Below are 56,544 nucleotides of genomic sequence, written 5' to 3'. Positions count from 1 at the left end.
CGCGGAGGCCGCGCGCGACGGCGGCCGCTAGCGTGGGGGCGTGACGAAGCAGCGCATCGAGACCACCGGCGCCCCGGCGCCCGCCCACACCTTCTCGCAGGGCATCCGCAAGGGGCCGATCCTGCAGGTCTCCGGGCAGGGTCCCGTGGACCCCGCGACGAGCGAGTACCTCTTCCCCGGCGACGTCGCCGCCCAGACGACGCGCACGCTCGAGAACGTGCGGGCGATCGTGGAGGCCGGCGGCGCGAGCTTCGAGGATGTCGTCATGCTCCGCGTCTACCTCACGACCCGCGACGACTTCGCCGCCATGAACGAGGCCTACGGCGCCTTCGTGACCGAGCACGTGCCGAGCGGCGTGCTCCCCTCTCGGACGACCGTGTTCACCGGCCTCCCCCGCGCGGAGATGCTCGTGGAGATCGATGGCCTCGCCGTCGTCGACTGATCGACGGCGTCGCCGGGCTCGCCGCCGCGCCCGGTTCGCGCTCGGCGCGGGCGCGCTCGTCGTCGTGGTCGCCGGGGCCCTCGCCTGGGCGGCGAGCCCCTTCGTCGCGGAGCCCCGGGCGCTCGCCTCGGCGCGGGCGCTCGCCGGGCTCGAGGTGGTCGAGACCGCGGAGGCCGTGGTGCTCGCGCCGGCTGATCCAGGCCCCACCGGGCTCGTCGTCATCGCGGGCGCCCGCGTCGAGCCGGCCGCCTACGCGTGGAAGCTGTCGGCCGCGGCCGAGGCCGGCATCCCGGTCGTGATCGCGCGCCCGACGCTCGGCTTCGCGATCGCCGACACCCGCTCGCTCGCGGAGCTCACGGCCCCCGGCGCGGCGGCCGGCGTGACGGGCGTCGAGCGCTGGATCGTCGGCGGGCACTCCCTCGGCGGGGTGCGGGCCTGCGCGCTCGCGGCGGACCCGGCGTCGGAAGCCGTTGGGCTGCTGCTCCTCGGCGCCTACTGCGCCGACGACCTCGCCGACTCCGAGCTCCCCGTGCTCACGCTCGCCGCCGAGCGCGACGGCCTCTCGACGCCCGCGAAGATCGCGGACGCCGCGCACCTCCTCCCCGCGAGCGCGCGGCTCGTGGAGCTGCCGGGCGCGGTGCACGCCCAGTTCGGCGACTACGGGTCGCAGCCGGGCGACGGCGTGCCGACGGCGGGCGATGACGAGGTGCGCGAGGAGATCGGGGATGCGGTGATCGCCTTCGCCGGCGCGCTCGGCTGAGGGGCGTGAGCCGGCCGCTCAGTCCGAGCGGGCGCGCGACCTGCGGGTCGTCCGCCGTGCGGCTGCGTCGATCGCCTGCCTCGCCATCATGAGGTAGTCGTCGCGCGACTCCGTGAGGACGAGCGATTCCTCGCCGTAGGCGGCGAAGGCGATCTCGACGAGCCGCTCGGGCTCGAGGATCCCCGCGTGCCGCGCGAGCATGCCGAGGTCGGCGAGGTCCTGCTCTCGCGACGCCGCCAGCTTCATCGCGATGAGGTCCTCGATGTCGGCGATCGTCAGCGTCACCCCGGCCGACGCGGGCTCCGCCCGATGCCGTGGGGGGAGGAACGGGGCACCGCTCGCGTTCAGCCAGTCCGGCGGGAGGCGCATCTCCTCGGCGATCCGGGCGACGAGGCGCAGGACTTCCGTCGCCGGCCTCACGACGGCGTCGATGTCGGTCGTGAACCTGGTCTCGGCGTCGTCCGGGAATCGGAGGGCGATCGCCGAGCCGCCGAAGACGTAGATGTCCGCATCGATGCCCGCGGCGTCCAGACGGCTCACCAGGAGGTCGAGGAGCCGCCGCACCTCGGCGGGGTCCATCTCGTGCTCGAGTCGGCGCATCAGGCCTGCGTGAGGCTTCGCTCGTCGATGAAGATGCCGAGCCGCCGGAGGTGATCCGGGGTCGACCGCTCCGCCCGCTCGCGGAGCGCCGGGAACTCGGAGATGAACCACGGCTCGTCGAGCCGGCTCGTCCTCGTCCATGCCGGGCGCAGCCCGCGGGGCAGTGCGTGCGCGTAGCTCGCGCGGAAGAGGGTGTCCCATCGGCGATCGGGCAGGGGTGTCGGGGCGAGGTCGATCTCCGTCGGGTCGATGAGGTCGAGGTGCTCGGCGAGTTCTGCGACCGCGTGGGTGAGCAGCCGGAGCGGGAACGCGGGCTCCCGGCGCTCGAGGAGCGCATCGGCCAGCGAGTCCGCGACGCGGTACGGGGCGTATCTCGACATGCGGCCCCCGGTCCCGGCGGTCATCCGGAGCTCGGCGCCCATGGCCGCCAGGGCAGCACGGAGCGTCGCGAGCTTGATCGTCCCCTCGGACTCCGAGCGCTCGAGCTGGGAGACCGCGCTCGGGGTGACCTGCAGGCGCGCGGCGAGCTCGCCGACGCCGATTCCGGCTGCGTGCCGAGTGGACTTGATCATCGATGACATCGCCGGCCTCCTCTCTTCAAAATGTAGCTACAGCTACATTTGCCGATGCTAGCGGATGCCGCTGACGTGGCGGTGAGAGACGAGCGCCGGGCGCACAGACAGGCCTCGTCGAGACGAGGGCTCCGGGTCGACCGTTCCGGGTCGACCGCGCCGGGAACGAACAAAGCCCCGTTCCTGGCGAGAGGAGACGGGGCTTCGAGTACACCCCCCGGGACTTGAACCCGGAACCCACTGATTAAGAGTCAGTTGCTCTGCCAATTGAGCTAGAGGTGCGCGGCCGGATGAACCGGACCGAGGGACCACGATAGCACCTCCCGCGAGGTCCCCGCGACACGGTCCGGGACGCCTAGGCTCGACCGGGTGAGCACCGCATCGAGCCCCGCCCGCCTGCAGCCCGGCGACGCCGCCCCCGAGTTCGAGCTGCTCGACGCGGAGGGCCGGAAGGTCTCGCTCGCCTCGCTGCGCGGAAGCCGCGTCGTGCTCTACTTCTACCCCGAGGCGGCCACTCCCGCCTGCACGACGCAGGCCTGCGACTTCCGCGACAGCCTCGCCTCCCTCCGGGCCGAGGGCCTCGAGGTGGTGGGCGTCTCGCGCGATGAGCCCGCGAAGCTCGCGCGCTTCGCCGCCGAGGAGCGCATCCCCTTCACGCTGCTCAGCGACCCCGAGCGAGCCGTCCACGAGGCCTACGGCACCTGGGGCGAGAAGCAGCTCTACGGCAAGACGGTGACGGGCGTCATCCGCTCCACCTTCGTCATCGACGCCGAGGGCCGCATCGAGCACACCTTCTACAACACGCGCGCCACGGGGCACGTGTCGATGCTCCGCAAGCGGCTCGGCATCGCGGTCTGAGGGCCGCGAGTCAGCTCTCGCGACGGGAGGTCGCCCGCACGACGGGCGGCGAGAGCAGCAGGCCGAAGCCCGCGAGCGCGACGAGCAGCAGCGGCCACCCCCAGGCGGGCTGCGCGAAGAGGCCCTGGAGCGCGCCCAGGCCAACCGAGAACTGCAGCACCTGCCAGACGATCGCGGCGCCGCGGATCCACGCCCGGCCGCGCAGGGCGTGGACGATGATGACCACCAGCCAGACGGCGGCGAGCGCCGTCAGCACGGTGAGCGCGAGGGCGCTCGGGAGGGATGCCGGCCGGTCGACGAGGAGCTCGACGACGAGCACGATCGCGAGGCCCGCGACGAGCAGCGCCTCCGCGCAGAGGATCCCGATGAGGGCCCAGAACGGCGCTCCGCGCCCGACATCATTCACAGCTTTGCGCACTCCCGAATCTCTTGCCCCGCCGTAACAAGTATGAAACAGTTGGTGACGGTTGATGTGACGCCTACAGGGTCGTAGGCCATCCCGGATCCATCGGATTCCGGACAAGACCTCCCTTTCTTACTCGATTTCCTTTCGGGCGCGCGCGCAACCCGAACCTGCGGCGTGCTCTGGGATCGGGCGTCACCTGCAACAAAGGAGCACCCATGGACTGGCGCGACAACGCGGCCTGCCTCACCGCCGACCCCGAGCTGTTCTTCCCGATCGGCAACACCGGCCCCGCCGTCGACCAGATCGAGAAGGCCAAGTCGGTCTGCGCCTCCTGCTCCGTCACCGAGCTCTGCCTCCAGTACGCCCTCGAGACCAACCAGGACTCGGGCGTGTGGGGCGGCCTCAGCGAGGACGAGCGCCGCGCCCTCAAGCGCCGCGCCGCCCGCGCGCGCCGCGCCAGCTAGTCGGCCGCGCGCGCCGCGCCAGCTAGCCGGCCGAGCCGCGTCGGCCGAGCCGACGCGGGCACCGCCGCACACGAGCGCCCGCCCGCTCAGCTCCGCGTGAGCCAGAGCAGCGGCACCTCGATCGTGACCTCGGTGCCCTCCCCCTCGAGGGTGTGCCAGTCGATCGTGCCGCTCAGCTCGCCCTGGATGAGGGTGCGCACGATCTGCGTGCCGAGCCCCGCGCCGACCTTCCCCTCGGGGAGGCCCACGCCGTCGTCGACCACCTTGATGACGAGGCGCTCATCGCCGCGCTCCGCGCTGATCTCGACCGCGCCATCCCGACCGGCGAGCCCGTGCTCGACGGCGTTCGTGACGAGCTCCGTGAGCGCCAGCGCGAGCGGCGTCGCATACTCGCTCGGCAGCGAGCCGAAAGCGCCCGACTTGCGCGGCCGCACCGTCGTGTTGTGGCTCGACGCGACCTCCGCGATGAGCAGCAGCACCCGGTCGAAGACCTCGTCGAAGTCGACGCTCTGACTGAGCCCCTCCGAGAGGGTGTCGTGGACGAGCGCGATCGCGGAGACGCGGCGCATCGCCTGCGTGAGCGACTCCCGCGCGTCGTCGCTGTGCGTGCGGCGGGCCTGGATGCGGAGCAGCGACGCGACCGTCTGCAGGTTGTTCTTGACGCGGTGGTGGATCTCGCGGATCGTCGCGTCCTTGGTGATGAGCTCCTGCTCCTGGTGGCGCACCTCGGTGACATCCCGGGAGAGCACGATCGCGCCGACCCGCTCGCCCCGGTGACGGAGCGGGATGGTGCGCAGCGACACCGTGACGCCGCGCGCCTCGATGTCGGTCCGCCACGGGGCGCGGCCGGTGACGACGAGCGGCAGCGACTCGTCGACGATGAGTCGACCGCTGAGCAGCTCGGTCGTGACCTCGGCGAGCGACTCGCCCTCGAGCTCGCCGTCGAATCCCATGCGGTTGAAGGCCGAGAGGCCGTTCGGGCTCGCGAAGGTCACCGTGCCGTCGACGTCGAGGCGGATGAGGCCGTCGGAGGCGCGCGGCTGGCCGCGGCGCGGACCGGAGGGGGCGCCGAGATCGGGGAAGTCGCCGTTCGCGATCATCTCGAACAGATCGTTCGCGCACTGGTTGAAGGTGAGCTCCTGGCGGCTCGGCGTGCGGGCCTCGCTGAGGTTGCTGTGCCGGGTGATCACGGCGACGGGGATGCTGGTGGTCTCGGCGCCGCTCGGCGAGAGCCGGCGCAGCACGGGCACGGCGCGCACGCGCGTGGGGGTCTCCTCGTACCAGTCCGGCGCGGCGGTGTCGACGATGCGGGCCGTCTCGTAGGCCTCCGTCACCTGCTGCTTCCACTCGGGCTTGACGCGCTGCCCGACGAAGTCGCGGTAGAAGAGCGTCGCCGCCGACGAGGGCCTCGAGTGGGCGACGGCGATGAAGCTGCCGTCGTCGGTCGGCACCCAGAGGACGATGTCCGCGAAGGCGAGATCGGCGAGGAGCTGCCCGTCGCCCACGAGGAGGTGGAGCCACTCGACGTCCGCCTCGGTCGCGCGTTCCTGGGCGAGCACCAGATCGGAGAGGGTCGACACCCACTCAGGCTAGCCTGCGCAGCGAGCGGTCTCCGCCGAGCAGCCGCTCGGTCGCGTAGCGGCGGAGCGCGAGGCGCGCGGGCGAGCGCGGCGCGGCATCCACGAGGGTCGCCCCCTGGAGGACGGCGCCGTCGAGGGCCGGCCGATCCTCCGGGACGAGCACCGGATCCTCGATGCCGCCGAGCCGCGCGAACGTCTGCCGCAGCTGCCCGGCCGGGTTCAGGCCGATCGCGCTCGGCCGAACCCGGTTCACCAGGACGTCGACGGGCGGGATGCCGTCCAGCTCGTGGAGCTCGGCGTGCGCCCGCAGGAGACGGCCGACGCCGATCGGGTCGCCGGCCCCGACGAGGACGATGCGGTCCGCGGCGAGCAGCGCCGCGACGGCGGCGTCGTTGCGGCCGGGCGGCGCGAGCTCGCCGCCGAGCCCCTCGTCGCGATCCAGCGGCGCGCCCGTGTCGACGACCGAGACCTCCGCCCAGTCGCGCACCGCATCCAGCACGGCCTCGACGCGGCGAGCGCCGAGCTCGGGCCAGCGGCTCGCGCGGAGGAGCCCGGTGAGCACCCGCAGGCGCCCGTGCCTCGACGGCCGGACCGCGGCGACGCGCTCGAGCTCCTCCACGTCCAGCTCGCCCGATGCCGCGAGCCGGCACGCCGCCGCGAAGCCGGGGGCCTCGTCGCGGAGCCCCAGCGCCGGACCGACGGAGGCGGCGTGGGTGTCGGCGTCGACGACCGCGGCGGCGAGCCCCGCGGCGGCGGCCTCCGCGGCGAGCGCGATCGCGACCGTCGTGCGGCCCGGGGCGCCGTGCGGCCCCCAGACGGCGACGACGGCACCGCGTCGGGCCGGCGGCGCACCGTCTCCTGCCGCAGGCTCCGGGGCGGGATCCTCGCGCTCGGCGATCGCGATCGGCACGGCCCGCGTCTCGATCGCCGACGCCGCCGCCGGGCGCGTCCCGACGGCGGGCGGCACGGGGCCGCCGTCGACGGCCGCCCACTCGGCCGCGGGCACGAGCGCGTCGAGGAGGCCGAGGCGGCGCACCCGGCGCATCGAGGCGTCCCCCGCCCCGACGACGACGAGCCGCACCCCCGCCGAGTCGCACGCGGCGACGAGGCGCGCGCCCAGGTACTGCTCCTCGGCGCCGACCATCGCGATGCGCGCGCCGGAGGCCGCGATGCGCGAGGCGAGCTCCTCGGCCCCGGAGGCGCGCAGCACGACCCGGTGCCCGTGCCGCTCCGCCTCCTCCGCGAGCCGCACCTCGTCGGCGAGCGGGAGCGCGAGCGCCACCTCAGCCACGGGACGACTCCAGCGGCACGCCGAGCGGCACGGGCGAGACCGGCCGCTCCTCGGCGACGGCGTCGAGCACGGCCGGCAGATCCTCCCGATCGAGCAGCACCTCGACCGCGGCCGCCCCCTCGTCGCCGACGAGGCCGCGGCGCTCCACGAGGCGCACCACGACGGCCTCCCCCGCGATCACCGCGGTCTCGCCCTCGCCGGCGGACGCCGCCGCCGCCCAGAGCTCCACCTCGACGCCCGGACGGACGCCCGACCCGAGCTCGCCGGGCGAGGGCACCACGACCGGCACGCGCCCGGAGCCGTCGGCCGCGGCGAGCGCGGCGCTCGGGATCAGCTCCCCCTGGCCGATCGGCCGGACGGCGACCGCGCCCTCGGGGATGCGGGCGCCGGCCGCCAGATACCGCGCCTCCGCCCCGTCCAGGGCGACGCGGCGGATGGTGAGCGCGTCGCGATCCAGCGTCTCGCCCGGGCCGATGGCATCGCGCGCGGCGAAGACCTCGACGGTGCGGTCGGCCGCCGCCAGCACGCCCACGACGCCGGCGATCGAGGCGAGCACCAGGCCGGCGCCGATGAGGAGCCGGGGGTCGACAAGTCGGCGCGGACGTGGACGGGGCTCGGGCATCGGGGGCTCCTCGGGATCGGGTGACGCCTATCGTGGCGAACCGGCGCGCAGGCCGACGGGACTTATCCACAGGAGGCTCCGGCGGGATCGGTCGCGAGCAGAATGGTGGACATGAACGGCATCGGACGCCAGGACCGCGCGCTCGCGCGCTTCCTGACGCTCCTCGATGTCGCCGAGATCCTCCGCATCTCCGTCGTCGAGGCCTCCGCGCTCGTGCGCGCGGGCGAGATCCCCGCCATCCAGGTCGGCACGCGGGCCCACTGGCGCGTCGAGCGCGACCACCTCGAGGCCTACATCGAGGCGCGCTACGAGGAGGCGCGTCTCGCGGGTCGCTGGAACGAGCTCGCCGAGCGGGCCGACGACATCGTCGACATCTTCGCCGGTCGGCGCCGCGGCTGATCGGCTCGGCGCCTCAGTAGCGCACGCAGACCAGCGTCGCGAGCGCGACCAGCCGGGTCCGGCGCACCGCGGCATCCCGACGCGGCTCGTCGAGCTCGTGCTCGGCGAGGTCGAGATGGTCGCGGGCGACCCGGTCGATCGTGCCGCGGAGCCGCGAGCGGTCGGTGAGGAGCTCGACGGGGGCACGGCGGCGGGTGAGGTCGCGCAGCGCGACCGCGATCCCGAGACGGCGCTCGAGCCCGCTCGCGGCGGGCGCGGCGGCGGGCTCGAGCGCGGACGCCTCGGCGACGAGCCCCACGACCGCCGGCACGGGGACGAGCGCGGATTCGAGGGCGCCGTGCGCAGCGCGGCCCGCGATCCAGTCGCGACCGACCGACTCGAGACGGAGCCGGAGGGCGCCGCCGTCGCGCAGCTGCAGCTCGACCTCGGCCCCGAGGAGGCCGGTCAGCCGTTCCGCCAGCTCGAGCCGCGCGAACCGGAGCCGCTCCTCCTCGGCCGCGAGCGCGGCCTCCTCGCGGGCGAGCCCGTGGGCGAACTCGCCCTCGAGGTCGTCGAAGACCGGCTCCCAGCGCATCCCGGCACGGTATCGGAGCGCGGGGCCGGGCGACGCCGGTTCTCCCCAGCCTGGAGGACGACTCGACAATCCCGGGGCACTCGTGTTGAATGCTTCGGCTTGCCGAAAAGGCGTGCACGAAAGTGCTCGGGAGAGCACCCGAACGGACGGAACACCGAGTTGCCGCTTCAACTCGTCGTAGAGGACTACTTCTCAGCCCAGCCGACCGCCACGGAGGCGCTGCCGGATCCGGCGCCCCTCCTCGAGAACCTCGCGAGATGCGTCATCGAGATCCTCGCCGGCGCCCGCGAGCTCGAGCAGATCTCGCGCTGGGTCTCCGACGAGGTCTACCGGCACCTGCTCAAGCGCGTCGTGATCTCCTCCCGCGCGCGGCAGGCCCGCGGTCAGCGCGCCAGCCGCCCCGCCTTCGCGGTCGGGAGCATGCAGGCGTGCGTGCCGCGCTCCGGCATCGTCGAGGCGGCGATCGTCGTGCACGGCCGGGCTCGCACGCGGGTCGTCGCGATCCGCCTCGAGGGCCTCGACGGCCGCTGGCGCGCGACCGCGCTGCACGTGCTGTAATCGCGCGCAGGCTCGAGGGTCTCGCGACGCATCCGACTCAGCCGGACGCGCCTCGATCGGCGGGATGAGCGGACGACCGGCTCAGGCGGCCGAGCCCGGCGGCCAGCGCCGCAGACCGACGTCTCAGCCGATCCTGGGGACGGCGCGCGACGCTCGAGGCGCGTCCGACTCCGCCGGCGCGCCTCGGGGGGCCGGCCGCGAGAGGGGACGGCTACTTGCGCTTGTCGGCCGCGCGGCGCTGGGCGCGGTTCTGCGGCGGCGCCGCCGCGTCCGTGCGCTGGCCGAAGGCGCCGCGGGCCGCGGGCTGCCCGCCCTGCGCCACCTGCGGGCTCGACTCCTCGAAGGCGGGGCTCTGGGCGGCGTCGCGCTCCGCCGCGGCCTGCTGGGCCTTCGCGGTCGCCGCGCGCTCGATCTGGCCGCGCTGGTTGCGGACCTCGACCTCGCCCGAGCCGTCGGCGCTCGGCGCCGAGTAGCTCAAGCCCTGCTGCTGCGGCACGCTGTCGCCCTGCAGTCCCTTGGCGGCGACGCGGGCCGAGCCCTCGCCGCCCGTGACCTCGACCTCGAGGTTGAAGAGGAATCCGACCGTCTCCTCGCGGATCGAGCCCATCATCTGCTGGAAGAGGGAGAAGCCCTCGCGCTGGTACTCGACGAGCGGATCGCGCTGCGCCATCGCCCGCAGTCCGATGCCGTCCTTGAGGTAGTCCATCTCGTAGAGGTGGTCGCGCCAGCGCCGGTCGATGACGCTGAGGACGACACGGCGCTCGAGCTCGCGCATCGCGGGCTCGCCGAGCGACTCCTCGCGCTTCGTGTACGCGATGCGGGCGTCGGAGAGGATCTCCTCCTTGAGCTGCTTGAGCGTGAGCCGACCGCGCGAGCCGACCTCGTTCACGAGCTCGTCGATCGTCAGCGAGATCGGGTAGAGGGTGCGAAGCTCCGTCCAGAGGGCGTCGAGGTCCCAGTCCTCGCTCTGCCCCTCGGCCGTGTGCTGCTCGATGACCTCGGTGATGACATCCGACAGGAAGCGCTGCGTGCGCTCGTGGAGGTCGTCGCCCTCGAGGATGTGGCGGCGGTCGGAGTAGATCGCCTCGCGCTGGCGGTTGAGGACGTCGTCGTACTTGAGGACGTTCTTGCGGATCTCGGCGTTGCGCGCCTCGACCTGGCCCTGCGCGGAGCGGATCGCCCGGCTCACGACCTTCGCCTCGATCGCCATGTCGTCGGGCACGTTGCCGCGACCCATCAGCGACTCGGCGGCACCCGTGTTGAACAGGCGCATCAGGTCGTCGCGGAGCGACAGGTAGAAGCGGCTCTCGCCGGGGTCGCCCTGACGCCCGGAGCGGCCGCGCAGCTGATTGTCGATGCGGCGCGACTCGTGGCGCTCTGTGCCGAGCACGTACAGGCCGCCGGCCTCGACGACCTTCTCGGCCTCCGCGCCGACCTCGGTCTTGACCCGCTCGAAGACCTCGGGCCACGCGGACTCGTACTCCTCCGGCGTGTCGACCGGGCTGAGTCCCTTCGCGTTCATCTCGGCGACCGCGAGGAACTCGGCGTTGCCGCCGAGCATGATGTCGGTGCCGCGACCGGCCATGTTCGTCGCGACGGTGACGGCGCCGAGGCGACCCGCCTGCGCGACTATCGCCGCCTCCCGCGAGTGGTTCTTCGCGTTGAGGACCTCGTGCTTGACGCCCTTCTTCGCGAGGAGGCGCGAGAGGTACTCGCTCTTCTCGACGCTCGTCGTGCCGACGAGGACGGGCTGGCCGTCGGCGTGCCGGCCGGCGATGTCCTCGACGACCTGCGCGAACTTCGCCTCCTCGTTCTTGTAGACGAGGTCGGGCTGGTCCTTGCGCTGCATGGGCCGGTTGGTCGGGATGGGGACGACGCCGAGCTTGTAGGTCGACATGAACTCGGCGGCCTCGGTCTCGGCGGTTCCGGTCATGCCGGCGAGCTTCGAGTAGAGGCGGAAGTAGTTCTGCAGGGTGATCGTGGCGAGGGTCTGGTTCTCGGCCTTGACCTGCACCTTCTCCTTCGCCTCGATGGCCTGGTGGATGCCCTCGTTGTAGCGGCGCCCCACGAGGATGCGGCCGGTGTGCTCGTCGACGATGAGGACCTCGCCGTTCATCACGACGTAGTCCTTGTCGCGCTTGAACAGGGCCTTCGCCTTGATGGAGTTGTTGAGGAAGGAGATGAGCGGGGTGTTCGCCGACTCGTAGAGGTTGTCGATGCCGAGGTAGTCCTCGACCTTCTCGATGCCGGGCTCGAGCACGCCGACGGTGCGCTTCTTCTCGTCGACCTCGTAGTCCTGCCCCTCCACGAGCCGCTTGGCGACGTTCGCGAACTCGCCGAACCAGCGGTTCGCCTCGCCCGAGGCGGGGCCGGAGATGATGAGCGGCGTGCGGGCCTCGTCGATGAGGATCGAGTCGACCTCGTCGACGATCGCGTAGGCGTGCCCGCGCTGCACCATGTCGCTCGCCTGCCACGCCATGTTATCGCGGAGGTAGTCGAAGCCGAACTCGTTGTTGGTGCCGTAGGTGATGTCGGCGGCGTACTCCTCGCGGCGCTGGGCCGGCGTCTGGCCGGAGAGGATGCAGCCGGTCGTCATGCCGAGGGCGCGGAAGACGCGGCCCATGAGCTCGGACTGGTAGCTCGCGAGGTAGTCGTTGACGGTGATGATGTGGACGCCGCGGGCGGGGATCGCGTTGAGGTAGGCGGCCGTCGTCGCGACGAGGGTCTTGCCCTCGCCCGTCTTCATCTCGGCGATGTTGCCGAGGTGCAGGGCCGCGCCGCCCATGAGCTGCACGTCGTAGGGGCGCATGCCGAGCGTGCGCTTCGCCGCCTCGCGGATGGCGGCGAAGGCCTCGGGGAGCAGGTCGTCGAGGGACTCGCCGCTGCCGTAGCGCTCGCGCAGCTGCTCGGTCTCGTCGCGCAGCTCGTCGTCGGTGAGCTCGGCGAAGCTGTCCTCGAGCTGGTTGACGGCCTCCGCGTAGTTCTTGAGGCGGCGGAGGATGCGCCCCTCGCCGACTCGCAGGACCTTCTCGAGCACGTTCGCCACGACTGGACTCCAAGCTGTTCTGGACGGTTCCCGGGCACGGCGGCGTGCGCCGTGACCAGAGCGTTACCCTACCGTGCCCCGGGCCGGAATGACTGGGAGCCGGCACCCCCGTTGTGGGCGGGGATGCCGGCTCCCGGAGCGGGCGCGCGGCTAGCGGCGCGCGGCGAGCTCGTCGGCGGTCTCCTCGAGGCCGATCACGCCGTAGTCCCATCCCTTGCGCCGGTAGACGACGCTCGGCCGGTCCGTCTCGGCGTCGATGAACAGGAAGAAGTCGTGCCCGACCAGCTCCATGTGATCGACCGCGTCCGTCTGCGTCATCCGCGTCGACGGGAACACCTTGTGGCGGATGACGACGGGGCTCCAGTCCTCCTCCGACTCGCCGGTCACCGGCACCGAGCCGGTCGCGACCTGGTCGATGAGGTCGGCGCTCGCCGGCGTGATGTCGGTGACGCTGAAGCCGTCGGCGCTCGCCTCGCGGAGCGAGGTCGGCCGATGCTGCCCGCGGTGGACCTTGCGGCGATCCTTCGCCTGGCGGATCCGCTCGATCAGCTTGTCGATCGCGAGGTCGAAGGCGGCGTACTTGTCGCCGGCTCCCGCCTCCGCGCGGACGATGGGCCCCGGCCCGATCAGCGTGAGCTCCACGCGGTCGTCGCCCGCGTTCCCGTGCGTCTCGTGATGGCGGCAGACCTTGATCTCGAGGGCGATCGACTTCGGCGCCAGGTGTTCGACCTTCTCGGCCTTCTCCGTCGCGTAGTCCTCGAATCGATCCGGGATGCCGACCCCCCGGCCGGTGATCGTGATGTCCACAGCTGACCTCCTGACTCCGGCGTGCCGCCCGGGTCCAGGCGGTTTCCCTCCACGCCGTTTCGCTCACCGTACGCGTCGTGCACCGGGTTGTCACGAGGAATCTCCTCCACGTTCACGCAGAGCTCCCGCACCCGCCGGGGTGGCTGCGAGCACCGCCGCGCCGAGCACCTCGCCGCCCGCCGCACGGACCGCGCGGGCCGCCTCCTCGAGGCTCGCGCCAGTCGTCGCGACGTCGTCCACGAGGAGGATGCGGAGGCCGTGGAGGGGGCGGCGGGCACGCAGCGCCCCGGCGCGCGAGGCGAGGCGGCCGGCGCGATCGAGCCGCTTCTGCTCGGGCCCGTCGCGCGCGCCGCGGGCGTGGCGCAGGAGCGGCGTCGCGCGGATTCGCGCCGCCGCGAGGAGCTGCCGGACGGGCTCGACCCCGCGCCGACGGCGTCCGCGACGCGAGGACGGGACGGGGCAGACGAGGACCGGCGGGGCGACGCCCGCGAGAGCCGCCGCGATCGCGCGGTCGAGCGCCGGGGCGAGCGCGGACGCGAGCTCCGCCCGCCCCTCCTCCTTGACGGCGACGAGGATGCGGCGGGCCGGACCCGCGTAGACGAGCCCCGCCGAGACCGGCAGCCCGCCGGCGAGCGGCGGGACCCGCGGCGGCGGCGCGGCGAGCGCGGCCCGGCAGGCCGCGCAGACGGCGCGGTCCGGGTGACCGCAGCCGGCGCAGGCCACCGGCAGCACGACGGCGAGCGCATCGAGCAGCGCCTCGCGCAGCGCCTCCCGTCGCACCCCGCCGGTCACGGTGCCGCGCGGAGCGGCCGGGTCGGGAGCGCGGCGGGCGGGCATGCGGGGAGACTGCCGCATCCCACCGCTCCGGCGCGCCCGACCACCCGCCGATGTGGACGATCCGCCGGATGCCGCCCTGTCGAGGAGGGGCGCGCTACTGCTGGACGCCGAGCACCCGCACGCCGCGCTCCACGGCCCGCCAGCCGCCCGCGCCCGAGGGCTGGAGCACGCGGTCCCCCTCGAGGAGGCGGATGCCGGTCGAGCCGCCCTCGCCCGCGGCGATCGCGCCCGCCGCGGTCTCCTCGCCGAAGCCGCTCGTGAAGCCGCCCAGCTGGGTGATCCGCACGTGGGCGCCGCCCGCATCCTGCGTCAGCGAGGCGACGGAGTCGCCCGACACCCAGGCCGCGTCGACGATCGCCGCGGACTCGGTCGCGACCGTGACCGCCTCGCCGATCTCGACGGGGACGAGGTCCGCGTCGCGGATGATCGCGGCGGCAAGGAGCACCGAGCTGTCGGCGCCGCGGACGGCGGCGAGCAGGCGGCTGCCGTCGCGCGAGACCCGCAGGGCGGTGAGCACGCCGCGATCGGGCAGGCCGGAGTCGAGCTCGACGACGGCGCCCGAGCCGTCGACGAGGCGCAGCGTGCGGTCGCCGGTGCGCGAGGCCGACCAGAGCCAGCCGTGCGGGTCGATCGACGGCGCGACGAGGTCGGGGCGCTCGTCGACGGGAGCCGCCTCGCCGTCGCGGACGAGCGAGACGCCCGCCTCGGTGCGGATCGCCGCCGAGGCGCGATCCCGGGAGAGCACGACCGCATCCGGCTCGAGCTCCTCGACCACGGCGCTCACCCCCGCGATCCGCCGGAGCCCGTCGTCGCCGGCGAAGCCGAAGCCGTCCTCCCCCAGCACGAGCGGATCGGCCTCCGCGCGCGGCTCCGCCTCGAGCGGCTCGCCCGCCGCGACGTCGATCGGGAGGTCGCGGACGACGAGCTCGACGCCGCTCACGGTGCCGAGCGCACCGAGCGTCTCGCGGAGCTGCGAGAGCATCCGCGAGCGCCCCGCCTGCCCCGCCTCGAGGGCCTCCGGCGAGAGCTCGACGCGCGCGACCCCGTCCTCGATCTGCACGGGCGAGGCGAGGCGGGTGCCCTCCGGGAAGCTCGTCGTGACGGCGCCCTCGAGCCACGCGCTCGGACCCTGGATGAGGGATCTGGCCATCCGGGTGCCGGAGGTCGCGAGACGCGGGTACCAGCGCACATCCGGCACGAGGAAGGCGGCGCTCGGGTCGACGAAGTAGAGCGGGTAGGGCTCGAAGAGGGTGCGGAAGGTGCCGGCCGAGACGACCGTGCCGTCGGGGGCGCCCGAGATCCGCCACTCGCCGTCGACCTCCTCGAACTCGAACTCGAGATCCTGCACGCCGCCGCCGCGGGACGAGCGGTAGACGCCCGCCGCGTCGACCACGGCATCCACCTGGACGCCGAGCTCGAGCCGCTCGGCGCCGAGTCGGACGACCGGCTCGCGGCGGGAGCTCACGAGCACGCTCTCGGTCGGGTTCCAGTCGGTCGCGAACTCGGGGGCGAGGAACTGCTTCGCCACCTGGTACCCGTCCTGCGGGCCGAGGCCCGCCGTCACGAAGCCCTGGAGGATCTCCTCCTGCGTCGCACCCGCCTGCGGCCCGCGCGGGAGGAAGGTGACCTGCTCCTCGGCCTGATCCTCCTCGATCGGGACCGAGAGGACCTCGCCCGAGGTCGGGATCATGACGCAGCCCGCGAGGAGCGCGGCCGCCGAGAGCGCCGCGAGGGCCCCCGCGAGCCGGGCCCGCATCCGCCGTCGTCCGATCACGGCTCCACCTCCTGCACGAAGTCGCTCCCGTCGTCCGGCGGCAGCGTGAGGGGCGAGCCGTGGACCTCGGCGCCGCGGTGGCGCGGGAGGGTCAGGAGGAAGCAGCTGCCCTCCCCCGGAGCCGACCACACCTCGAGCCGGCCGCCGTGCACGGTCGCGTCCTCGAGCGAGATCGCGAGGCCGAGGCCCGTGCCGCCCGTGCGGCGCTGCCGCGAGGGGTCGGCGCGCCAGAAGCGGTCGAAGACCCGCCGCGTCTCCTCCTCCGTCATGCCGACCCCGTAGTCCCGCACCGCGATCGCGACGGCCTGCTCGTCGCTGTCGACGTGCACCGCGATCGGCCGGCCCTCGCCGTGGTCGATCGCGTTGCCGAGGAGGTTGCGGAGGACGCGGCGGATGCGGCGCGCGTCGACCTCGGCCTCGAAGTAGCCGCCCGGGGCGACCAGCCGGAGGTCGGAGCCGCGCTCGTCGGCGAGCGGGCGCACCTGCTCGATCGCATCCTCCGCGAGGCGCACGAGGCTCGTCGGCTCGGACTCCAGCTCGACGGCGCCCGCGTCGTAGCGGCTCATCTCGAGGAGGTCGGCGAGCAGGAGCTCGAAGCGCTCCGTCTGGGTGTGCAGCAGCTCGGCGGTGCGCGCGGTCGTCGGCGGGAAGGTCTCGCGCTGGTCGTAGAGCACGTCGCCCGCGAGCCGGATCGTCGTGAGCGGCGTGCGGAGCTCGTGCGAGACGTCGCTCACGAAGCGCTGCTGCACGTGCGAGAGGTCGGCGAGCTGGCGGATCTGCTGCTGGAGGCTGTCGGCCATCCGGTTGAAGGAGCGCGCGAGCACCGCGAGGACGTCCTCGCCGCGCTCCGGCAGGCGCTCCTCGAGCATGCCCGCCGCGAGCTTCTCGCTCGTCTCGGCCGCGATCCGCACGGGTCCGACGACGAGGCGGACCACGACGTAGGCGACGAGCGCGATGAGCGCCACGAGCGCGAGTCCGCCGAGGAGGATCGTCTGCTGCACGAAGCCGAGGGTCGCCTGCACGTCGGCGAGCGAGAAGAGGAGGTAGAGCTGGTAGCGGCCCGCCCCCTGGACCTCGAGCATGGAGCCCGCGATGAGGCCGGGGGAGGTCGAGTCGCCGGAGCGGATCTCGACGGGCTGGGCGTAGACCGCGCCGCCGTCGCTCGCGAGCACGGCGGCCTGGAGCTCGGCGCCCACGAGGACCTCACGGTCGAACTCGCCGACGCGGACGTCCTGGAAGGGCGAGGCGCCGTCCTGATCCGGTGCGCGGAGGATCGCGAAAGCCTCGCTCGGGCTCGAGGTGGAGCGCTGGATGACGTCGCGCACGTTCGCGGAGACGAGGTCGAAGTCCTGCTGGTCGGCCGACTCCGCGGCGTTCGTGAACTCGGCCTGCGCGTTGACGGTGGCGCGGCTCGCGGAGGCGACGACCTGCTCCCGGCGCGAGTCGAACAGGTTGGAGCGCACGCTCGTGGAGATGAAGCCGCCGATGACGGTCACCGCGATCGTCGAGAGGACGACCGTCAGCGCGACCGTGCGCAGCTGCAGCGAGGACAGCCAGAGGTGGCGGAGCCGGTCGAGCCACGCCCGCAGGTCGAGGCGGGGCACGGGAGCCCGCTAGGCGCCGCCGGCGCGGTAGCCGACGCCGCGCACGGTCGTCACGATGCGCGGGTTGTCGGGGTCGTGCTCGACCTTCGCGCGGAGCCGCTGCACGTGGACGTTCACGAGGCGGGTGTCGGCCTTGTAGTGGTAGCCCCAGACCTGCTCGAGGAGCATCTCGCGCGTGAAGACCTGCTGCGGCTTCGCGGCGAGTGCGAGGAGGAGCTGGAACTCGAGCGGGGTGAGCGCGATCCGCTGCTCGCCGCGGCGGACCTCGTGACCCGCGACGTCGATCCGCAGGTCGCCGACCGCGAGGACCTCGCTCGTCTCGGGGAGGCTGGGGCGCAGCCGCGCGCGGACGCGGGCGACGAGCTCCTTCGGGTTGAAGGGCTTCACGACGTAGTCGTCGGCGCCGGACTCGAGGCCGCGCACGACATCCGCCGTGTCGCCCTTGGCGGTGAGCATGATGATGGGCACGCCGCTCTCGGCGCGGATCTCGGCGCAGATCTCGATGCCGTCCTTGCCCGGGAGCATGACGTCGAGGAGCACGAGACCCGGGCGGGTGGTGCGGAACGCCTCCGTCGCCGCGCCGCCGTCGGCGCAGAAGTGGGGCTCGTAGCCCTCCGCGCGCAGGACGATGCCGATCATCTCCGCGAGCGCGGTGTCGTCGTCGACCACCAGGATGCGGGCGTTCATGTCGTGGCGGTCTCCTGCGTCTTCGCCCCCTCGAGCGGGGTGCCGGGTGCAGGACAAGCATAGGCGAGTGTGGTTCGATACTTGAGAGTTCCACCGCCCAGCACGGAGAGGATGCCGGTGAGCGACGACCGCCAGTGGCACGCACCCGGATCGCCGACCCCGCCGTCCGCCGCGCCCGCGCCGCCCCCGCCCGCGCCGGGGACGGCGCTGCCGCCCCAGCCCGGCTCCGGCCCCCGGCCCGGCACGCCCGGCGCCGCCGTCCCCGCCTGGACGCCGCCGCCCAAGCCCGGCCTCGTGCCGCTGCGGCCCATGACGCTCGGCACCGTGCTCTCGGGCTCTTTCGCGGTGCTCCGTCGCAACCCCGGCCCGACCCTCGGCTTCTCGCTCCTCCTCACAGCTGCCATGACGGTGGTCGTCGGCGCCCTCATCGGGCTCGTCACCTTCTGGGTGATCGATCGCGCGATCTCCGCGGGATCGAGCGAGGACGCCGACCAGATCGCCCTCGGCGGCGTCGCGCTCATCGCGGTCGCCGGCCTCGTCTCGATGCCGATCTCGCTCATCGTGACGGCCCTCGTGCAGGGCGTCGTCTCGCTCGAGGTCGCGAGCGGCACCCTCGGCGAGCGGCTCCGGCTCGCCGGGCTCTGGCGCCGCATCCGCGGCCGGGTCGGCGCGCTCATCGGCTGGACCCTGCTCATCTCGGGCGCCGCGATCGTCGCGCTCGTCCTCATCGGCGTCATCGTCGCGCTGCCCGCCATCTTCGGCGGCGGCATCGGGGCGGTCGTGACCGCATTCCTCGTCGCGGGCGTCATCGCCCTGCTGCTGGTCTCGGGCGTCTGGCTGGGGACCCGGCTCTCGATGGTGCCGAGCTCGATCGTCGTCGAGCGGCTGCCGCTCCGGCGGGCCGTCGCCCGCTCCTGGACGCTCACGCAGGGCTACTTCTGGCGCACCTTCGGCATCATCCTCCTCGTCGCGGCGATCTACTCGGTCGCCTCGCAGGTCATCTCGGCCCCCGTGAGCCTGCTCGGCGGCATGGCCGGCGGCCTCCTCGGCTCGACCGAGGATCCGACGACGCTCATCGTCCTGTTCATCGTCATCTACGCCGTCACGATCATCCTCTCCGTGCTCGTCAGCGCGGTCGGCATCGTCGTGCAGTCCGCGACCGCGGCGCTGCTCTACCTCGACCTCCGCATGCGCAAGGAGGGCCTCGACCTCGAGCTGATCCGCGTCGTCGAGGAGCGCCAGGCCGGGCGTCCGGTCGCGGATCCCTACGCGGCCCGCGAGGACGGCCCGCTCCCGGCGGACCCGGCCGCGCAGCCCGTCCAGCCGTCCGGGTCGCCGTGGGCGTGATCCCCCGCGAGGTGCCGCTCGATCCCGACGCCGAGGAGGCGCGCCGCCTCGTGCTCGAGGAGCTCTCGAAGCAGGAGTACCGCGAGGCGCGGCCCACCTGGTTCGACCAGCTGATCTCGGGGATCGCCGACTGGCTCGGCGACCTCATCCAGGTGCCCGGCGGCGACGGGAGCGGCCTCGTCGCGGGCCTCGTCCTGCTCGCCGTCGTGGTGGTCATCGGCGTGATCGCCTTCCTCGTCTTCGGGGTGCCCCGCCTCAACCGCCGCAGCCGCGCCGCGGGCGCGCTGTTCGGCGAGGACGACGAGCGGACGGCGGCCCAGCTGCGGCGGGCGGCGGCGGATGCGGCCGCGGCGGGCGACTGGCCGCTCGCCGTCATGGAGCAGTTCCGGGCTCTCGCCCGCGGGCTCGCGGAGCGCACCGTCGTGAGCGCGGCGCCGGGCCTCACGGCGCACGGCTTCGCGCGGGCGGCGGGGGCCGAGCTGCCCGAGCACGCGGCCGGGCTCGAGCGCGCGGCGGGCGACTTCGACGGCGTCCGCTATCTCGACCGGGGCGCCGACCGCGACGACTTCGAGCGCCTCAGGGCGCTCGACGAGGCCGTCGGGCGCGCGCGGCCCCGCCACGCCCAGCGGGTGGAGGCGGGGGCATGACCGCGACGACGGCGCGGCCCGCGGAGGAGGCCGGCGCCGCCGGATCGATCTCCACCCCGACGCTGCGCGGCGTCCTGCGGCGGTCCCGCATCTGGATCGTCGTCGCGATCGCCCTCGTCGTCGTCGCCGTGATCGGCTTCCTCGGGCAGCGCACCAGCTCCTCCGGCCGGCTCCTCGACCCCGAGGACCCCTCCCCGACGGGCTCCCGCGCGCTCGTGCAGGTGCTCGGCCAGGAGGGCGTCGACGTCCGCCTCGCGTCCACGATCGAGGAAGCCGAGTCGGGTGCCGCGGATCCCCGCTCGACGACCCTGCTGTTCTCGGATCCCGATGTGCTCGCCGACACGGCGCGCATCGACCGGATGCTGCGGCTCGCCGACCGCGTCGTCCTGGTCGACCCGGACGCCGTCCAGCTCGCCGAGTCCGTGCCCGTCGTCGCGCACGCGGGCCGCACCGAGGGCGTCGCCACGGCATCCTGCTCGCTGCCCGCCGCCGGGCGCGCCGACTCGATCGAGGCCGACGGCGCCGTCTACGAGGTCATCGACGAGGGCGCGGATGCCGAGTCCTGCTTCCCCGGCGAGGAGGGCGGCTTCCACGTCGTCGCGGTCGACCGCGGCGACGCGGTCGTCACCGTCGTCGGCTCGACCGGGGTCTTCCAGAACGACGGCATCGAGCGCGAGGGCAACGCCGCCCTCGCCCTCGGCCTGCTCGGCGCGACCGAGCGCCTCGTCGTCTACCAGCCGGACTTCGCCGACCTCGACGAGGCCCTCGCGCCGACCACCGGCGAGCTCCTGCCGGACTGGGTGCTCGGCCTCCAGCTCCTCGGCCTCCTCGTCGCGCTCGCCGCCGCGATCTGGAAGGGCCGCCGCCTCGGCCCGCTCGTCGTCGAGCGGATGCCGGTGCAGGTGCGCGCGAGCGAGACGATGGAGGGCCGCGCCCGCCTCTACGCGCGCTCCGGCGCACGCACGCACGCCCTCGACGCGATCCGCGTCGGCACCGTCACCCGCATGGCGCGCGCGCTCGGCCTCCCCCGCACGGCGCAGGTGCACGAGGTCGCCGCCGCGGCCGCCGCCGCGACCGGGCGGCCGCTCGCCGAGCTCGCCGGCATCCTCGTCGAGCACGAGCCGCGGGACGACGCCGAGCTCGTCCGCCTCTCCGACGCCCTCCTCGACCTCGAGCGGCAGACCGCCGTCGCGACCCGCCCCACGACACCCGGGAGAATGCATCCATGACCTCAGACGAGAGCCTCCGCGAGTCCTTCGCCGCCGTCCGCACCGAGGTCGGGAAGGCCGTCGTCGGGCAGGAGGGCGCCATCTCGGGGATGCTGATCGCGCTCCTCGCGAACGGCCACGTCCTCCTCGAGGGCGTCCCCGGCGTCGCGAAGACGCTGCTCGTGCGCAGCCTCAGCCAGGCGCTGAGCCTCGAGACGCGCCGCGTGCAGTTCACGCCGGACCTGATGCCGGGCGACATCACGGGCTCGCTCGTCTACGACGCGAAGTCGGGCGAGTTCGAGTTCCGCGAGGGCCCCGTGTTCACGAACATCCTCCTCGCCGACGAGATCAACCGGACGCCCCCGAAGACGCAGTCGGCGCTGCTCGAGGCGATGGAGGAGCGCCAGGTCTCCGCCGACGGCGTGACGCGACCGCTCCCGGCGCCCTTCATGGTCGCGGCGACCCAGAACCCCGTCGAGTACGAGGGCACCTACACGCTGCCCGAGGCGCAGCTCGACCGCTTCCTCCTCAAGCTCGTGCTCGACCTCCCGCCCCGCGAGGTCGAGGTCGAGGTGCTGCAGCGCCACGCGCGCGGATTCGACCCCCGCGATCTCCGCTCGGCCGGCGTCGCGCCCGTGCTCGACGCCGCGCAGCTGCACGCCGCGCGCGCCGCCGTCGCGACCGTCGGCATCAGCCCCGACGTCATCGGCTACGCCGTCGACCTCGCGCGCGCCACCCGCCAGAGCCCGAGCGTCAAGCTCGGCGTGAGCCCCCGCGGCACGACCGCCCTCCTCGCCGCCTCGCGCGCCTGGGCGTGGCTCACCGGATCCACGGGCGTCACCCCCGACCACATCCAGACGATGGCCCTGCCGGTCCTCCGCCACCGCCTCCAGCTGCGGCCCGAGGCGGAGCTCGAGGGGGTCGGCGCGGACGCGATCCTGCGCTCGATCCTGCAGCAGGTCCAGGTCCCGATCTGAGCCGCCCGTGACCGTCACCGGCTGGTTCGTCGGCCTCCTCGCCCTCGGCGCGATCCCGATCCTCGTGATCGGGCAGCCGAGCGCGCTCGGCTGGTGGCTGCTCGCGATGCTCGTCGTGCTCGTCGTCGACCTGCTCCTCGCCGGCTCGCCCCGCGCGCTCCGCTTCGAGCGTCAGACGCCCGCGCGCATGCGGCTGGGCGAGCAGGCGACGGCGACCCTGCTCGTCACGAACACGGGGCGCCGCACCGTGCGCGGCGTCCTCCGCGACGCCTGGCAGCCCTCCGCGGGCGCGGCCGCCAACCGGCACGGCGTCTCGGTGCCGCCCGGCGAGCGGCGCGCCGTGCAGACGGCGCTCGCCCCGTTCCGGCGCGGCGAGCGCCGCGCCGAGCACGTGACGGTCCGTGCCGCGGGGCCGCTGCGGATGGCCGCACGCCAGGCGACGCACGTCGTCCCGGGCGCGGTCCGCGTCCTCCCGCCCTTCCACTCGCGCCGGCACCTGCCCTCGCGCCTCGCGCGGCTGCGCGAGCTCGACGGGCGCACGAGCGTCATGATCCGCGGTCAGGGCACGGAGTTCGACAGTCTGCGCGAGTACGTGCGCGGCGACGACGTGCGCTCGATCGACTGGCGCGCGACCGCCCGACGGCGCGACCCGCTGCAGCCGGATGCCGCCAAGCTCGTCGTGCGGACCTGGCGCCCCGAGCGCGACCGCCGCGTCGTCATCGTCGTCGACTCCGGCCGCACCTCCGCCGCCCGCATCGCCGACGAGCCGCGCCTCGACACCGGCTTCGAGGCCTCCCTCCTCCTCGCCGCCCTCGCGAGCCGCGCGGGCGACCGGATCGACCTCGTCATCTGGGATCGCGTGGTGCGCGGGCGCGTGCAGGGCGCGACCGGCGCCGAGCTGCTCTCGCGCATGGTCGACCAGATGGCGGTCGTCGAGCCGAGCCTCATCGAGCCGGACTGGAGCGCCGTGCCGGGGCTCGTGCGGCAGGTCAGCGCGCAGCGCTCGCTCGTCGTCGTGCTCACCGCGATCGACTCGCCGGGCGCCAGTCGCGGGCTGCTCGCGATGCTGCCGCAGCTGACCCGCCGGCACACGGTCGTCGTCGCGGCGGTCGCCGACCCGGACGTGCAGGAGACGGCCGCGCAGCGCGGACGGCGGAGCGAGGTGTACCGGGCCGCCGCCGCGGAGCGCGCGCTGCTCGACGCGGAGCGGGTGGCGCAGGCGATCCGGCAGCTCGGCGCCGACGTCGTGCGGGCGGCGCCGCAGGACCTGCCGCCCGCGCTCGCCGACCACTACCTCGCGCTCAAGGCGGCGGGGCGGCTGTAGCCGTCCCGCGGATGAGAGGTTTCTCAGCGGCGGCGGGCACGGCGCCCGCACGGGACTGGGATGATCGGGGGATGCTCCGGCGGATGATGCGGCTCGCGCGCTCCGCCCGCGTGCGCATCCTCGCCGCGATCCTCGCGGTCGCCGCCCTCGGCCTCGCGGTCGCCGGCACCGCCACCTGGCTCGGCCAGCGCGAGCGCGTCCTCGCCGACATCGACGTCCGCCTCGCGGCCGCCGCCGAGGGCCTCCAGTCCATCGCCGACGGCCGCCAGGACGAGGAGCCGCCCGCGAGTGTCGAGGCCTTCCTCGAGCGCGCCATGCAGCGCGTCCTCCCGGCCCGCAACGAGAGCACGATCGGCCTCGTCGACGGCGAGCCGAGCCTCGTGCCCTCCTCGGGGATCCGGTTCCGGCTCGACGAGGACCCCGACTTCATCGCGCGGGTCGTCGCCGAGACGGAGGGCAGCGGCCAGGTGGTCCGCGGGACGGCCGCGACCGCGATGGGCACGCTGCGCTACGCCGCGATCCCCGTCGAGATCGGCTCGGACGAGGCGCGCGGCCTGTACGTCACCGCCTACGACCTGGACGCGGAGCTCGGCGAAATCACGCAGTCCTTCCAGCTCTACAGCATCTACGCGACGGGCGCGCTCGTCATCATCGCGCTGGTCGGCTGGTTCGTCGCGGGGCGGCTGCTCCGGCCGACCCGGCGCCTCCAGGCGACCGCCGCCCGCATCAGCGACACCGACCTCACCGAGCGCATCGAGGTCGACGGCAGCGACGACCTCTCGGAGCTGGCGCGCACCGTCAACGCCATGCTCGACCGGCTGGAGGCCTCCTTCCGGGCCCAGCGCCGCCTCCTCGACGACGTCGGGCACGAGCTCCGCACCCCGCTCACGATCGTGCGCGGGCACCTCGAGCTGCTCGAGCGGCAGCCGGGCCGCGACCTGGATGCGACCCGACGGCTCGCGCTCGACGAGGTCGACCGGATGAGCGAGCTCGTGCAGGACATCGCCCTCATCGCCCGCTCGAGCGACCCCGACTTCCTGCGCCGCGAGCCGGTCGACCTCGACGCCTTCGCCGCCGAGGTCGCCGAGAAGGCCGCCGCGCTCTCGGACCGCCACCGCTGGACCTCGGGCTCCTCCGTCCCGGGCGCCGCGCTCCTCGACCGGCGCCGGATCACGCAGGCCTGGCTGCAGCTCGCCGAGAACGCCGCCAAGTACTCCCCCGACGGCACCCGCATCCACCTGGAGGCGGTGCCCGTCGGCGGGGCGCTGCGGCTCTCCGTCGCCGACGAGGGGCCGGGGATCCCGGAGGCCGCGCTCGAGCGGGTCTTCGAGCGCTTCGCCCGCGTCGACGAGGGCCGCGGCGCGGAGGGCTCGGGGCTGGGGCTCTCGATCGTGCAGGCCATCGCCGTCGCCCACGGCGGGCACGCGAGCGCCGAGCGCCGACCGGGCGGCGGCACGCGCGTGCTCATCACGGTGCCGCGCGTGAGCCCGGAGGAGGCCGCCACCGGGCGGCGGAAGGAGGATCGGGATGCCGCACATCCTGCTCGCTGAGGACGAGCCGCGGATCACGAGCTTCGTGGCGAGCGGGCTCGAGGCCGCCGGCTGCACGGTCGAGATCGCCGCGACCGGGCCCGCCGCACTCGAGGCGGCCGGCTCGGGCCGCGCCGACCTCATGGTGCTCGACATCGGCCTCCCCGCCCTCGACGGGTTCGAGGTGCTGCGCCGGCTCCGTGCCCGGGGCAGCGCGCTCCCGGTCATCATCCTCACGGCGCGCGACTCCGCGGAGGACACCGTGGCCGGCTTCGAGGAGGGCGCCAACGACTACATGCCGAAGCCCTTCCGCTTCGACGAGCTGCTCGTGCGCATCCGCGCGCGCCTCGGCGACTCGCGCATCGCCTCCTCGCCGGCCTCCCTCGTGGTCGACGACCTCGAGCTCGACTACCGCGCCCGCCGCCTCGTCGTGGCGGGACGCCTCGTCGACCTCTCGGCGCGGGAGTTCGCGCTCGCCGAGCAGTTCCTCCGCAACCCCGACCAGGTGCTGAGCCGCGAGCAGCTGCTGAGCCGCGTCTGGGCGCTCGACTTCGACCCCGCCTCCAACGTCGTCGAGGTGTACGTGCGCTACCTGCGCCGGAAGATCGGGAGCGAGCGGATCGCGACGGTGCGCGGGATGGGATACCGCCTGGTCACGCCGGCGCCGGGCTGAGCCGCCGCCGACATGGCGACGGCGTCGCTCCGGACCCCCGGGTCTCGGAGCCGACGCCGTCGCGTGGGCCGGGGCCGGCCGCTATCCGCCGTACCCTCCGCCGGATCCTCCGCGGTCCCCACCGCCGCCGCGGTGGTCGCCACCGCGGCCGGAGTCGCCGCCCCGGTCTCCCCGACGGTCGCCGCGGTCCCAGCCGCCGCGCCCGCCGTGGTCCTCGTCGCCGCGATCGCGGCGGTCGCCCGTGTGGCCGTCGCGGCACTTCCCGACGCGCTTGCCGTCGCGCTCGCCGTCGCCGTCGCGGTCGCCGCGTCGCTCGCCCGACCCGACGTGCCGAGGCTTCTCCGGCACGACCTCGGTGACGTCGTCGGCCGCGCCGTCGCCGGAGCCCGCCGCCGGGTCCCCGGACTCGCCCGCCACGGGCTCATCGGCGCTCGGCGCGGACTCCTCGACCACGGGCGACGCCGTCGCGGGAGCCTCGGCGGCGGAGCCCGCCGCCGCCGTGCTGACGCCCGCGACCGCGAGCGTCTCCGCGGGCCGCTCCTCGACGGCGAGGGCGTTCGCGACGGAGACGAGGCCGCCCGCGAGCACGAGCGCGGTGAGCGTCGCGCCGCCTGCGAGGGCGAGGGTCTTCGTGCGCTGCATGATGCGGCCTCCCGTGCGCGGGGCCGTCCGGCATCCCGTCGCGTGCCAAGTCTGTCGCGCCCACATGAGACGGCGCGCGTCCGAGGATGAGAAAGGTCTCATCCCGACGGCCTCGCCTCGCGGGGCGCCGGCTCAGTCGGCGGCGATCCGGCGCGCGCCGGACTCGAACTCCTCGAGGTCGCCCGTCTGCCCGGCCCGGTGCGCGCGGCGCCCGAGGACCCACTGGTAGAGCAGCACGACGGCGAGCGCGAGGGTGCCGATCCCGATGCGGACCGGATGCGGCCAGTCCTGGCGGGTCACGGCGCCCTCGATGATCCCCGAGATCCCGAGCATGATGATGAGCCCGATGACGAGCGTGAAGAAGGCGCGGCCGTCCTCCGCGAGCGCCTGCGCGCGGGTGCGGGCGCCCGGGGACACCCACGACCAGAAGATCATGAGGCCGGTCGCGCCCGCCACGAAGATCGAGTACAGCTCGAGCTGGCCGTGCGGGAGGATGCCGGCGAAGAAGTCCGGCAGGCGGTCGTAGGAGGCCATGACGCCGCCCGCGCCGCCGACGCCGACCGCGTTCTGCCAGAGCACGACGGGCACCCAGATGCCCGTGATCCCGAAGGCGACGCACTGGGCCGCGATCCACGCGTTGTTCGTCCAGACCTGGGCGCCGAAGACGAGCTCGGAGCTCTCCTCGTAGTAGCCGAGGAAGTCCTCCTCCGCGTACTGACGCAGCTGCTCGTCCGAGCCGAAGGTCGCGAGCACCCGCGGATCGCTCGCGACCCACATCCCGTAGAGGGTCGCGACGACGACGAAGGCGAGCGTGACCGCGAGGCTCGTCCAGCGGATGCGGTAGAGCGCGGCCGGGAGCTGGAGGGCGAGGAACTCGGTCACCCGCTGGAAGACGTTCGTGCCGGTGCCCGTGAAGCGCAGGCGCGCCCGCGAGAGCGCGAGCGAGAGGCGGTCGCCGCGCACCGACTCCCCGACGGTCGTCTTCATGGCCGCGAGCTGCGCCGCACCCGACTGGTAGCCCTCGATGAGCTCGTCGGCCTCGCGGCCGTCGAGGTCGCGCCGCTCCGAGAGCCGGGCGAGACGGGACCACTCCGCGTCGTGGGCGGCGGCGTAGGCGTCGAGGTCCATCTGCTTAGATGATACGCATGCCCGGCCCTCTCGCCGCCGATTCCGAGCTCTACGCCGACTGGGACGACGAGCTGCTCACGGGCGAGGCCGTCGCCCTCGATCTCCGCCCCGCCGGCTTCGTGCTGCGCGCCGCCGGCACCATCATCGACTTCCTCGTCTACGCGGGCGGCGGGATCGGGCTCATCGCCTCCATGACGGCCCTCCTCGTGCAGATCGAGGCCGACGAGGCGATCGCCGGCATCGCCGGCATCGTCGTGCTCGTGCTCGCGCTCGTCGTCGCGCCGACGGTCGTCGAGACGGCCTCGCGCGGCAAGTCCCTCGGCCGACTCGCCCTCGGCACGCGCATCGTGCGCGACGACGGCGGCGCGATCGGCTTCCGGCACGCGCTCATCCGGGCGCTGAGCGGCATCCTCGAGCTGTTCTTCACGATGGGCGGGCTCGCGGCGATCGTCGGCCTCCTCGGCCGCCGCACGAAGCGGCTCGGCGACCTCATGGCCGGCACCTACAGCCAGTACGAGCGCGTCGCGGGCGTGCCGCCGCAGGTGTTCGGGATGCCGACCCCGCTCGAGACGTGGGCGCAGACGGCGGACGTGGCCCGGCTCCCCGCCCGGCTGAGCCGGCGCATCGCGCAGTTCCTCGCGCAGGCCCCGCGCATGGCGCCGGGCACGCGCGCGGCACTCGCCCGGGAGCTCGCGGCGGAGGCGGCGGTCTTCGTCTCGCCGATCCCGGCCGTCGAGCCCGAGCTGCTGCTCGCCGGGATCGCGGTGCTCCGCCGCGAGCGCGAGGCGGCGGCCCTCGAGCTCGAGCGCCGGGGCCTCGAGCGCCTGGAGCCCGCGCTGCGCGGCCTGCCGCACGGCTTCCCCGACCGCGGCTGAGCCGCGGCGGCGGACGTCGGCATCGGCACCGGGCCGGGGCCCCGATACCGGTCGGCCCGACTACGCCTGGCGGATGAGCGCGAGCACCCGGTCGCGGATGATCGACATCGCGTGCGCGTCCTCGCCCTCCGCGTTGAGGCGGAGGAAGGGCTCCGTGTTCGAGGGGCGGACGTTGAACCACCACCAGGCGCCGTCGCCCGCGAGGCGGCCGCGCACCGTGAGGCCGTCGAGCTCGTCGAGCTCCCCCTCGCCCTGGAAGTCCTCGACGATGCGCGCATACGCGGCCGGGACGTCCTCGACGACGGAGTTGATCTCGCCGCTCAGCTGGTACGGGGTGACCGCCTTCGACAGCACCGAGAGCGGCTCGGCCTGATGGCCGAACTCGGCGAGCGCGTGGAGCGCCGCGAGCATGCCGTTGTCGGCGCCCCAGAAGTCGCGGAAGTAGTAGTGCGCGGAGTGCTCCCCGCCGAAGATGGCACCCGTCTCGCGCATGCGGTCCTTGATGAGCGAGTGCCCGACGCGCGTGCGCACCGGCGTCGCGCCCTCCGACTCGATCGTCTCGGGGACGGCCCGCGAGGTGAGGAGGTTGTGGATGACGTTGATCTGGCCCGTCTCGCCGGCGGCGCGCACGCGGCGGATCTCGCGGCGCGCGACGATCGCGGCGATCGCGCTCGGGTCGACGGCATCCCCCAGCTCGTCGACGACGAAGCAGCGGTCGGCGTCGCCGTCGAAGGCGAGGCCGAGATCGGCGCCGTGCTCGACGACCGCCCGCTGGAGGTCGACGAGGTTCGCGGGCTCGAGGGGGTTCGCCTCGTGGTTCGGGAAGGTGCCGTCGAGCTCGAAGTAGAGCGGGATCACCTCGATGGGGAGCGCGGGGAGGCCGGCCGCGGTCTCGAGGACGGCCGGCACCGTCATCCCGCCCATGCCGTTGCCCGCGTCCACGACGATGCGGATGGGGCGGATGCCGGAGAGGTCGACGAGCTCCCGGAGGTAGCCGGCGTACTCGGCGAGCACGTCGCGCTCGATGACGGCGCCGGGCTCGGCGACCGGCGGGATGCCGCCGTCGAGATAGGCGAGGGCGCGGTCGCGGATCGCGGCGAGGCCCGTGTCGAGCGAGATGCCCTGCGCGCCCGCGCGCGAGAACTTGATGCCGTTGTAGGTGGCGGGGTTGTGGCTCGCCGTGAACATCGCGGCGGGCGCGTCGTAGCGTCCGGAGGCGAAGTAGGTCTCGTCGGTCGAGCAGAGGCCGATCGAGACGACCGTCGCGCCGCGCGCCGAGGCGCCCCGGGCGAAGGCGGCCGCGAACTCGGGCGAGGAGTCGCGCATGTCGTGCCCGACGACGACCTCGGAGCCCGACGCCCCGACCTCGTCGACGAAGCCGGCCGCGAGGGCCTCCACGGCCTCCGCCGTCAGCTGCGAGCCGACCAGCCCGCGCACGTCGTAGGCCTTGACGATCTGGTGAAGCGATTCGGCGGCGCTCATGTGATGCCTCTCAGTTTCCCGGGTCTCCCGCGATCACGTGCCGGATGACGCTCCACCCCTTCGGCGGGGCGAGGCGCTCGGCGTGCTTGGCGCAGAGGTCGTAGCTGTGGGGTTCGTGACGGACGCTGAGCGGCCCGAGGACCGCCATCGAGTCGGCGTAGACGTAGGTCAGCGTCGCCACGGCCTGCTCGGAGCAGGCCACCTTGCTGCACGGTCTCGCGCTCATCTCGACGGCAAGCCTAGCCCGAGCGGCCCTAGACTCGGCGCATGCCCCGACCCCCGCGCCGACGCCCCGAGGTGCGCGACCGCTCGGGGCGCCGAGAGCGGCACGGGCGCGGGATGCGCTCGGCCGTCACGGGGCCCCAGCTCCCCTCCCTGCGGAGCCGCCCCGGCTTCTTCGACTCCTGCGTGGCCGCCGCCGCCGACTACGTGCGCGAGATCTGGCCCGCCGAGCTGCAGGGCGTGAGCTTCGAGGTCGCGGGGCTCCCCGGCGGCGATCCGGCGGCGCACGGGGTCGACCGCTGGCGGGTGAGCCGCCGTGAGCGCCGCGTCGTGCTCTACCGCGTGCCGATCGAGCGCATGGCGCACCTGCACCGCGACGACGAGTGGCACCGCCGCTCCTACATCGAGAGCTGCGTGTTCCGCGCCGTCGCCGAGCTCCTCGGCCGCGACCCGTGGGACATCGCGCCGGAGCGGTACCGCCACTTCTGAGCCGCGGCTCAGGGCCGGATGACGATCGGCCCCGAGACCGGGTTGGCGGGGCTCACGGCGTAGGCCGCGATCCGGCCGTCCCCGACGAGCGCGACCGAGGCGCGGATGCCGTCCGCATCCGCGAGGAGGACGCCGCCGCCCGGGGCCAGGGAGCGCATGGCCGAGCCGCCGGCCGGGACCTCGACCTGCTGCTCCTCGCCCGTCTCGCGATCGGTCAGCGTGACCGTGCGGGGCTCGGCGTCGCGGCTGTCGAGGACGAGCACGGGCGCCGGGCCGTCGGCCGCCGTCACGAGGACGGGGCCCTCGAGGGGCGCCGCGGCGGGGAACCACGCGAAGTCGCTCACGGGTGCCGCGAGGGCGTCCCCCGAGGCGACCGCGGTCGCGGTCGCGGAGCGGGCCCCCGCGACGATGGGCTGGTCCGAGCTGAGCGCGACCGTGTAGCGGCCGGAGCCGAGCTCCTCGAGCGGCACGTCGAGCGTCGTGCCCGCCCGGACCTCGATCTGGGACGCGCTGCCGCCCGCGCCGCCGCCCTCGCCGTCGCCGACGACGCCGTCCGAGCCCTCGACGGGGAGCACCGAGAGCTGCACGGTCGCATCCTCGTCGCCGGGGACGCCGATCCGCACGACCGTCTCGAGGTCGTCGTAGCCGTCGCGCCCGAGGGCGCGCTGCGTCGACTCGACGGCGGCGACCGCGATGCCGGGGATGACCTGCTCGGTCGCGGGGGCGGTGGACTCGCCCGTGACCTCGAGGCCGCCGGGGTCGACGGCGCGGAGCGTCGACTGCTGGAGGACCGGGACGACCTGCCCGCCGCTCGCCTGCACGTGCAGGACCGGCGAGGCCACGTCGCGCGCGAAGCCCGCGAGCGGGAGGACGCGGCGGTCGCCTGGGGCGACGACGATCCCGCGCAGCCCCGCCGCGCTCACCTCGCCGGCCTCGCCCCAGATGCGCAGGTCGACGGTCGCCTCGACCTCGGTGGGGTTGTCGAGCACGAGGAGGCTCGTGCGGCCGACCGTCGTGGCGCCCGCCGCGATCCAGGCGGAGCTCGTGGGCTCGCCGCAGGCCGAGGCCGCGAGGCCGTCGATGTCGGAGGACTCGACCTCCTGCGACTGGGCGCCCGAGAGGAGCGCGTCCGCGCCGGCGTCGAGGCTGAGGAGCTGGGGCGAGCTCGGGCCGCCCCCGCCGAGCGCCCGGCGCTCGAGCTGGCCGCCCTCGGCCGCGTCGTCGGCCGCGGGCCGTCCGATGGGGCTCGCCGTGCCCGCATCCTGCCCGCTCTCGTCGCCGAGCCGGAGCGCGGACCCCGTGCAGACCCGCTGCTGGGGAGCCGCGACGGGCACGATCTCCTCGCCGACCGGCTCGGCGCGGAGCTCAGGCAGCGGGAGGAGGCCGGCCGCGAGCACCACGAGGGCGAGGGCGCCGGCGCCGGCGGCGCCGCCGACCAGGCGGAGCCCGAGGCGCGCGGCCCGGCCGGCCGCCGCACGGGCGGCGCGGGCCGACTCCTCGCGATCGCGGACGGCGGACTCGACGTCGGTCGCAGCGGGCGAGGAGGCCTCGACCGCGGGCTCGGGGGCGTCCGGGCTCTCCGGGGCGTCCGGGCGCTCCGGGGCATCCGGGCTCCCCGGGGCGTCGGGGGTCTCCGGGATCTCCGGATCGCGCTCACTCATGCTCGTCCTCGTCGAAGGTGTCGGCCCGCTCGTCGCCGGGCAGCGGGTCGGGCGACACGACGCGGCGGCGGCGCCCGGTCGGCACCGCGAGCAGCGCAGCGGCCACGAGCACGACCCCCTGCACGAGCAGGATCACCGCCCCCGTCGTGCCGAGCCCGGGGATGTCGCGCGGCTCGGCCGGCTCCGGATACCGCCAGAGCCGACCCGACGGCGTGTTGCCGATGGGCTGGAGGGCGGAGGTCGCGTCGAGCGCCTGCGAGGTGCGGGTGCGGACGGCGCGCGCCTCCCCGCTCGCGCCCTCGTCCGCGGCCGGCAGGAGCACGTACTCGAGGCCGAGCTCGCGCATCGCCGGCACCGGGTCGTAGCCCGAGCGCGAGGCGAGGTTGCCCGCGAGCTCGGCGAGGCCCTCCGCATCCTCGCTCAGCTCGACGCGGGTCGAGGCGAGCGTCGAGGTGTCGTCGAGGGTCGTGCCCTCCCCGCGCTCGAGGCGCGCCGCGAGCGAACCGTCCGACTGCGGCGTGAGCACGAGGGTCGCGAGCCAGGGCGCCTGGGCCGCCTCCGCGCTCACGAGGGCCGGGAGCGTGACGCCGTCGCCGCCGCGGAGCGGCTGCCGGTCGAGGAGGCCCGCGCCGACGACGGGCGCGACGAGCCCCGCGCTCGCGACGATCGCGAGCACGCCGAGCGCGACGCGGCCGCGGCGGAGCCGGTCGAGGGCGAGCACCGCCGCCGCGACGAGGCCCAGCTGGAGCAGCGAGAGCCCGGGGGCGGGCCAGATCGCGACCGCCTGCGCGCCGTCCGCCGCGAGGAGGAGCCGGGAGGCCGCCACCGCGGTCGCGAGGCCGAGCGCGCCGAGGCCGACCGCGACCGCCGCGCGGACGCCCGCCGCGAAGCCGCCCGCGATCGCGAGCAGCGCGAGCGGGGCCGTGAGGGCCGCCGCCACGAGGAGGGCCGTGCCGGGCTCCGCGCCGAGCCCCGCGAGCAGCGCGGGCCAGCCGAGCAGGGCACCGTCCGGCGAGCCGAGCGCGAGGAGCCAGCCCTCGGCGTCCGGGAAGGCGACCGTCGCGCCGGGGTCCGCGAGGAGCCCCAGCGGGTTGCCGCGCGCGAGCTGCTGCACGACGAGCGGCGCGAAGAGCACGGCCGCGGGGATCGGGATGCCGACGATGCGCAGCGCGGCGCGGGGCCGGGCGAAGAGCCAGACGAGCCACGCGACGAGCAGGGCGGGCGCGAGCGACGGCGCGCTGGCGGTGACGCCCGCGAAGAGGAGGGCGGCGGTCGCGGCCGCGCTCCAGGAGCGGGCGCCCTCGAGCGCCGCGAGCACGAGCCACGGGAGCAGCACGTGCGCGATCACGGCCGGGATGCGGCCCTCGCCGAGCGAGACGAGGAGCGCGGGCGAGAGCGCCCAGAGCAGCGCCGCGACCGCGGGCGGCCAGGCGCGCTCGCTGAGGCGGGTCGCGAGCCACCAGGCGCCGAGCGCCGCGAGCGGCATGGCCGCGAGGAAGAGCAGCACGAGCGAGAGGGAGGGCGCCCAGAACGTGAGCGAGCCGAGGACGGCGAGCACGAGCGCGAAGGGGTCGGCGGCGCCGATGAAGCCCGTCCCGACATCCCGCCACCCGAGCCCGAGACGCGACCAGAGCGCGCCGATGTCGGAGGTGAGCGGGAGGGCCGCGCCGCCGAAGAGCGCCTCCGTCCCGAGCAGCCGGTGCAGGAGGGCGATCCCGATGAGCCCCGCGGCGACGACGACCCAGATGCCGCCGCCCGTGAGGAACTCCGCGCGGACGATCACCTCGTCCTCGCCGCGGCGCGCCGCCTCCCGGTCGCGCCGGGTGGCGGCACGCTCGCGCACCTCCTCGCGCGGCACGCGGAGGCTCGCGAGCGCGCCCCAGCCGACCGAGCGCTGCGCGCGGAGGCGGCGGCGCGCGGGTCCCACCCCGTTCGGCACGAAGGCCGCCGCGAAGGCGGCGCGGAACTCGCCGCCGACGGCCGTCGGACGCTTCGCGAGGAGGTGGAGGACGCTCCGGCCGATCGCGAGCGGCACGAGCGAGAGCCAGATCCACAGGAGCGCCCCGCCGCCCGCATACACGAAGCGGCGGTGGAGCTGCGCGGCGCGCGCGACCCGGCGGCGGACGGCCGTCGAGGCGGGGCGGCGGCGGCCGAAGTCGACGGGCGCCGCGGCGACCGCGACGCGCGAGCTCGCGACGCGGACCACGCGGTGGCCCGCGAGCCGCGCCCGGATCGAGAGGTCGAGGCCGGCATCCGTCGAGGGCAGTCCCTGATCGAGCCCGCCGAGCGCCTCGATCACGTGGCGTCGCACGAGCATGCCCTGGGTCTCGACCGCCATGACGTCGCCGTCGACGTCGTGCTGCGACTGGTCGAGCTCGTCCTCGGCGAGCGGGACCGTCTCGCCCGAGCCCGAGATGCTGATGCCGTAGGAGCGGATGAGCGCCCGGTCCCGCCAGTCGACGAGCTTCGGCCCCGCGATCGCGACGGAGGGCGCGACCTCGACGGCGGCGAGGAGCCGCTCGAGCGCGTCCGGCTCGGGCGCGGTGTCGTGCGCGAGCAGCCACAGCCATTCGGAGGGGCCCTCGCTCGCCGGCAGCGCGCGCATCCCGAGCTCGAGCGCCTCGCCGTACGGCGTCGCACCGGCCTTCACGACGTGCTCGACGCCCGCCGCGCGGTGGATGCGGCCCGTGTCGCCCGCCGAGCCCGCGTCCACGAGGATGAGGCGGTCGACGGGTCGGGTCTGCGCGGCGAGCTGCGCGAGGGAACGCTCGAGCTGCGCGTCGCCGTTTCGCGCGATGAGGATCGCGGTGACTCGGGGCTGCATCGTGTCGAGGCTAGGCGCGCCTCGCCGGAGGCCGGGTGAGGACACGCGACAGCTGCGGGATCGCGGCCCGTTCGGGGGCCATCGCGCGCGGTGGGCGGTGAATCAGGCCGTGCGGCTGCGGCGGAGCTTGCGGCGCTCGCGCTCGGAGAGCCCGCCCCAGATGCCGAAGCGCTCGTCGTTCTCGAGCGCGTACTCGAGGCACTGGCTGCGGACCTCGCACGAGGCGCAGATGCGCTTCGCGTCGCGGGTGGAGCCGCCCTTCTCGGGGAAGAAGGCCTCGGGGTCGGTCTGCGCGCAGAGGGAGTCCGACTGCCAGGCGAGCTCGTTCTCGTCGTCCTCGGCGAGCTGCGGGCGGATGCCGGGCATGCCGAGCTTGACGGGATCGACGAACCAGTCGTCGGGGACTGACGGGCGGTACTCGGTGCTCATCGGCCGCTCCTTCGGTCTTGCTGTCCCCCGCGCGACCGGCCGTCGCGCTGGGGTCAATTACACCGGTGTAATTCGCTCACGTCAAGTCGCGCTTAATAAACCCTCGATCGGCTCAGGAGGGTTGCGACGCGCCGCGACGCGCATCCCAGGCCGAGCGCACCATGTCCTCGAGGGAGTGGCGCATCGCCCAGCCGAGGTCGCGGGCCGCGAGCTCGCCCGAGGCGACGATGCGGGCGGGATCGCCGGGCCGGCGCGGCGCGATGGACGGCTCGAAGCCGATGCCGGTCACGCGCGCCACGGCGGCCATGATCTCCCGCACCGAGACGCCGTCGCCGCTGCCCAGGTTGTACGCGGGCTCGATCGCCTCCCCCGCATCCAGCCGCCGCGCGGCCGCGACGTGCGCGAGCGCGAGGTCGGCGACGTGGAGGTAGTCGCGGACGTTGGTGCCGTCGGGCGTCGGATAGTCGTCGCCGTTGATCTGCGGCGTGCGCCCCGCGACGAGCGCCTCGAAGACCAGGGGGAACAGGTTGTGCGGGCTCAGGTCGAGCACCTCCGGCGTCGCCGAGCCGACGACGTTGAAGTAGCGCAGGCTCGTGTGGCGGAGCCCCGCCGCGACCCCCTGATCGCGGAGCAGCCACTCGCCGACGAGCTTCGACTCGCCGTAGGGCGAGGCCGGGGCCTTCGGCGTGTCCTCCGTGACGAGGTCGACGTCCGGCGTGCCGTAGACGGCCGCGCTCGAGGAGAACACGATGCGGTCGACGCCGCGGTCGGCCATCGCCGCGAGGAGGACGGCGGTGCCCGTGACGTTCTGCTCGTAGGTGTGGAGCGGCCGCTCGACCGAGACGCCCGCGTACTTGAAGCCCGCGACGTGGATGACGCCCGTCACGTCGTGCTCGTCGATCGCCCGCTCGAGCAGCGCGCCGTCCAGGATGGAGCCGCGGACGAACGGGGTCCCGCGCGGGACGAAGTCCTCGCGGCCGGTGGAGAGGTCGTCGACGACGACGGCGCCGAGGCCCTCGTCGCGGAGGGCGCGGACGACGTGCGCCCCGATGTAGCCGGCGCCGCCGGTGACAAGCCAGGTCATGGCTCCACGCTAGCGGGGCCTGCGGGGGTCAGCGCCAGAACTGGGCGCCGGGCAGCCGGTCGCGGCGGAGGCGGGCGGGGCCCTGGCCGTCGATGACGATGCTCATGGCAGAGAATCTACGGATTGCGATTTCCCGCCACGAGTGGCAGGATCGCCAGCGATCGACACGATCCTGCCAAGGAGGTTTCCATGCTGAAGAAGGTCGTCGCGCTCGTGCTCCCCGGCACCGCCCCCTTCGAGTTCGGCGTCGTCTGCGAGGTCTTCGGCGTCGACCGCAGCGAGTCGGGCGGCCCGCGCTTCGACTTCCATCTCGCGACCGCCGACCCCGGCCCCGTCGAGACGAGCCTCGGCTTCACCATGGACATCGACCAGGACCTCTCCGTCTGCGCCGACGCCGACCTCGTCGCGGTGCCCGCGCACCGCATCGGCGGCGTCGACGAGCGCTACCTCCAGGTCCTCCGCGACGCCGAGGCACGCGGCGCCTGGATCCTCAGCGTCTGCAGCGGGGCCTTCGTGCTCGGCGAGGCCGGCATCCTCGACGGACGCCGCGCCACCACGCACTGGATGTACACCGACCGCCTCGCCGACGAGTACCCGCGGGCGGCGGTCGACTGCGACGTCCTCTTCGTCGAGGACCGCAAGGTGATCACCTCCGCCGGCACCGCCTCCGGCATCGACGCCGCGCTCCACCTCGTGCGCGTCGAGCACGGCGCCGCCGCCGCGAACGTCGTCGCCCGGCGCATGGTCGTGCCGCCGCAGCGCGACGGCGGGCAGGCGCAGTACATCGCCTCCCCCGTGCCCGAGCGCCGCGCCGACTCGCTCGCCGAGGTCGTCGACTGGATGCTCGAGCACCTCGACCGCGACCTCAGCGTCGACGAGCTGGCGCGGAAGGCGCTCATGTCCTCCCGCACCTTCGCCCGCCGCTTCCGCGCCGAGCTCGGCACGACGCCCGCCGCCTGGCTCAACCGTCAGCGGATCGTGCGCGCGCAGGGGCTGCTCGAGGGCGGGGACGAGGGGCTCGAGGTGGTCGCGCAGCGCAGCGGCTTCGGCAGCGCCGCCGTCATGCGGCACCACTTCCTCAAGGTGCTGCAGACGACCCCGACCGCCTACCGTCGGACCTTCGGGGATCGCGCGGCGAGCTGAGCCCGCCCGCTCCGAGGCGGGCGGAGCCGTACCGCGTCTCGGAGATCTGCCGGGATCGGCACCGGAACGGCGTCGTCGGCCTGGATTCTCCGACTCCGCGGCCGCCGCGAGCGGAGTCCGCGCTCAGCCGAGGGCGGCGCGCGTCGAGGCGAGGAACACGAGGCCCTCGCCCGCGAGGCGGAGCGTGTCCTGCTCGGCGATGAAGACGGCATCCCCGCGCTCGAGCACGGCATCCCCGCCCTCGAGCTCCACACGCCCCTCGACGGCGAGCGCGATCGCCGGGCCCGCGAGCGGCAGCTCGACCCCGCTCTCGAGCGCCTCCGAGTCGACGACCGTCAGCTCGAAGTCGGGCACGTCGGGGCGGAACACCCGCACCCCCGGGTGCGGGAGCGCGGGGGCGAGGTACGGCACCGGCAGAGGGCGGAAGTCGAGCACCTCGAGCAGCTCCGGCACGTCGACGTGCTTCGGGGTGAGCCCCCCGCGCAGCACGTTGTCGGACGCGGCCATGAGCTCGATGCCGAGCCCGTCGAGGTAGGCGTGGATGTTGCCGGCCGGCAGGTACAGCACCTCGCCGCGACGCAGCGACACCGTGTTGACGAGCAGCGAGATCGCGATGCCCGGATCCCCCGGGTAGTGCTCGGCGAGGAGGCGGACCGTCTCCCAGCTGGGGCCCTCCGCATCCGCGGCCGCCTCGACGACCGCCGCGACGAGCTCGTCGACGCCCTCGCCGCGGGTGATGAGCCACTCGAAGACGCCGCGCAGCGAGCTGTCGTCGACGAGGCGCTCGAGGAGCGGCGCGATCCGCGGATCCTGCTCGACCGCGGCGAGCACAGCGCGCGTCCGCTCGACGGAGCGGAAGCCGCAGAGCGCGCGGAAGGGCTCCGAGAGCGCGTAGATGAGCTCCGGCTTGTGGAAGGCGTCCTTGTAGTTGCGGTGCGGCGCGTCGACGGGGACGCCGGCCGCCTCCTCGCGCGCGAAGCCGGCCTCCGCCTGCGCCGGCGTCGGGTGCGCCTGCAGCGAGAGCGGCGAGCCTGCCGCGAGCACCTTGAGCAGGAACGGCAGCCGCCCCTCGACCACGTCGAGGAGGGTGCGCTCGGGCCGCTCGACGACGCGTGCGGGCGAGCCGGGGTGCGCGCCGAGCCAGAGCTCAGCCTGCGGGGCGCCCGTCACCGGGGTGCCGAGCAGCTCCGGGATCGCGGTGGTGGATCCCCAGGCGTAGTCGCGGGGCGTGTTCTGGATGCCGAGGAGCATGCGCCCAACGCTAGCCGCTCAGCCCTCCAGGAGGGACGCGGCGAGCTGCTCGAGCACCCCCGTGAAGGCCTCGCGGTCCTCGCCGACGGCGTCGCCCGTCACGAGCACGGTCGAGCCGTCGACCGCGATCCGGCCCCAGCAGGAGCCCGCACCGCAGGCGAGGGCGGCGGCCTCCGCGCCGGTCACCTCGACGGCGCTCTCGTCGCCGACGGCGGCGCTCGCACCGGGGTCGGCGATGACCTCCTCCGCCCACCAGGCGCCGCCCGCCAGGAGCGCGAGCCTGAGGAAGCCGGGATCGCCGGGCACCTGCCAGCCGCACTCCGCCCAGTCGACCCGCTGGCGCGAGACGGGGAAGAACTCGCCCTCGGCGCCGCTGCCCACCTGCTGCGCCTCGCCGTCGAGGATCGCGGACATCCGCTCGGCCGCGGCCGGGGACTCGCAGAGGAGCGCGCCGTCGACGGCGGTCTCGGCCGGGGTCCAGTCGGCGGGGGCGCCGGCGCCGGCGAGCGCCGCGGCGACCTCGCCCATCGCGTCGTCGAACAGCGAGGCCGCGCCGTCGGCGTCGGCGAGCGAGAGCCGGATGTCCGCCCAGGTCGTCCCGACGAGCACGCTGCCGGCGCAGAGGGCCCGCCCGCCGTCCTCGGAACAGGCGGCGAAGGAGCTGTCGCCGTGCTCGTCGCGGGCATCGGCGCGCAGCTCGGGGTGGGCGGCCGCCTGCTCGTACTCGGCCGCCGCATCCGGCATCGCCCCGACCTGGATCCGATCGTGCAGCTCGGTCGCGAGCGCCATCGAGCTCCACTCGCAGAGCAGGCCCCCCGACTGCTGGATGCGGGCGGCGACGGCGCTCCAGGCGAGGACGGAGGAGTCGCGGGCCGCCTCCGCCTGCGACGAGACGGCCGCGATCGTGCCGGCGCCGAGCAGCGCCGCGCAGTCCAGGCCGCCGAGCGATCGGGGCCGGTCGGCGACGGGATCGGCGCTGGGCGCCGGCTCGGCGCTCGCGCTCGGCGCGGGCTCCGGCACCGGCTGAGGCGCGCAGCCTGCGAGCAGCGCGAGGGCGGCGGCGAGGGCGGCCGCGGCGAGGGCACGGGAGCGGAGGCGCATGCCCGAAGCCTAGAGATGCGCCGGTCTCGACCCGGTCACCGCCGCATCACGATCCGGTCACCGCCGATTGCAGATCTCCGACAAGCCGCGGCGCGACGCCGCCGCACACGCTGTGCCCGATCCCCAAGCCGCTCGCCCCCGCGGCCCGGCCTGCGTAGGCTCCCCGCATCCACGACACGACGACGGAGTCCCGCATGCCCCTCACCCCCCTCGCCAGCGACTTCTACGGCTTCGAGGCGAAGCTGCGCCCCCACGAGCAGGACGCCCTCGCGGCGCTCCGCGACTGGCTGGATGCCGAGGTCCGCCCGGTGGTCGACGAGGCCTGGGAGCGCGCCGAGTTCCCGCACCAGCTGCTCCCCGCCTTCCACCGCCACCCCGTCTTCGGCATGCAGTGGGAGGAGACCGCCGCCTTCGAGAACTCGGCCCTCTACCGCGGCTGGGTCGCGCTCGAGCTCGCGCGGGTCGATGCGAGCATCGCGACCTACGTCGGCGTGCAGAACGGCCTCGCGATGGGCGCGATCGGCGTCGCCGGCTCCCCCGAGCAGCGCGCCGAGTGGCTGCCGCCGATGGCGCGCGGCGAGGTGCTGGGCGCCTTCGGCCTCACCGAGCCGCTCTCCGGCTCCGACAGCGCGCAGGGTCTGCGCACCGTCGCCCGGCGCGACGGCGACGACTGGATCCTCGACGGCGAGAAGCGCTGGATCGGCAACGCGACCTTCGCGGACGTCGTCGTCATCTGGGCGAAGTCGGCGGAGGACGGCCAGGTGAAGGGCTTCCTCGTCCGCACCGACGCCCCCGGCTGGTCGGCGACGAAGATCGAGCGCAAGCAGTCGCTGCGCATCGTGCAGAACGCCGACATCCGGATGGAGGGCGTGCGCGTTCCCGAGTCGATGCGGCTGCAGCGCGCGAACAGCTTCCGCGACACGGCCGCCGTGCTGCGGCTGACACGCGCCGAGGTCGCCTGGGCGGCCGTCGGCAACTCGATCGGCGCCTACGAGGCGGCGCTGCGCTACGCGGGCGAGCGCGTCCAGTTCGGCAAGCCGATCGCCTCCCACCAGCTCGTGCAGGACCTTCTCGCGCGCATGCTCGGCAACATCACCGCCTCGATCGCGATGTGCACGCGCGTCTCCGAGATGCTCGACGAGGGCGTCCAGGCCGACGAGCACGCGGCGCTCGCGAAGGCCTACGCGACGAGCCGGATGCGGGAGACGGTCGCGTGGGCCCGCGAGGCGATGGGCGGCAACGGCATCGTCCTCGACTACGGGGCGGCCCGGGCCTTCGCGGACGCGGAGGCGCTGTACTCCTACGAGGGCACCCGCGAGATGAACACGCTCATCGTGGGTCGGGCGGTCACCGGCACGGCCGCGTTCGTCTAGGCCGCCGCCCGCCTCCGCCGCCACCGCCGCCCCAGAGACATGTCTCTTGCCGCGCAGAGGCCGATGCTGCGGGGTCTGCGGGGCAGGAGACATGTCTCTGGACGCAGGGGCGTTCACCTCGTGGTCACCGGGAGCGCGTAGCGTCACGCGGATGACGGCGGCGCGGGCGGGCTTCCGGCCCGACATCCAGGGGCTCCGGGCGCTCGCGGTGCTGCTCGTGCTCGTCTTCCACGCGGGCGCGCCCTGGCTGCCCGGGGGCTACCTCGGCGTCGACGTCTTCTTCGTCATCTCAGGCTTCCTCATCGGCGGCCAGCTGCTCGACGCGCTCCGCGAGCGCGGCCGCGTCGACCTCCTCTCCTTCTACGGTCGACGCGCCCGCCGGATCCTGCCGGCCGCGCTCGTCGTGATCCTCGCGACCGTCGCGGGCGCCGGGCTGCTCGCGCCGCCGCTGCGGCTCCCCGCGATCCTCGAGGACGCGCTGTGGTCGACGCTCTCGGCGGCGAACCTCCGCTTCGCGATCGAGCAGACCGACTACCTGGGCGAGACCGCGCCCTCGCCGCTCCAGCACCTGTGGTCGCTCGGGGTCGAGGAGCAGTTCTACCTGCTCTGGCCGCTCCTGCTCGTCGGGTTCGCGGCGCTCGCGGTGCGCCTCGCGGGCGGTCGGGCGGGCCGCCGGGCGGTGCTGATCGGCGCCGGGATCGGCCTCCTCACGGTGCTCTCCTTCGCGGCGATGCTCCTCGTCGGCGCCGGCAGCCCGGTCGCGTTCTTCTCGCTCCCGACCCGCGCCTGGGAGCTCGCGCTCGGCACCCTCGCGGCGGCGCTCGCCGCGCACGCGCCGCGGATCCCGGCGCACGCCCGCGCCGCGCTCGGCTGGGGCTCGCTCGCGCTCGTCGCCGCCTCCGCCCTCCTGCTCGGCGGCCCCGCCGTCCCCGAGGGGCTCGGCGCGCATCCCGGCCCGCTCACGCTCGTGCCGGTGCTCGCGACCGCCGTGCTGCTCTGGTCCGGCTCGGCGCCGGCGGCGGGGGATGCGCGCCTCGTCCTCGCGCGGCGACCGGCCGGCTGGGTGGGCGAGCGCTCCTACGCCCTCTACCTCGTGCACTGGCCGCTGCTCGTGCTCGCGCAGGAGCGCGCGGGACTCGCGCAGCCGCTCCCCGGCTGGGCGCCCTGGCTGCTCGCGCTCGCCGCCGTGCCGCTGGCCTGGCTGCTGCACCGGCTCGTCGAGGTGCCGACCTCGGCGCGCTCGCGCATCGGCCGCTGGCGCCCGCGCCGGACGCTCGCCGCCGCGGCGGCCGCGATCGCCGTGCTCGCGGGCGGGGTCGGGATCTCGGCCCCCGCGATCGCCGCGATGCCGCTCGATGCGGGCCGGCCGCTCGCCGCGAGCCCCCCGCAGTCGCCGCCGCTCGCGACGGCGTTCGTGCCGAGCACCCTCACCCCGCGACTCGCCGACGCCGAGGCCGACACCGGGTCCCTCTACCGCCGCGGCTGCCAGCAGAGCCGCGCCGGCTCGGAGCTCCTCGTCTGCTCGACCGGCCCCGAGGACGCCGCGCGGACGGTCGTCGTCTTCGGCGACTCGCACGCCGGCCGCTGGTTCCCGGGCGTCGAGGCCGCGCTCGCCGGGCAGGACGTGCGGCTCGTGTCGCTCACGAAGTCGGGATGCCGCTCGATCGAGAGCGAGAAGCTCTGGTCGGGCGCGACGAACCGCTCCTGCGCCGCCTGGCGCGGCGCGGCGGTCGAGGAGATCGCGCGGCTCGCGCCGGATCTCGTCGTGCTCGCGAACCACGTCGGCCGCGACGACCGCTCCCCGGAGCGCGTCGAGGAGATCTGGACCGGCGCCCTCGCCTCCACGCTCGAGCGGCTGCCGGCGGCATCCCGCGTCCTCACGATCGCCGAGACCCCCTCGTTCCCGACGAGCCCGCTCCCCTGCCTCTCGGCCTCCCTCGACGACGCGCTCGCCTGCGCCGCCCCGCGGTCGGACGCCGTGAACGAGCCGGTCGTGCGGGCGGAGCGCGCGGCGAGCGCGGCGGCCGGGCAGGGCTTCGTCGACCTGAGCGACTGGATGTGCACCCCCGAGCTGTGCCCGGCGATCATCGGCTCGACCCTCGCGTACACGGACGAGCACCACCTCTCGGCGAGCTTCACGGCGTCCCTCGCCCCGGCGCTCGCGCCCGCGCTCGAGCGCGAGCTCGCCCGCTGACCCGCCCGCCGGGCGCGCAGGGCGCCAGCACTAGTCTTGAGCGCATGACGAGGGCCGCACGACTCCGCGCGCCCTACATCGCCGTCGCGCTGTTCACGGCCCTCGCGGGCGACGTGTGGCGGTACACGCTCGGCTGGGCCGGCTGGGGCGTCCTCGTGGGCCTCCTCGTCGCCGCCGGGATCTGGATGGCCGTCGCGCTGCGCGCGGACCTGCGCCGCATCCCCATCCCCCTCGCGCTGTTCGCGGGGCTCGCGGCCGCCTCGACCGCGTGGTCGGCGTACCCGGGCGCCACGGCGCTCGGCGTGCTGCTGCTGGTCGCGCCCGTCGCGATCGGATCACTCATCGCCACCACCACGTCGCGCGCCGAGCTGCTCGACCTGCTCGCGATCGTGCTCCGCATCCTCATGCTCGGCAGTCTCGCCTTCGAGGCGGTCGTCGCGATCGTCGTCCGGCAGCCCGTGTTCCCGCTCTGGACCGACTACCCGGAGGGGGTGCCGAAGGCCTTCATGTGGTCGCGGGCGCTGCTGCTCGAGGGCGGCCGCATCCAGGGCCTGGTCGGCAACAGCAACCTGCTCGGCATGCTCGCGCTCCTCGCGCTCATCGTGCTCGGGATCCGGCTCGCAGTCCGGCGCGCCGGTCGCGGGTGGGATGCGGCGGGACTCGTCGCCGCGGCCGCCTGCCTCCTGCTCACCCGCTCCTCGACGGTGATCGTCGCGGCGCTCGCCGTCGCGGTCGTGCTCGCGCTCGTGCTGCTCGCCCGCCGGCTCGGCGGACGCGGCCGGATCGCGCTCGGCGTCGCGACCGGCCTCGGCCTCGTCGCGGCGGCCGGCACCGGCGTCGCCCTGCGCGAGACGATCGCGGGACTGCTCGGCCGCAGCCCCGACCTCACCGGCCGACTCGACATCTGGGCGGCCGTCGTCGACCTGGCGCTGCAGCGGCCGGTGCTCGGCTGGGGCTGGGTCGGCTACTGGCCGCCGTGGGTCGCGCCCTTCGACGAGCTCGCGATCATCGACGGCGTCCGCTACCTGCAGGCCCACGACGCGTGGCTCGACCTCTGGTTCCAGCTCGGCATCGGGGGCGTGCTCGCCTTCGGGGCGGTGCTCGTCACGGCGATCGCGCGGGCCGTGCGGCTCGCGGTCGGACCGCGCGGGGAGGCCGCGGCGGCCCCGGCAGCGGGCGCGGCCCCGGCCCGTCCCGGCGCGCTCGAGCTCCTGCCGCTGCTCGTGCTCGCGGCGCTCGCCGTCCAGAGCATCGCCGAGAGCCGCATCCTCGTCGAGGGCGGCCTGCTGCTGCTCGTGATCCTCGGCGTCCAGCTGCTGCCGGCGCGGCCGGCCGGCCCGGATGCCGCCCCCGCGAGCCCCGCCGGATCCGCCGGATCCGCCGCCGGGGAGGCCTGCACGTGAGCCGCGGCTCGAGCGGCATCGGCCGCCTCGCGGTCGAGCTCGCGGCCGCGCCCCGGCTGCGCCAGGCGCTCACGGTCGTGATCCTCGGCGTCGCGCTCGCACCCGACGCCGTGCGCACGACGCTCGGGCTGCCCGGCTGGATCGCGGTCATCGGCTCGCTGCTCGTGATCGCCGTGCTCTCGATCATCGGGCAGGGCGAGGAGATCCAGTGGTCGGGCGTGCTGCCGATCTCGCTCCTCGCGCTCCTCGGCTGGATCTCGCTCAGCGTCGTGTGGAGCGAGTACACCTGGGCGAGCATCGGCGGGGTCGCGGCGGCGCTCGCCATGGCGCTGCTCGCGCTCTACATCGCGCTCTCCCGAGACCTCATCCAGATCGTCCGCGCCGCCGGCGACGCCCTGCGCGCGATCCTCGTCGTCTCGATCGTGCTCGAGGCGATGAGCGGCCTCATCTTCGACGTGCCCTTCACCTTCATCGGCATCGCCGGCAACCTCGCCCAGGGCGGCCCCATCACGGGCATCTCGGGCACGCGCAACGAGCTGTGCTTCCTCGCGGGCCTCGGGGTGCTGACCTTCTGGATCGAGTGGCGCACCCGATCGGTGCGGCGGGGCGTGAGCGTCGGATCGCTCTCGCTCGCCCTCGGCACGATCCTGCTCGCGCGCTCACCCGTCACGGTCCTGGTGCTGCTCGGGATCGGGGTGCTCGGGCTCGCGCTCGTCGCGCTGCGCCGCACGACCCCCGAGCGCCGCACGATCGCGCAGCCGGTGCTCCTCGCGGCGGCGCTCATCGCGGGCGCCGTCGTGTGGCTGCTCCGCAGCCGGGTGATCGACCTCTTCAACGCGAGCTCCGACCTCGAGACGCGCCTCGAGCGCTGGGCCCAGCTGCGGGCGCTCATCGACGTGCACGCGGTCGAGGGCTGGGGCTGGGTCGGGGTCTGGCCGGTCGAGCTGTTCCCCTTCTCCACGATCCGCTCGCACGACGGCGGCCAGGCGGGCGCGGCGCTCAACGCGCTCTACGACGCGTGGTTCCAGATCGGCCTGGTCGGCACGGCGCTGCTCGTCATCGCGCTCGGGCTGGGCTTCGTCCGCGCCTGGCTGGTGGCGAGCGAGTTCCGCAGCACGGTGCACGTCTGGCCGGCGCTGACGCTCGCGCTCCTCGCCGCGACGAGCCTCGCCGAGAGCTTCGTGCTCAGCGACGGCGGCCTCCTGCTCGCCGTGCTGGCCTGCGTCACGGCCGCGCGCAAGCGCTCCTGGCGGCAGCGGCTCGGCTGAGCCGCCGGGTGGTGCCGCGCTACTCGCCCGAGGGCTTGGCGGCGCGGTTGCGCGAGGCGGCGGGCTTCGCGGCCGTCGGCTTCGCGGCGGACTTCGCCGTCGTCGGCTTCGCGGCGGACTTCGCCGCCGGCGCCGCGGACGTGCGTGCCGCGGCGGTGCGCGCCGCCGCGGTCCGCGTCGACGCGGCCGCCTTCGAGGCCGTCGTGCGCGCGGCCGTCGTCGTCGCGGACGAGGAGGCGGCTGACGGCGCCTTCGCGGCCTTCGCCTTCGCGGGCGCGGCCTTCGCGGGCGCGGCCTTCGCGGGCGCGGCCTTCGACACCGCAGCGGGCGCCGCGGGAGCGGCCGCCGCGACCTCGGGCTCGGAGATGAACTCGTTCGGCCGGAAGCCGTACTGCATCTCCTTGATGCGCTCGAGCTGCTCCTCCATGAGGATGCGGTTCGTGCGCTGCAGGTCGGCGAGCACGCCGAGCGCGACCGAGAGGATGGAGGCGATCAGGAGGCCGGTGCCGAGCAGCAGCGACTGGACGTTGCCGCTCGTGAGCTCCGGCCAGAAGGCGGCGAGGAGGAGGTAGCGCACGAAGGGGATGAGCGCGCCGACGAAGAGCACCGCCGCGACCACCGCGAAGAACGCGAAGGGCTTGAACATGATGTAGCTGCGCAGGATCGCCTGCGCCGACTTGTACATGTGCTCCGGCATGCTGCTGAACAGGCGCGACTCGCGCGTCTTCGCGTTCGTCTCGACCGCGACGCTCGCGATCTTCATCCGCTTGTTGCCGGCCTGGATGATCGTCTCCATGCAGTAGCTGAACTGCGTGAGGACGTTGAGGCGGAGCAGCGCCTCCTTCGAGTACGCGCGGAAGCCGCTCGCGGCATCCGGCAGCTTCGTGTCGGCCGCGATGTTCACGACCTGGCTGCCGAAGCGCTGGAGGAGCTTCTTGAGCGGCGAGAAGTGCGCGATCTTCTGGGTCTGGCGGTCGCCGATCGCGATGTCCGCCTCGCCGCGGAGGAGCGGCGCGATGAGGTCGGGGATGCGGTCCTGCGGGTACTGGTTGTCGCCGTCGGTGTTCACGACGATGTCGGCGCCGTGCGCGAGCGCGTAGTGGACGCCGTCGCGGAAGGAGCGCGCGAGCCCCTGGTTGCGCGTGTGGTGCACGAAGTGGGTGACGCCGTAGGACTTCGCCACCTCGACCGTGCGGTCGCTGGAGCCGTCGTCGACGATGAGGATCTCGAGCTCGTCGACGCCCTCGATCTCCTTCGGGATGCTCTCGAGGACCGCGGGGAGCGTGGTCTCCTCGTTGAGGCAGGGGATCTGGATGAAGACCTTCATGTTCTCTCCTGTCGCAGGTGTGGGTCTGGCGAGTGCTGGCGGCGCGCGGCCGGCTAGCTCTCGAAGCTCTCGATGAGGGCGTGGATGCCGGGTTCGACGTCGCCGTCGAAGACGACGTTGCCGCGCTTGAGGACGACGACGCGGTCGCAGACGTCGCGGATCTGCTCGGCGCCGTGCGAGACGAGGACGATGGTGCGCCCCTCCGCCTGGAACTGGCGGATCTTCTCCATGCACTTGCGCTGGAAGGGCTCGTCGCCGACGGCGAGCACCTCGTCGACGAGCAGGATGTCGGGGTCGACGTGCACGGCGATCGCGAAGGCGAGCCGCACGTACATGCCCGAGGAGTAGAACTTCACCTGGGTGTCGATGAAGTCGCGGATCTCGCTGAAGTCGACGATCGAGTCGAAGTAGCCGTCGATCGTCTCCTTCGAGAGGCCGAGGATCGAGCCGTTGAGGTAGATGTTCTCGCGGCCGGTGAGATCGGGATGGAAGCCGGCGCCGAGCTCGAGGAGGGCGGCGAGCTGCCCGCGGCGCTCGACGGTGCCGGCGGAGGGCTGGATGATGCCGCCGATCGTCTTGAGCAGCGTCGACTTGCCGGAGCCGTTGTGGCCGACCAGCCCGACCGTCTCCCCCGCGCGGATGTCGACGGTCACGTCGTTGAGCGCCGTGAAGTCCTCCTTGTGCCGGGAGGAGCGCGTGAAGTTCACGAGCCGCTCCTTGAGCGACTTGTCCTTGCGGATCACGAAGCGCTTCGTGACGCCCTGGATGCGCACGACGACGGGCGCCTCGCCCTGCTCGGCGGCGGCCCCGGGTGCGGCGGCGGTCTCGCTCATCAGATCTCCTGCGCGAAGTTCCCCTGCAGGCGCAGGAAGACGCGGTGCGAGAACCAGAGGAACAGCAGCGAGACGATGCCCATGATCGCGAGCCGGAGGTCGAGGTCGGCGGGCATGAAGGTCGCGGGGTCGATGCCCATGTCCTCGGAGAGCTGCGTCTGCACGCTCGGACCGGGCAGCCAGGCCGCCTTCTGGAAGGCGAGGATCGACACCGTGATCGGGTTCGCGAGGTAGAGCTGCTCGATCCAGTTGCCCTTGAGCGCCTCGTGGACCATCTGGTACGAGTACACGATCGGCGAGGCCCAGAAGAGCATGAGCACGGAGACCTCGACGAGGTACTGCACGTCGCGCAGGTAGACGTTGAGCGCCGAGAGCAGGAGCGAGAACGCGGTCGCGAGCACGAGGATCACGAGCGTGCCGGGCAGCAGGTAGAGCAGGTCCCAGGTGAAGACGAACTGCCCGAACACGACCATCGCGCCGATGAGGACGATCATCTGGATGCCGAAGTTGACGAGCGCGGAGCCGACGGCGGCGAGCGGGAAGAGCTCGCGCGGGACGTAGACCTTCTTGATCAGGCCGGCGTTGGTGAGGATCGACATGGTGCCGGCGGTGAGCACCTCGCTCCACAGCCCCCACAGGGTGAGGCCCGCGAACACGAAGATCGCGAACATCGGGATCTGCCGCTGCGCGCCGAGGAAGTACCCGATCGCGAAGTAGTAGATGAGGAGCATCACGATGGGCCGGATGAGGGTCCACAGGAAGCCGAGGGCGGAGTCCTTGTAGCGCGCCTTGAGCTCGCGGCGCACGAGGAGGCCGAGCAGCTCGCGGTGGCCGAGGAGGTCGCGGACGGCGTGCCGCGTGCCCTTGAGGAAGCTCTGGTACGAGCCGCCGATGCGCTCCAGTGGCAGCGCCGCGAGTCGTGCGGCGCGTTCACGCGCGATGTCGACCAATCGGGCACTCCAGAGATGAGGGGGCGATCGACGCGGCGCAGGCGGATCGCGGGGCGCGGACAGTCTACGGCATGAGGGTCGACCAGAGGCGGAGCGCGTAGTCGTCCCACGTGCGAGGCGGGCGGGCGGCCGCCTCGGTGCGCAGGCGCGCGAGGAGGGCGTCGTCGGCGAGGAGGCCCCGGATGCCGGCCGCGAGGTCGCGGTCGTCGCGCGGGTCGACGAGCACGCAGCCGCCCTCCGCCGCGATCTCGGCGGTGCTGCCGTAGCGCGTCGTGACGACGGGCGTGCCGGCCGCGAGCGACTCCGCGACGGGGAGCCCGAAGCCCTCGTCGAGCGAGGGGAAGACCGTGAGGCGTGCGAGGCGGTAGGCCCAGCGCAGCTCCGCGTCGGGCACGCCGCGGTGCGCCGCGACGGGTCGTCCGGCCTCGCGCAGCTCGAGCAGCCGGGCGCGGAAGGCCTCCGAGCGCCAGGCGTTGCCTCCGACGAAGGCGAGCGAGAAGCGCCGCCCCTCGCGCCAGAGCAGCTCTGCCGCGTGCAGCACGGCCTGGTGGTTCTTGCGCGGCTCGTGGCTGCCGACGCAGAGCACGAGCGGGAGGGCGCCCTCCTCGTCGTGCACGACGAACCGCAGCTCGGCCGGGAAGCGCGCCGAGGGATCGAGCTCGCCGAGCTCCTCCGCGATCGGCACCTCGACGACCTCCGGACCGGGGATGCCGGCGGCCGGCAGCATCGCGCGCCAGCCGCGGTACTCCGCCGCCGCCGCGCCCGAGATGGCGGCGACGACGTCCATGTGCGCCGCGGCCGCGAGGTACTTCGCGAAGACGCCCGGCATCCGCGAGCCGGTCGTCTCGGCGGCCGTGAGCGGGATCGCGTCGGCGCCGACGAGCATCGTCCGGGCACCCGAGCAGCGGGCGAGCGCCTGGATCCGGGCGCTCCGCTCGCCCTCGCCGACCACCTCGGTGAGGACGTAGGCGCCGCCCCAGGGCACGACGGGCGCACGGCCGAGGGCGCCGCGGCGGCGGCCCTCCCGCCAGGCGCCGTGATCGACGCGGACGAGGGCCGAGCGGGCGCTGTTCCAGCCGACGAGCTGCACGCCCCGCTCGAGCCAGCGGTCGCCGATCGCGCGCGCGAGGCGCTGCACGCCCGTCGCGAGCGTCGAGCTCGCGGTGTCGTGCACGTCGACGAGCACGGCGTCCGCGAGGACCTGGACGGGCGGATCCAGCCAGCGCGCGGGATGGCGGCGGCCCGCCAGCACGGTGGCGGCAGCGGCACGGAGGCCGTCGTGGCGGGCCTGGCGGCGGAAGGCGTCGACCTCCTCCGAGCGCGGGAGGCGGCGGTCGAGCACCGCGAGGAGCAGCCAGGACTGCGCGGCGTCGGGCTGCGGGAGGGCGGCCGCGAGCTGCTCGAGTCGCGCCGCGTCGGTGCCGGCGGGCTCCTCCCCGGGCAGCAGCGCGCGCACGAGCGCGGCGGTGCCCGTGCCGAGGGAGCGGGCGCTCATCGGGCGGCCCCCGCGAGCTCGGACCAGACCTCGGCGGCGTAGGCCGCCCAGCTGCCGGCCGGGCGCGCGCCCGTCTCCGCGAGCAGCCGGGCGTGCACCTCCTCGTCGACGAGGACGGCGCGCAGCGCGGCGGCGATCGCGTCGTCGTCGCGCGGGTCGACCACGAGGCAGCCGCCGGCCGCGGCGATCTCGGCCGTGCTGCCGTAGGCGCTGGTCACGACGGGCGTGCCGGTCGCGAGCGCCTCCGCGACGGGGAGGCCGTAGCCCTCCTGCAGCGAGGGGAAGGCGACGACTCGCGCGTCGCGATAGGAGGCCTGCACGAGCTCGTCGGGCGCGCCGACGAGCAGCTCGACGTGCCGTCCGGGCGCGCGCAGCGGCGCGAGGAGCGCGCGGAGGCGGTGCAGGTACCACGCCGTGCCGCCCCCGATGAAGCGCAGCTCGAAGTCGAGCCCCTCGCCCCAGAGGATGCGGGCGGCGCTGAGCACGCCCTCCTGGTTCTTGCGCGGCTCGACGCTGCCGACCATGAGCACGAGCGGGCGCTCGCGCGGCGGCCCCGGCGCGGCGGCCCCGGGATCGAGCGGCACGGGCGGCACGGCGGGCAGCGGCTGCGCCACGACGTCTGGCGCCGACAGCCCCTGCGCCGCGAGCGCCGCGCCGAAGCCGCGGAACTCCTCGGCCGTCGTCTCGCTGATGCAGGAGACCGCATCCGCGTGCTTCACGATCGCGAGGTAGTGCGCGAAGCGGTCGGACTCCTCGTCGCTCACCGTCTCGGCGCTCACGATGGGGATCGCGTCGTAGCCGATCAGGCCGACGCGCGCGGGCGAGTGCTCGGCGATCGCGGCGAGACGCGGGATGCGGTCGCGGCCCGGCACCTCGGGGATGAGCACGGCGCCGCCGACGGGGATGAGCAGGGGCGCGTCCGAGGTGTCGGCGCGCACGGAGTCCATGCCGGAGCGCCAGGCCGTCGCGAGCTCGCGCTGCGCGGGCGTGAGGCGGCGGTAGCCGCTGCCGTCGGGCGCCCAGGCGGCGAGCTCGACCGCCTCGGCCGGCCAGTGCTTGACGGTGTTGCGGACGACGCGCTGGATGCCGGTGTTGTGCGCGTTCGTCGCGCAGAAGTCGACGTCGACGAGTGCGAGCTCGACGGCCTCCGCCGTGACGAGGCCGCCGCGCACGGACGCCGCGGCGGGCGCCACGGCCGTGAGCACGGCGCCGAGCCGCTCGCCGGGCGCCGCGAGCTCGAGCGCGCGGCGGAGCCCCTCGAGCTCCTCCGAGGTGGGGTAGGCGGCCGCCGCCGCGCTCGCGAGCACCCACAGGCGCGCGCCCGTCGGCTCGGCGGCGACGGCATCCGCGAGCCTCGCGAGCAGCGACCCGGGCCCGCCCTCGGGCACCGGCTCGCCGGCCGGGAGGAGGTGCGGCGCGACCGCGAGGAGCCGGGCGCGCAGCGCCTCGGCGGGCGTGCCGACGACTCCGTCCCCGGCGACCGCCGCGGCCGGAGCCGCGCTCACCGGCGCACCAGCCGGCGCAGACGGGAGCGGACGATCGCCCAGAACTTGTTCGGCCCCTCGCGGCGGAGGACGCCGGCGGCGGTCTGCGCGAGCCGCACCGGCCGCGTGAGCCGCCAGGAGAGGGAGCGCTCGATCGAGGCGGGCACGACCTCGCCGTGTCGCACGAGATGCAGCCAGCGCTCGACCTGCTGGTCCTGTGCCCTGCGCAGCTCGGCGCGGAGCGCCGAGATCTCGGCGTCGCGCTCGTCGTGCGTGGGCTCGTCGGCGGCAGTCACCCCGATATCCTACGAGAGCGCATCCGACCGGGTCCGCTCGCACCGCAGGAGGGCCGCCGTGCTCGAGACCGCCGCCCTCGTGGCGATCAGCGCCCTCGCCGCGCTCGCCCTCGGCCTCGCCCCGGCCGCTGCGCTGCGCCGCCGCGACGAGGGGCCGGTCGCCCTGCTCGCGGACGCGCTGCCGTGGGGTCTGCTCGCGGCGGCCCTCGGGGCGACCATGTGGATCTGGCTGGGCGCGCACGGTGCGGGGCTCGCGATCGCCGGCTGGCTCGCCGCCGCCGTGATCGGCGTCCTCCGCCTCCGGCGGCACGGCCTCCGCGGCGCCCCGCTCCCCCGCGCCCGGATCCTGCTCGCCGCCTGGGCGCTGCTCGCCGCCGTCGCCGTGCTCATGCGCCTGCGCGAGGTCGAGTTCCTGCCGTGGATCGGCGACATGGGCGCCTACGTCAACTGGGCGAACGAGCTCGCGCGCACGGGCGAGTTCTCGGCGAGCTGGCCGCCGCTGCTCCCCGTGCTCCTCGGCCTGTCCTCCGCCGCCTTCGGCATCGCGCACACGACCGCGGTCGTCGCCGTCTGCGGGATCGCGACGCTCACGACGACCGCCCGGCTCGTGCAGCGGCTCGGCGGCGGGGCGGGGATGGCGCTCGCGGCGACCGCGGTCGCGGCCGTGCACCCGCACCTCGTCTGGTACGCCGTGTTCCCGAGCAGCGAGGCGCTCAACGCGCCGCTGTTCCTGCTCTGGGCGCAGCTCGCGCACCAGACCCTGCGCTCGGGCGGGCGCGCGGCGGCGGGCGCGGCCGCCGCGCAGGCGGTCGTCGTGCTCGGCCTCTCCCTGCTGCGCGGCTCCGGCATCCTGCTCGTCGTCCCGGTGATCGCGGTGCTCGTGCTCGCGCTCGTCGTGCGCGCCTGGCGGCCCCTCGTGCCGGGCGCCCTCCTCACCCTCGCCGCGACGATCGCGGGGGCGGGCGCCGGCTACTGGTACGGCATCGGCGAGATCCCGCGCTACTTCGTCGACACCCAGATCACGGGGCTCGCGCCGGGGCCGGTCGTCGACCTGCTCGAGCGGCTGACGCTGCTCGAGCCCGGCCTCGCCTCGGCCGCCGTCATCCTGGTGCCGACGGCCGCGCTCGCGCTGCTCGCGCTCCGACGCGGAGCGCCGCGGGGCGCGGCGGGATCCACGCAGCCGGCAGCCGGGCCCGCCGCCGGTCGCGGCGCGACCGTCTCGGGCGCCCTCCTCGCGGGCGCGCTCGTGCTCGGCGTCGCGGCGTGCCTCGTCGTCGGCACCGAGACGGCGCAGATCCTCCTCCGCACGGGCCTCTGGCTCGTCGCGGGCATGGCGGCGGGGCTCGTCGCGGTGCTGCGGCTGCGCGACGGGGCGACGGCGCTCGCGGTCGCGCTGCTCGGCGGCTCCACGCTCGTCTTCATCGCGCTCCACACGGTGCGCCTGCTGCTCGCCCGCGAGCACAGCTTCTACCTCTACTGGGATCGCTACATCGTGAGCGAGGCGCTGCCCGCCATGATCGTCGTCTCGGCGCTCGGCCTCGCGCTCGTGCCCTGGCGGCGCCTGCCGCGGCTCGCGGCGACCGCCGCGGCCGCCGCGGTCGCGATCGCGACGGCGCTCACCGCGACCGGACTCGTCGTGCAGCTGCAGCGCACCGAGATGGACGGCGCGGTGGCCTTCACGCAGGAGCTGGACGCGCTCGTCGCCGACCGCGACGAGCCCGTGCTCTGGTCGAGCTCGGACGGCCGCGAGGTCGCCGACTTCGGCTTCCCCAACACCTGGATGGCGTTCGCCGTGCCGCTGCGGCGCACCTTCGCGCTCGACGTCGTGAACAGCGGCCAGCACCGCGACAACTTCGCGCCCGACGAGGTGCTCGACGCGCGGACGATCGCCGACTACCTCGCCTGCCGGCCCGGCGCCGGCGTCGCGACGGTGCTCGAGCTCCGCGGCTCGGGCGTGCCGCTGCCCGAGCGGCTGGCGGAGGACGGCATCCCGGCCGAGTCGCTCGGCGGCGCCGAGGGCGCGATCGCGCTACTGCACCAGCCGGTCGGGGCGGGCTGGGACGAGGTGCCCTTCGCGGTCGACGCCTGGCGCGTCGAGGCGGCCGGGCTTCCCGTGGGCGAGTGCCCCCGCCACGCCGAGCCGCTCGACGGCGCCGCCCGCGACTGAGGCGCCGGGCGGCTCAGCCCCGCTCGATCAGCGCAGCCAGAGCCCGTCGACCTCGAGCTCGCCGCCGACCGTGTTGAGATAGAGCTCGACGCGCAGCGAGGTCTGGCCGGCGACGGTCGGCGTGTAGCTCGTCTCGACGAGCTGCCAGTCGCCATCCGCCGTGAAGCCCTGCGAGCCGTGCTCGCTCGAGGCGCCGAGGCCCCAGATCCGGAGCGACCCGTTCACATCCCCGCCCGTCGAGCGCACGAGGATCGAGGCGTCGTAGGTCTCGCCGACCGACAGCTTCCGATCGACCGGCGCGCGCAGCGAGGCGACCGAGTCCGAGCGGCGCTTCGCGAGCAGCGAGACCTCGTCGTCCGGGATATCGGGGTGCGTCGCGCCGCCGACGCGGTAGCGGAGGGCGAGGTCGCCGGAGCCGGTCGTCCAGCCGCCGAGCGCGCTGCGCTCGAAGCCGGTGTCGGCCGCGAGGTTCGAAGAGAGCCGCACATCGTCCATGTGCAGGTACGCGCCGGTCGTGTTGAGCCGCACCTCGAAGCGCAGGCCGCGCAGATCCGAGCGGGTCGCCGTGAACGTGACCTGCTGACGGCTCCATTCGCCATCGACCTCGAAATCGGTGCGCGCCGAGTCCACCCCGGCGCCGCCCGTGCCGCGGAGCACGAGCGCCCCCGCGAAGGGCGCCGAGCCGCTGGTCCGCAGCATGATGCTCGCGGTGTAGGAGCGACCCGCCTCGACCGGGTAGGCGACGTCCTGCTGGACCGTGCCGCCCGCCTTCGTCGTCTTGGCGAGGAGGAAGGAGCTGCCCTGCGAGGCCGGCCACTCGGCGAGCTTGGTGCGGACACCCGTCGTGACCGCCGAGCTCGTCGTCGACCAGCCGCTCTGCGAGCCCTCGAATCCGGCGGACTTCAGGCCGATCGCGGCGCGCGAGGGCTCGCCCTCCCCCTCCGCGAGCAGCGCCGAGTCGACCGCGAGGCTCACGCCCGTCGTCATCTCGTAGAGGTCGAAGACGAAGGCGGTGTGCGTGCGCGTCACCGGCAGCGAGACCTGCAGCTGCGTCCACTCGGGGCCGACGGTCGCCTCGGCCCGCGCCGACTCCGACCTTCCGCCCGTCGCCGTGAGCTTGAGCACGGTGCGGAACGGCGTGCTCGAGCTGCGCGACTTCACCCAGACGGAGGCCGTGTAGACCTCGCCGGCGCGCGAGGTGCGCTTGACCGTCTGGCGCAGCGAGGAGCCCTTCTTGGCGGTGCTCGTCGAGAGGTACCAGGCGCCGCTCTCGGCGCTCGCGGAGCTCTTCTTGCGCGCGAGGCCCACCGTCTTGACGCCGGATCCCCAGCCCGAGCTGGAGGCCTCGAAGCCCGCGTTCTTCAGCAGGTTGGCGGGGTTGCCGAACCAGCTCGTGAAGAACCGCCAGAAGTTGCGGTTGCCGTAGGAGGAGCAGCTGTTGCCGGTGCCGGAGCCCGCCGCGAGCGCGGCCGCGTTGGGCTGGTACGGCGTGTAGTTGTAGAGCCCCGCCGTCGCCTGGTTGCGGATGTAGACGGTCGAGCTGCCGCAGCTCGCGTTGGGGTGGAACCGGACGGCGTTGTTGCGGCCCGCCTGGTGGTTGAAGTTCTGCGGCGCCTCCGCGTAGCGCTGGTACTGCCAGGCGGAGCTGTAGACCTGGTTGAAGAAGCCGTAGTACTTCGCGTCGCACGAGGCGGTGTCCGGGCAGCCGTAGCCCATCGCCTTGCGGTAGATGAGGCTCGAGCGCGGGCCGCCGGTGATGAAGCCCTGCTCCTTCTGGAGGAGCACGAGCAGCACCTGCGGGTTGATGTCGCAGGCCTTCGCCACCCGGTACAGGATG

The 56,544-nt window shown here is 74.6% G+C and carries 50 protein-coding genes, 1 tRNA gene and 1 pseudogene (1 of these 52 cut by a window edge); 21 read left to right on the top strand and 31 right to left on the bottom strand.

Annotated features, from left to right (window positions below):
* Positions 1-40: 40 nt before the first annotated feature.
* Positions 41-442, top strand: coding sequence for a RidA family protein (locus OF852_RS13055; protein ID WP_271119593.1), 402 nt, complete (start codon positions 41-43; stop codon positions 440-442).
* Entirely contained in the window at positions 420-1,202 is a 783-nt protein-coding gene (locus OF852_RS13050) for an alpha/beta hydrolase (RefSeq protein ID WP_271119592.1), read from the top strand. The genes OF852_RS13055 and OF852_RS13050 overlap by 23 nt, the downstream gene beginning before the upstream one ends.
* Positions 1,203-1,220: 18 nt before the next feature.
* On the opposite strand, the gene OF852_RS13045 is transcribed toward OF852_RS13050, so the two are convergent.
* The 3 genes from OF852_RS13045 to OF852_RS13035 form a co-directional block, all read right to left on the bottom strand.
* Positions 1,221-1,802: a DUF6036 family nucleotidyltransferase gene (locus OF852_RS13045; RefSeq protein WP_271119591.1), complete on the bottom strand. Its 582-nt coding sequence runs from the start codon at positions 1,800-1,802 to the stop codon at positions 1,221-1,223.
* Positions 1,802-2,383, bottom strand: coding sequence for a hypothetical protein (locus OF852_RS13040; protein WP_271119590.1), 582 nt, complete (start codon positions 2,381-2,383; stop codon positions 1,802-1,804). The genes OF852_RS13045 and OF852_RS13040 overlap by 1 nt, the downstream gene beginning before the upstream one ends.
* A 200-nt stretch (positions 2,384-2,583) precedes the next feature.
* A tRNA-Lys gene (locus OF852_RS13035) sits at positions 2,584-2,656 on the bottom strand.
* Between the two features lie 87 nt (positions 2,657-2,743).
* On the opposite strand from OF852_RS13035, the gene bcp reads away from it, so the two are divergent.
* Positions 2,744-3,232, top strand: coding sequence for a thioredoxin-dependent thiol peroxidase (gene bcp, locus OF852_RS13030; RefSeq protein ID WP_271119589.1), 489 nt, complete (start codon positions 2,744-2,746; stop codon positions 3,230-3,232).
* A gap of 10 nt (positions 3,233-3,242) precedes the next feature.
* On the opposite strand, the gene OF852_RS13025 is transcribed toward bcp, so the two are convergent.
* Positions 3,243-3,638: a hypothetical protein gene (locus OF852_RS13025; RefSeq protein WP_271119588.1), complete on the bottom strand. Its 396-nt coding sequence runs from the start codon at positions 3,636-3,638 to the stop codon at positions 3,243-3,245.
* A gap of 215 nt (positions 3,639-3,853) precedes the next feature.
* Between OF852_RS13025 and OF852_RS13020 the strand changes: the two genes are divergently transcribed.
* Complete coding sequence (locus tag OF852_RS13020; protein WP_271119587.1) at positions 3,854-4,102, top strand: WhiB family transcriptional regulator; 249 nt, start codon at positions 3,854-3,856, stop codon at positions 4,100-4,102.
* An 86-nt stretch (positions 4,103-4,188) separates the two neighbouring features.
* Here OF852_RS13020 and OF852_RS13015 read toward each other — a convergent pair whose 3' ends face one another.
* From OF852_RS13015 to OF852_RS13005, 3 genes are read right to left on the bottom strand one after another with little or no spacing between them, the layout of a single operon-like run.
* Entirely contained in the window at positions 4,189-5,682 is a 1,494-nt protein-coding gene (locus OF852_RS13015) for a sensor histidine kinase (RefSeq protein WP_271119586.1), read from the bottom strand.
* A gap of 4 nt (positions 5,683-5,686) precedes the next feature.
* The gene (locus OF852_RS13010) at positions 5,687-6,973 is read right to left on the bottom strand and encodes a MinD/ParA family ATP-binding protein (protein ID WP_271119585.1); all 1,287 of its coding nucleotides are present in this window, start codon (positions 6,971-6,973) and stop codon (positions 5,687-5,689) included.
* Positions 6,966-7,595 (bottom strand): SAF domain-containing protein, encoded by a 630-nt coding sequence (locus tag OF852_RS13005; protein WP_271119584.1) that lies wholly within the window; start codon positions 7,593-7,595, stop codon positions 6,966-6,968. The genes OF852_RS13010 and OF852_RS13005 overlap by 8 nt, the downstream gene beginning before the upstream one ends.
* Positions 7,596-7,706: 111 nt before the next feature.
* Between OF852_RS13005 and OF852_RS13000 the strand changes: the two genes are divergently transcribed.
* Complete coding sequence (locus OF852_RS13000; protein ID WP_271119583.1) at positions 7,707-7,994, top strand: helix-turn-helix domain-containing protein; 288 nt, start codon at positions 7,707-7,709, stop codon at positions 7,992-7,994.
* Positions 7,995-8,007: 13 nt separating this feature from the next.
* On the opposite strand, the gene OF852_RS12995 is transcribed toward OF852_RS13000, so the two are convergent.
* Positions 8,008-8,568: a hypothetical protein gene (locus tag OF852_RS12995; RefSeq protein WP_271119582.1), complete on the bottom strand. Its 561-nt coding sequence runs from the start codon at positions 8,566-8,568 to the stop codon at positions 8,008-8,010.
* Between the two features lie 159 nt (positions 8,569-8,727).
* Here OF852_RS12995 and OF852_RS12990 point away from each other — a divergent pair, with 159 nt between their 5' ends.
* Positions 8,728-9,126, top strand: a complete 399-nt coding sequence (locus OF852_RS12990; RefSeq protein ID WP_271119581.1) for an Rv3235 family protein — start codon at positions 8,728-8,730, stop codon at positions 9,124-9,126.
* A 211-nt stretch (positions 9,127-9,337) separates the two neighbouring features.
* Here OF852_RS12990 and secA read toward each other — a convergent pair whose 3' ends face one another.
* The 6 genes from secA to mtrA form a co-directional block, all read right to left on the bottom strand.
* Entirely contained in the window at positions 9,338-12,172 is a 2,835-nt protein-coding gene (gene secA / locus OF852_RS12985; protein WP_271119580.1) for a preprotein translocase subunit SecA, read from the bottom strand.
* Positions 12,173-12,322: 150 nt separating this feature from the next.
* Complete coding sequence (gene hpf / locus OF852_RS12980; protein ID WP_271119579.1) at positions 12,323-12,979, bottom strand: ribosome hibernation-promoting factor, HPF/YfiA family; 657 nt, start codon at positions 12,977-12,979, stop codon at positions 12,323-12,325.
* 90 nt (positions 12,980-13,069) lie between these two features.
* Entirely contained in the window at positions 13,070-13,816 is a 747-nt protein-coding gene (locus OF852_RS12975) for a ComF family protein (RefSeq protein ID WP_271119578.1), read from the bottom strand.
* Between the two features lie 94 nt (positions 13,817-13,910).
* Positions 13,911-15,590: an LpqB family beta-propeller domain-containing protein gene (locus tag OF852_RS12970; protein ID WP_271119577.1), complete on the bottom strand. Its 1,680-nt coding sequence runs from the start codon at positions 15,588-15,590 to the stop codon at positions 13,911-13,913.
* Positions 15,587-17,194 (bottom strand): MtrAB system histidine kinase MtrB, encoded by a 1,608-nt coding sequence (mtrB, locus tag OF852_RS12965; RefSeq protein ID WP_271119576.1) that lies wholly within the window; start codon positions 17,192-17,194, stop codon positions 15,587-15,589. Before mtrB ends, OF852_RS12970 begins: the two co-directional genes overlap by 4 nt.
* A gap of 9 nt (positions 17,195-17,203) precedes the next feature.
* The gene (gene mtrA, locus OF852_RS12960) at positions 17,204-17,881 is read right to left on the bottom strand and encodes an MtrAB system response regulator MtrA (protein ID WP_271119575.1); all 678 of its coding nucleotides are present in this window, start codon (positions 17,879-17,881) and stop codon (positions 17,204-17,206) included.
* Positions 17,882-17,998: 117 nt separating this feature from the next.
* Here mtrA and OF852_RS12955 point away from each other — a divergent pair, with 117 nt between their 5' ends.
* The 7 genes from OF852_RS12955 to OF852_RS12925 all read left to right on the top strand — a co-directional run bounded on the left by OF852_RS12955 (position 17,999) and on the right by OF852_RS12925 (position 25,586).
* Positions 17,999-19,228, top strand: coding sequence for a hypothetical protein (locus tag OF852_RS12955; RefSeq protein WP_271119574.1), 1,230 nt, complete (start codon positions 17,999-18,001; stop codon positions 19,226-19,228).
* Positions 19,225-19,875, top strand: a complete 651-nt coding sequence (locus OF852_RS12950; RefSeq protein WP_271119573.1) for a DUF4129 domain-containing protein — start codon at positions 19,225-19,227, stop codon at positions 19,873-19,875. Before OF852_RS12955 ends, OF852_RS12950 begins: the two co-directional genes overlap by 4 nt.
* Positions 19,872-21,104, top strand: a complete 1,233-nt coding sequence (locus OF852_RS12945) for a DUF4350 domain-containing protein (protein WP_271119572.1) — start codon at positions 19,872-19,874, stop codon at positions 21,102-21,104. Before OF852_RS12950 ends, OF852_RS12945 begins: the two co-directional genes overlap by 4 nt.
* Positions 21,101-22,060 (top strand): AAA family ATPase, encoded by a 960-nt coding sequence (locus OF852_RS12940; protein ID WP_271119571.1) that lies wholly within the window; start codon positions 21,101-21,103, stop codon positions 22,058-22,060. Before OF852_RS12945 ends, OF852_RS12940 begins: the two co-directional genes overlap by 4 nt.
* Positions 22,061-22,067: 7 nt before the next feature.
* Positions 22,068-23,384, top strand: coding sequence for a DUF58 domain-containing protein (locus tag OF852_RS12935; protein ID WP_271119570.1), 1,317 nt, complete (start codon positions 22,068-22,070; stop codon positions 23,382-23,384).
* 71 nt (positions 23,385-23,455) lie between these two features.
* Entirely contained in the window at positions 23,456-24,934 is a 1,479-nt protein-coding gene (locus OF852_RS12930; RefSeq protein ID WP_271119569.1) for a sensor histidine kinase, read from the top strand.
* Positions 24,912-25,586, top strand: coding sequence for a response regulator transcription factor (locus tag OF852_RS12925; RefSeq protein ID WP_271119568.1), 675 nt, complete (start codon positions 24,912-24,914; stop codon positions 25,584-25,586). Before OF852_RS12930 ends, OF852_RS12925 begins: the two co-directional genes overlap by 23 nt.
* Positions 25,587-25,667: 81 nt before the next feature.
* Here the strand turns inward: OF852_RS12925 and OF852_RS12920 are convergent, their stop codons facing one another.
* Together OF852_RS12920 and OF852_RS12915 are read right to left on the bottom strand one after the other, a co-directional pair.
* Complete coding sequence (locus OF852_RS12920) at positions 25,668-26,228, bottom strand: hypothetical protein (protein ID WP_271119567.1); 561 nt, start codon at positions 26,226-26,228, stop codon at positions 25,668-25,670.
* A gap of 132 nt (positions 26,229-26,360) precedes the next feature.
* On the bottom strand, positions 26,361-27,356 hold the full coding sequence (locus OF852_RS12915) for a stage II sporulation protein M (protein WP_271119566.1): 996 nt from the start codon (positions 27,354-27,356) through the stop codon (positions 26,361-26,363).
* 17 nt (positions 27,357-27,373) lie between these two features.
* Here OF852_RS12915 and OF852_RS12910 point away from each other — a divergent pair, with 17 nt between their 5' ends.
* Positions 27,374-28,231, top strand: coding sequence for an RDD family protein (locus OF852_RS12910; protein ID WP_271119565.1), 858 nt, complete (start codon positions 27,374-27,376; stop codon positions 28,229-28,231).
* A gap of 60 nt (positions 28,232-28,291) precedes the next feature.
* Here the strand turns inward: OF852_RS12910 and OF852_RS12905 are convergent, their stop codons facing one another.
* A complete protein-coding gene (locus tag OF852_RS12905) occupies positions 28,292-29,713 on the bottom strand; it encodes a phosphomannomutase/phosphoglucomutase (RefSeq protein ID WP_271119564.1) in 1,422 nt (473 codons plus the stop codon).
* A 10-nt stretch (positions 29,714-29,723) separates the two neighbouring features.
* A complete protein-coding gene (locus OF852_RS12900) occupies positions 29,724-29,939 on the bottom strand; it encodes a DUF3499 family protein (RefSeq protein WP_271119563.1) in 216 nt (71 codons plus the stop codon).
* A gap of 41 nt (positions 29,940-29,980) precedes the next feature.
* Between OF852_RS12900 and OF852_RS12895 the strand changes: the two genes are divergently transcribed.
* Complete coding sequence (locus OF852_RS12895) at positions 29,981-30,424, top strand: metallopeptidase family protein (RefSeq protein WP_271119562.1); 444 nt, start codon at positions 29,981-29,983, stop codon at positions 30,422-30,424.
* Positions 30,425-30,432: 8 nt separating this feature from the next.
* Here the strand turns inward: OF852_RS12895 and OF852_RS12890 are convergent, their stop codons facing one another.
* From OF852_RS12890 to galE, 4 genes are all read right to left on the bottom strand, one after another.
* Positions 30,433-32,085, bottom strand: a complete 1,653-nt coding sequence (locus tag OF852_RS12890) for a DUF5719 family protein (RefSeq protein WP_271119561.1) — start codon at positions 32,083-32,085, stop codon at positions 30,433-30,435.
* Entirely contained in the window at positions 32,078-34,909 is a 2,832-nt protein-coding gene (locus tag OF852_RS12885) for a glycosyltransferase (RefSeq protein ID WP_271119560.1), read from the bottom strand. Before OF852_RS12885 ends, OF852_RS12890 begins: the two co-directional genes overlap by 8 nt.
* Before the next feature lie 102 nt (positions 34,910-35,011).
* Positions 35,012-35,338, bottom strand: coding sequence for a WhiB family transcriptional regulator (locus OF852_RS12880; RefSeq protein ID WP_271119559.1), 327 nt, complete (start codon positions 35,336-35,338; stop codon positions 35,012-35,014).
* Positions 35,339-35,450: 112 nt separating this feature from the next.
* Positions 35,451-36,422, bottom strand: a complete 972-nt coding sequence (galE, locus tag OF852_RS12875) for a UDP-glucose 4-epimerase GalE (protein WP_271119558.1) — start codon at positions 36,420-36,422, stop codon at positions 35,451-35,453.
* A 189-nt stretch (positions 36,423-36,611) separates the two neighbouring features.
* Between galE and OF852_RS12870 the strand changes: the two genes are divergently transcribed.
* Positions 36,612-37,565, top strand: coding sequence for a GlxA family transcriptional regulator (locus OF852_RS12870; protein ID WP_271119557.1), 954 nt, complete (start codon positions 36,612-36,614; stop codon positions 37,563-37,565).
* A gap of 123 nt (positions 37,566-37,688) precedes the next feature.
* On the opposite strand, the gene manA is transcribed toward OF852_RS12870, so the two are convergent.
* Positions 37,689-38,816 (bottom strand): mannose-6-phosphate isomerase, class I, encoded by a 1,128-nt coding sequence (gene manA / locus OF852_RS12865; RefSeq protein WP_271119556.1) that lies wholly within the window; start codon positions 38,814-38,816, stop codon positions 37,689-37,691.
* Between the two features lie 18 nt (positions 38,817-38,834).
* Entirely contained in the window at positions 38,835-39,917 is a 1,083-nt protein-coding gene (locus OF852_RS12860; RefSeq protein ID WP_271119555.1) for a hypothetical protein, read from the bottom strand.
* A gap of 194 nt (positions 39,918-40,111) precedes the next feature.
* Here OF852_RS12860 and OF852_RS12855 point away from each other — a divergent pair, with 194 nt between their 5' ends.
* The 4 genes from OF852_RS12855 to OF852_RS12840 all read left to right on the top strand — a co-directional run bounded on the left by OF852_RS12855 (position 40,112) and on the right by OF852_RS12840 (position 46,155).
* Positions 40,112-41,290: an acyl-CoA dehydrogenase family protein gene (locus tag OF852_RS12855; RefSeq protein ID WP_271119554.1), complete on the top strand. Its 1,179-nt coding sequence runs from the start codon at positions 40,112-40,114 to the stop codon at positions 41,288-41,290.
* A gap of 151 nt (positions 41,291-41,441) precedes the next feature.
* On the top strand, positions 41,442-43,484 hold the full coding sequence (locus OF852_RS12850) for an acyltransferase family protein (protein WP_271119553.1): 2,043 nt from the start codon (positions 41,442-41,444) through the stop codon (positions 43,482-43,484).
* A gap of 44 nt (positions 43,485-43,528) precedes the next feature.
* The gene (locus OF852_RS12845) at positions 43,529-44,887 is read left to right on the top strand and encodes an O-antigen ligase family protein (protein WP_271119552.1); all 1,359 of its coding nucleotides are present in this window, start codon (positions 43,529-43,531) and stop codon (positions 44,885-44,887) included.
* On the top strand, positions 44,884-46,155 hold the full coding sequence (locus OF852_RS12840) for an exopolysaccharide production protein (RefSeq protein WP_271119551.1): 1,272 nt from the start codon (positions 44,884-44,886) through the stop codon (positions 46,153-46,155). Before OF852_RS12845 ends, OF852_RS12840 begins: the two co-directional genes overlap by 4 nt.
* Positions 46,156-46,174: 19 nt before the next feature.
* Here the strand turns inward: OF852_RS12840 and OF852_RS12835 are convergent, their stop codons facing one another.
* From OF852_RS12835 to OF852_RS12810, 6 genes and pseudogenes are all read right to left on the bottom strand, one after another.
* Complete coding sequence (locus OF852_RS12835; protein ID WP_271119550.1) at positions 46,175-47,482, bottom strand: glycosyltransferase family 2 protein; 1,308 nt, start codon at positions 47,480-47,482, stop codon at positions 46,175-46,177.
* A gap of 59 nt (positions 47,483-47,541) precedes the next feature.
* Positions 47,542-48,315: pseudogene (locus tag OF852_RS12830) on the bottom strand (ABC transporter ATP-binding protein); the annotation flags it as partial.
* Positions 48,315-49,265 carry an ABC transporter permease gene (locus OF852_RS12825; protein WP_271119549.1) on the bottom strand — a complete coding sequence of 317 codons (951 nt, stop codon included), beginning with the start codon at positions 49,263-49,265 and terminating at the stop codon, positions 48,315-48,317. The pseudogene OF852_RS12830 and the gene OF852_RS12825, both read right to left, overlap by 1 nt.
* A 64-nt stretch (positions 49,266-49,329) precedes the next feature.
* Complete coding sequence (locus OF852_RS12820) at positions 49,330-50,760, bottom strand: glycosyltransferase (protein WP_271119548.1); 1,431 nt, start codon at positions 50,758-50,760, stop codon at positions 49,330-49,332.
* Complete coding sequence (locus OF852_RS12815; RefSeq protein ID WP_271119547.1) at positions 50,757-52,265, bottom strand: glycosyltransferase; 1,509 nt, start codon at positions 52,263-52,265, stop codon at positions 50,757-50,759. Before OF852_RS12815 ends, OF852_RS12820 begins: the two co-directional genes overlap by 4 nt.
* Positions 52,262-52,540 carry a hypothetical protein gene (locus tag OF852_RS12810; protein WP_271119546.1) on the bottom strand — a complete coding sequence of 93 codons (279 nt, stop codon included), beginning with the start codon at positions 52,538-52,540 and terminating at the stop codon, positions 52,262-52,264. The genes OF852_RS12815 and OF852_RS12810 overlap by 4 nt, the downstream gene beginning before the upstream one ends.
* A 58-nt stretch (positions 52,541-52,598) precedes the next feature.
* Here OF852_RS12810 and OF852_RS12805 point away from each other — a divergent pair, with 58 nt between their 5' ends.
* Positions 52,599-54,707, top strand: a complete 2,109-nt coding sequence (locus OF852_RS12805) for a hypothetical protein (protein ID WP_271119545.1) — start codon at positions 52,599-52,601, stop codon at positions 54,705-54,707.
* 27 nt (positions 54,708-54,734) lie between these two features.
* On the opposite strand, the gene OF852_RS12800 is transcribed toward OF852_RS12805, so the two are convergent.
* Positions 54,735-56,544, bottom strand: partial view of a carbohydrate binding domain-containing protein gene (locus tag OF852_RS12800; RefSeq protein ID WP_271119544.1) — the 3' portion only. Its footprint extends 425 nt past the window's final position; only the last 1,810 of its 2,235 coding nucleotides appear in the window; the start codon falls outside the window, past its right edge — the gene reads right to left on this strand; the stop codon is at positions 54,735-54,737.

This window comes from Homoserinibacter sp. YIM 151385, assembly GCF_027912415.1.
Classification (GTDB): Bacteria; Actinomycetota; Actinomycetes; order Actinomycetales; family Microbacteriaceae; genus Schumannella.
Note: the sequence above shows the minus strand (reverse complement) of the source record. Positions and strands in the feature narration are given on the sequence as shown.

Coding starts and splice junctions, on each gene's coding strand:
- galE (WP_271119558.1), bottom strand. CDS start 36,422: ATGACCTGGCTTGTCACCGGCGGCGCCGGCTACATCGGGGCGCACGTC.
- OF852_RS13000 (WP_271119583.1), top strand. CDS start 7,707: ATGAACGGCATCGGACGCCAGGACCGCGCGCTCGCGCGCTTCCTGACG.
- OF852_RS13045 (WP_271119591.1), bottom strand. CDS start 1,802: ATGCGCCGACTCGAGCACGAGATGGACCCCGCCGAGGTGCGGCGGCTC.
- OF852_RS12895 (WP_271119562.1), top strand. CDS start 29,981: ATGCCCCGACCCCCGCGCCGACGCCCCGAGGTGCGCGACCGCTCGGGG.
- OF852_RS12920 (WP_271119567.1), bottom strand. CDS start 26,228: ATGCAGCGCACGAAGACCCTCGCCCTCGCAGGCGGCGCGACGCTCACC.
- OF852_RS13050 (WP_271119592.1), top strand. CDS start 420: ATGGCCTCGCCGTCGTCGACTGATCGACGGCGTCGCCGGGCTCGCCGC.
- OF852_RS12835 (WP_271119550.1), bottom strand. CDS start 47,482: ATGAAGGTCTTCATCCAGATCCCCTGCCTCAACGAGGAGACCACGCTC.
- OF852_RS12930 (WP_271119569.1), top strand. CDS start 23,456: ATGCTCCGGCGGATGATGCGGCTCGCGCGCTCCGCCCGCGTGCGCATC.
- OF852_RS12925 (WP_271119568.1), top strand. CDS start 24,912: ATGCCGCACATCCTGCTCGCTGAGGACGAGCCGCGGATCACGAGCTTC.
- OF852_RS13040 (WP_271119590.1), bottom strand. CDS start 2,383: ATGTCATCGATGATCAAGTCCACTCGGCACGCAGCCGGAATCGGCGTC.
- OF852_RS12940 (WP_271119571.1), top strand. CDS start 21,101: ATGACCTCAGACGAGAGCCTCCGCGAGTCCTTCGCCGCCGTCCGCACC.
- mtrA (WP_271119575.1), bottom strand. CDS start 17,881: ATGAACGCCCGCATCCTGGTGGTCGACGACGACACCGCGCTCGCGGAG.
- OF852_RS13020 (WP_271119587.1), top strand. CDS start 3,854: ATGGACTGGCGCGACAACGCGGCCTGCCTCACCGCCGACCCCGAGCTG.
- OF852_RS12855 (WP_271119554.1), top strand. CDS start 40,112: ATGCCCCTCACCCCCCTCGCCAGCGACTTCTACGGCTTCGAGGCGAAG.
- OF852_RS12820 (WP_271119548.1), bottom strand. CDS start 50,760: ATGAGCGCCCGCTCCCTCGGCACGGGCACCGCCGCGCTCGTGCGCGCG.
- OF852_RS12845 (WP_271119552.1), top strand. CDS start 43,529: ATGACGAGGGCCGCACGACTCCGCGCGCCCTACATCGCCGTCGCGCTG.
- OF852_RS12885 (WP_271119560.1), bottom strand. CDS start 34,909: ATGCAGCCCCGAGTCACCGCGATCCTCATCGCGCGAAACGGCGACGCG.
- OF852_RS12995 (WP_271119582.1), bottom strand. CDS start 8,568: ATGCGCTGGGAGCCGGTCTTCGACGACCTCGAGGGCGAGTTCGCCCAC.
- OF852_RS12880 (WP_271119559.1), bottom strand. CDS start 35,338: ATGAGCACCGAGTACCGCCCGTCAGTCCCCGACGACTGGTTCGTCGAT.
- OF852_RS12905 (WP_271119564.1), bottom strand. CDS start 29,713: ATGAGCGCCGCCGAATCGCTTCACCAGATCGTCAAGGCCTACGACGTG.
- manA (WP_271119556.1), bottom strand. CDS start 38,816: ATGCTCCTCGGCATCCAGAACACGCCCCGCGACTACGCCTGGGGATCC.
- OF852_RS12860 (WP_271119555.1), bottom strand. CDS start 39,917: ATGCGCCTCCGCTCCCGTGCCCTCGCCGCGGCCGCCCTCGCCGCCGCC.
- OF852_RS12975 (WP_271119578.1), bottom strand. CDS start 13,816: ATGCCCGCCCGCCGCGCTCCCGACCCGGCCGCTCCGCGCGGCACCGTG.
- OF852_RS12870 (WP_271119557.1), top strand. CDS start 36,612: ATGCTGAAGAAGGTCGTCGCGCTCGTGCTCCCCGGCACCGCCCCCTTC.
- OF852_RS12890 (WP_271119561.1), bottom strand. CDS start 32,085: ATGAGTGAGCGCGATCCGGAGATCCCGGAGACCCCCGACGCCCCGGGG.
- OF852_RS12945 (WP_271119572.1), top strand. CDS start 19,872: ATGACCGCGACGACGGCGCGGCCCGCGGAGGAGGCCGGCGCCGCCGGA.
- OF852_RS13005 (WP_271119584.1), bottom strand. CDS start 7,595: ATGCCCGAGCCCCGTCCACGTCCGCGCCGACTTGTCGACCCCCGGCTC.
- OF852_RS12850 (WP_271119553.1), top strand. CDS start 41,442: ATGACGGCGGCGCGGGCGGGCTTCCGGCCCGACATCCAGGGGCTCCGG.
- OF852_RS12910 (WP_271119565.1), top strand. CDS start 27,374: ATGCCCGGCCCTCTCGCCGCCGATTCCGAGCTCTACGCCGACTGGGAC.
- OF852_RS12915 (WP_271119566.1), bottom strand. CDS start 27,356: ATGGACCTCGACGCCTACGCCGCCGCCCACGACGCGGAGTGGTCCCGT.
- OF852_RS12900 (WP_271119563.1), bottom strand. CDS start 29,939: ATGAGCGCGAGACCGTGCAGCAAGGTGGCCTGCTCCGAGCAGGCCGTG.